Origin of the sequence: Streptomyces sp. NPDC057697 (assembly GCF_042799335.1) — a bacterium.
In the GTDB taxonomy this organism is placed as follows: domain Bacteria; phylum Actinomycetota; class Actinomycetes; order Streptomycetales; family Streptomycetaceae; genus Streptomyces.
Map to the genome: position 1 here is coordinate 381078 of NZ_JBHVJA010000001.1, position 51934 is coordinate 433011.

Consider the following 51934-nt stretch of genomic DNA (forward strand, 5'->3'; position numbering starts at 1 on the left):
GGCGTAGGCCTCGGACATCTTGATGCCCTGCATCGGCTCGTACGAGCCGTGGTACACGACCTCGTTCATGCTCGGGTGGAAGAACAGCGTCAGATACACACCCGTGAGGATGATGATGATGAAGCTGTAGAGAGCGATCTCACCGAGCATGAAGGACCAGTGGTCCGGGAAGATCTTGCGCATGTTGGCCTTGGCCAGGGAGTAGATCCCGAGCCGGCCGTCCGCCCAGTCGGCCACCCGCTCACCGGCGGGCGCCTTGCGCTGTGTGTCGGTCGCAGTACTCATCCGCGCTCCCAGAATGCAGGACCGACGGGCTCATCGAAGTCACCGAGCGCCTCGAGGTTGCCCTCGCTGTTCACGCCGATCCGCAGCTGCGGGAGGGCGTGACCGGCCGGACCGAAGATGACGCGGGCGCCGTCGGAGAGGTCGAAGGTGGACTGGTGGCACGGGCAGAGCACGTGGTGGGTCTGCTGCTCGTACAGGCTGATCGGGCAGCCGACGTGGGTGCAGATCTTGGAGAAGGCCACGATTCCCTCGTGGGCCCACTCGCGCTCGCGCTTGTCCTTGATGTTGTCCGGCTCGATGCGGATGATCATCAGCGCGGCCTTGGCGATCTGGTTCTGGAAGTCCTCCGCCTCCTCCGTCAGGCCCTCGGGCATGGCGAAGGTCAGCGAACCGACGGCGACGTCCTCGGGACGCAGCGGCTCCATCGTGTTCATGTTGATGAGCTGCTTGCCCTTGGCCCACAGGGTGTTGCGGAGCTTCTTCTCCGGCAGCGGACCGAGGTCGCGCAGCAGCACCACGCCGGAGAGCGGCACCAGGGCCAGCGCGCCGAACATGGTGTTGCGGATCAGCTTGCGCCGTCCGAACGCGGACTCCTCGGCGCCTGCCGCGAAGTCGGCCAGGACCTTCGCCTTGACCTCGGGCGTCGCCTCGATGGCGTGCCGGTCGTCGGCGACCTCCACGTCGGACATCAGCGTGCGTGCCCAGTGGACGGCGCCGGCGCCGATCGCGAAGAGGGCCACGCCCAGGGTCAGACCCAGGGAGAAGTTGAGCGCGCTCACATGGCCGAAGGGCCAGATGTACACGATCTTGTCGACCGGGAAGATGACGTAGGAGGCGATGAAGCCGACCGTCGCCAGCATGGACAGCGTGAACATGAACGCGACGGCGCGCTCGGAGCGCTTCGCGGCCCGTTCGTCGAGGTCCTGGATGCGCGGCTTGTGGGCCGGCAGCCCCGGGTCGGCGAACGGGTCGTCCGCGCCCTCTACCGCGCCGTGCGCGGGGCCCTGCTCAGCGGGCAGGTTCTCTTCTGGAATCTCTTGGCTACTCATGACTTCTTGGCCTTAGCGGTGTGGGCCGCGACCCAAATGGCAACTGCGATCAGTGCGCCGAGCCCGAAGATCCAGGCGAACAGCCCCTCGCTGACCGGCCCCAGGCCGCCCAGCTTCAGACCACCCGGGTTCTCCGACTGGGCGCTGTTCACGGTCTGGATGTACGCGATGATGTCCCGCTTCTGCTGCTCGGGCATCGTCGTGTCCGGGAAGGACGGCATGCTCTGCGGGCCGGTCTGCATGGCCTCGTAGATGTGCTTCGGGTCCACGCCTTCGAGGCTGGGCGCGTACTTGCCGTTCGTCAGCGCGCCGCCCTCACCGGTGAAGTTGTGGCACTGCGCGCAGTTGGTACGGAACAGGTCGCCACCCTTGGCGATGTCCGCACCGTCAGGGCTGACCTGGGACTTGGTCGGAGTGATCGGGCCGGCGCCCAGCGACGCGACGTACGCCGCGAGCTGGTCGATCTGCGCCTGGTTGTAGATGACCTTCTTCTTCGGCACCTGGGCGCCGGGCTGCTGCGCCGGCATACGGCCCGTACCGACCTGGAAGTCAACGGCGGCGGAGCCCACGCCGACCAGGCTCGGCCCGTCGGTGGTGCCCTGACCGCCGGTTCCGTGGCAGCTGGCGCAACCGACGGAGTACAGCTTCTTGCCCTCTTCGATGGCGAGGGACTGGGCGGTTTCGTCGGCCTGCGCCTTGCTCGCGGGCGCAAACGCGGCGTACAGCCCCCCAGTGGCCGCCAGCGCGAGGAGTAGTACGACGACCGCCGCCAACGGATGGCGTCGTCGTGCGGAGAGCTTTTTCACGGATTACCCCGGTGTCAGGATCTTCTGCGTCGATGCTGGATGTGGTTCGGGTTCGAGCCCGGTTACTTGATCATGTAGATCGTGGCGAAGAGGCCGATCCACACGACATCGACGAAGTGCCAGTAATAGGACACGACGATGGCGGCGGTCGCCTGTTCGTGGGTGAACCTCTTGGCTGCGTATGTCCTGCCCAGAACGAGCAGGAAGGCGATGAGACCGCCTGTCACGTGCAGACCGTGGAAGCCGGTGGTCAGGTAGAACACCGAGCCGTACGGGTCGGAGGACAGCGAGAGGCCGTCCTTCTTCACCAGCTCGGTGTACTCGAAGACCTGGCCTCCGATGAAGATCGCACCCATCACGAAAGTGATCACGAACCAGGCGCGGAGCTTCTTCACATCGCCCCGCTCCGCGGCGAAGACGCCGAGCTGGCAGGTGAGTGAGGAGAGCACCAGGATCGTGGTGTTCGTCGCCGAGAACGGGAAGTTCAGCGCCGAAGCCATTTCCTTCCAGTGGGCCGGTCCCGTCACCGATCGCAGGGTGAAGTACATCGCGAAGAGGGCCGCGAAGAACATCAGCTCGGAACTCAACCAGATGATGGTTCCGACGCTGGTGAGGTTCGGTCGATTGACCGACGGGTGCGCGTGCCCGGTTTCTACTGTCGTTGCTGTCGCCACGACCGACATTATGTCGGTCGCTTATCCCGCCCTCACCCCGGGGGGTGCCGTTCGGTGTGTCAGGCGGGTGTGTCCTCCCCGAACGGCCCATGGATCCGCTGTCCCGAACGGTGCTGACAGGGCGTCGGGCGGAGTACGATCCGCGCATCGGTTCATGCCCGGAAAACCCCGAAGACACAGATGTCACGGAGGAACAATGCAGCCGACCGCCACGGTCCTGGTCTACAGCGACGACGCCAACACCCGTGAGCAGGTGAGGCTGGCAGCCGGGCACAGGCCCGCGGCCGACGTGCCGGCGGTGGAGTTCCTGGAGTGCGCCACCCTGCCCGCCGTCCTGGAGGCGCTGGACCGCGGCGGGGTCGACGTGTGCGTGCTGGACGGCGAGACGGCGCCCGCGGGCGGCATGGGCGTCTGCCGGCAGATCAAGGACGAGATCTTCCACTGCCCGCCGGTGCTGCTGCTGATCGGCCGCCCGCAGGACGCCTGGCTGGCCACCTGGAGCCGCGCGGACGCCGCGGTGACCCTGCCGGTCGAACCGGTCGAGTTCGCGGACGCGCTGGCCGCCCTGCTGCGCAGCAGGGACTGCGTGAGCGCCTGACACCCCCCCCCGCTTCCGGGGCCATGACCCCGGAAGCGGTCCCGTCGAAGGGCGGCGCACCCCCCGGACCGGTCAGACCTCGGGGCGCAGTCGCGCCGCCTGGATCGTGTCCGTACGGTCCGGAGCGGTGTTCTTCCGCAGGGCGCTGCCCTTCAGCCACGCGGCCCAGGACAGGTTCCAGTCGCCGAAGCCGTTGTCGAACGGCGTCATCGTCTCGCCCTCGCTGCCCGTGACCGTGACGAGGTCGCCCGGCCGCACGGTGTTGTAGAACCACTCGGCCTGGCTCGTGCTCATGCCCGTACAGCCGTGGCTGACGTTCGCGTACCCCTGCGAGCCGGTGGACCAGGGGGCCGCGTGCACGTACTCGCCGCTCCAGGTGACGCGCGTCGCGTAGTAGACCGGCAGGTCGTACGAGTCCGACGAGCCCTGCGCGATGCCGATCGTCTCCCCGCGCATACGTACGTAGTACTCCTTGCCCAGCACGACCTTGACGCCGTTTCGGGTGGAGAAGCCGGGCTTGCCGGTGGTGACCGGAATGGTGTTGATCACTTTTCCGTCGCGCTTGACCGTCATCGTGTGCGACTCGGCGTCCGTGAGGGCCTCGATGCGGGCGCCCGTGGTGAGCTTCAGCGGCTTCGTGGCGGCCCCGTAGAGGCCCTCGGTGACCTTGACGCCGGCCAGGCCGCTGGTGACGTCGATGGTGGCCCTGGCGGGCCAGTAGTCCTTCGGGCGGTAGTGCAGGGTCTTGTCGTCGACCCAGTACCAGGAGCCGGTCACGGCGGGGGTCGAGTGGACCCTGAGGGCGCGCTCGACGTTGGCCCTGGAGGCCCGGTCCTTGACCGGAGCGCTGAGTTCCGCCGTGATGGGCTGTCCGACGCCGTAGGTGCCCGCCTCCGGGCCGAAGGCGACCTGCAGGAGCTTCTTGGCGGAGGTGGTCCCGAAGGCGAGCGTACGGCTGCCCGGGGCGCCGTCGTGGTTCTCGGTGCTGACCCGGACGGTGTACCGGGTGCCGGCGGCGAGCGGGAGGGTGGAGTGCCACCGCTTCCCGTCGGCGTCCAGTTCACCCGCCAGGTGGCGGCCGGTCGTGTCGACGGCCGACACGTCCGTGATCCGGCTGTCGTCGCCCTTGACCCTGACCTCCAGCGCCTGGCCGGGGCCGACCTTCTGATCGCCGTCGGACGCGTTGGCGGAGATCTGGTCCACAGCGTCGTACGGCTTCTCCGCGAGGGGGTGGTCTCCGGACCCGCCGCAGGCGGTCACACCGGCGACCAGGGTCACGACCAGCAGAGTGCAGCCCACTACGGGGCGGATGCGCGGCGTGCGGTTCATGAACCCACGTTATGGAGGTTGCCCCGTATCAGCGCGCGATGCGACTGCGAACGGGGGACCCGTACTCCTCTTGGTGGAGAAGTACGGGCCCCCCGTCAGGTGGAGCGGTGACTCGATGTCACTGGGTGCGGTTCTCACCGCGGTAGTACTCGAAGACCCAGCCGAACAGACCGATCAGGATGACCGGGGCCGAGAAGTAGAGCAGCCACCAGCCGAAGACGATGCCCAGGAAGGCCAGGGCACCGCCGATCGCCAGCGAGAGCGGCTGCCAGCTGTGCGGGGAGAAGAACCCCACCTCGCCGGCCTCGTCCGCGACGTCGGCTTCCTTGTTGTCCTGCGCCATGGCGTCGACCCGCCGGGCCGTGAAGGCCAGGTAGAAGCCGATCATGACGCTCAGCCCAAAGGCCAGGACGAGTGCGGTGGTACCGGCCGGCTCCTTCGACCACACGCCGTACGTGACGGCCATGGCGAGGATGAAGACGCTCAGCCAGATGAACATCTTGCCCTGGATCTTCACTTGCCGGCCTCCTTGCCACCAGCGAGGGCCTTGTCATCCTCGGAGTGGTGCTCCAGCTGCTCCAGCGCCGCGATCTCCGGGTGGTGCAGATCGAACGCCGGGGATTCGGAACGGATCCGCGGCAGGGTGAGGAAGTTGTGCCGCGGCGGCGGGCAGGAGGTCGCCCACTCCAGCGAGCGGCCGTAGCCCCACGGGTCGTCGACCTCGATCTTCTTGCCGTACTTGGCGGTCTTCCACACGTTGTAGAAGAACGGCAGGATCGACAGACCGAGCAGGAACGAGGAGATCGTGGAGATCGTGTTCAGCGCGGTGAAGCCGTCCGCGGCGAGGTAGTCCGCGTAACGACGCGGCATGCCCTCGGCACCCAGCCAGTGCTGCACCAGGAACGTGCCGTGGAAGCCCACGAACAGCGTCCAGAACGTGATCTTGCCGAGCCGCTCGTCCAGCATCTTCCCGGTGAACTTCGGCCACCAGAAGTGGAATCCGGAGAACATCGCGAACACCACGGTGCCGAAGATGACGTAGTGGAAGTGCGCGACGACGAAGTACGAGTCCGAGACGTGGAAGTCCATCGGGGGCGACGCCAGGATGACACCGGTCAGACCACCGAAGGTGAAGGTGATCAGGAAGCCGACGGCCCAGAGCATCGGTGTCTCGAAGGACAACGACCCCTTCCACATGGTGCCGATCCAGTTGAAGAACTTCACACCGGTCGGTACCGCGATGAGGAAGGTCATGAACGAGAAGAACGGCAGCAGCACGCCTCCCGTGACGTACATGTGGTGGGCCCACACGGTCACGGAGAGACCCGCGATGGCGATCGTCGCGCTGATCAGGCCGATGTAGCCGAACATCGGCTTCCGGCTGAACACCGGAATCACCTCGGAAATGATTCCGAAGAACGGCAAGGCGATGATGTACACCTCTGGATGGCCGAAGAACCAGAAGAGGTGTTGCCAGAGCAATGCGCCGCCATTGGCCGCGTCGAAGACATGCGCACCGAATTTACGGTCCGCCTCCAGCGCGAAGAGCGCGGCGGCCAGCACCGGGAAGGCCAGCAGGACCAGCACACCGGTCAGCAGGACGTTCCAGACGAAGATCGGCATGCGGAACATCGTCATGCCGGGGGCGCGCATGCAGATGATCGTGGTGATGAAGTTGACCGAACCGAGGATCGTGCCGAAGCCGGAGAAGGCCAGACCCATGATCCACATGTCGGCGCCGACACCCGGCGACCGGACCGCGTCCGAGAGCGGGGAGTAGGCGAACCAGCCGAAGTCCGCCGCACCCTGGGGGGTGAGGAAGCCGGCCACCGCGATGATCGAGCCGAAGAGGTAGAGCCAGTAGGCGAACATGTTCAGCCGCGGGAACGCCACGTCGGGCGCGCCGATCTGCAGCGGCATGATCCAGTTCGCGAATCCGGCGAACAGCGGCGTCGCGAACATCAGCAGCATGATCGTGCCGTGCATCGTGAACGCCTGGTTGAACTGCTCGTTCGACATGATCTGCGTGCCGGGACGGGCCAGTTCGGCGCGCATGAAGAGCGCCATCAGACCGCCGATGCAGAAGAACGCGAACGATGTGACCAGGTACATCGTGCCGATCGTCTTGTGGTCAGTGGTGGTCAGCCACTTGATGACGACGTTTCCCGGCTGCTTGCGCCGGACCGGCAGCTCGTCCTCGTACGAGTCGTCTGCTGCCGCGGCACCCTGAGGTTCGTTGAGGATGCTCACAGTTTGTTCGTCTCCGCATTCCTGGCCGGGTCAGTCTGCTCGATGCCGGCCGGCACGTAGCCCGTCTGGCCCTTCTTCGCCAGCTCCTTCAGGTGCGCCTGGTAGCGCTCTGGGGAGACGACCTTGACGTTGAAGAGCATCCGGGAGTGGTCGGCGCCGCAGAGCTCGGCGCACTTGCCCATGAAGGTGCCCTCCTGGTTGGGAGTCACCTCGAAGGCGTTGGTGTGGCCCGGAATGACGTCCTGCTTCATGAGGAACGGCACCACCCAGAAGGAGTGGATGACGTCACGCGAAGTCAGAACGAAACGGACCTTCTCGCCCTTCGGCAGCCACAGGGTCGGACCCGGGTTGCCGTTCTGCGGGTTCCGCGTTCCCGGGACACCGAAGTCGTAGACGCCTTCGGCACCCTTGGGGAAGTCCTTGCGGAACCGGTCGGGGATGGCGTCGAGCTCCTTGGGGATCTCGTTGCCCGTGGCGGTCGAGCCGTCCACGTTCTCGATGTAGTTGAAGCCCCAGCTCCACTGGTAGCCGACCACGTTGACGGTGTGGGCGGGCTTCGGGGAGAGGGTGAGGAGCTTCGTCTCATCGCGAGCGGTGAAGTAGAACAACACCGAGACGATGATCAGAGGGACCACGGTGTACAGCGCCTCGATGGGCATGTTGTACCTGGTCTGCGGAGGAACCTCGACCTTGGTGCGGCTGCGCCGGTGGAAGATGACGCTCCACAGGATCAGGCCCCAGACCAGCACGCCCGTGGCGAGCGCTGCCGCCCACGAGCCCTGCCAGAGGGAAAGGATCCGTGGTGCCTCTTCTGTTACCGGCGTGGGCATACCAAGGCGGGGGAAGTCCTTGTATGTGCAACCGGTGGCGGTCGCCAGGATCAGGCCCGCAGTCAGCACCTGCGGCAGCTTCCGCCGCATCGGGCGCCGCGACGAGCGGTCGGAGCCGTTGGGACTCACGTAGCGCCTTCCCGAGAGTCTCGCCCGCGCGGTCGGCGCGGCCGTCTTTCTGGTCGGTCGCCGCCCTGACGCGGGCAGGGGTTTGGATGTTTATGCGGACCAAACCCTACTGGACGCTATTTGGGGTCGCGCGGGGAGGGTGCCCAACGCGCCGTCCGACTCCCCGAAGGGGTGGAATACGGGCCTCCGGCCGCCATCTGACGCCCCCTCTCCTGCCCCGGTCACGGGCCCGTCCCCGGGCCCCGGCCCGGCTCGGGCTAGCGTGGCCGGGTGCCCTACTTCGACACCGCTTCCGCCGCCCCCCTGCACCCCGTCGCACGTCAGGCGCTGCTTGCCGCGCTGGACGAGGGCTGGGCCGACCCGGCCAGGCTGTACCGCGAGGGCCGCCGGGCCCGGCTGCTGCTGGACGCCGCCCGCGAGGCCGCCGCCGAGGCCGTCGGCTGCCGCCCGGACGAGCTCACATTCACTCCTTCGGGTACCCGGGCGGTGCACTCCGGAATTTCCGGAGCCCTCGCGGGACGTCGGCGTGTCGGCCGCCATCTGGTCGTCTCCTCGGTCGAACACTCCTCGGTGCTCCATTCGGCGGCCGCCCACGAGGCGGCGGGCGGAACGGTCTCCGAGGTCCCGGTCGACCGGTCGGGGGCGGTGAGCCCGGCGGCGTACGCGGAGCTGCTGCGCGCGGACACCGCGCTGGCCTGTCTCCAGTCCGCCAACCACGAGGTCGGTACCGAGCAGCCGGTGGCCGCCGTCGCCGAGCTCTGCCGGGCGGCGGGGGTGCCGCTGCTGGTGGACGCGGCGCAGTCGCTGGGCCGGGAGCCGGTGCCGGAGGGCTGGTCGCTGCTGGCGGGCAGCGCCCACAAGTGGGGCGGCCCCTCGGGTGTCGGGCTGCTGGCGGTGCGCAAGGGGGTGCGGTTCGCGGCCCAGGGCCCCGCCGACGAGCGGGAGTCGGGGCGGTCGGCGGGGTTCGAGAACATTCCGGCCGTCGTCGCCGCGGCGGCCTCGCTGCGGGCGGTGCGGGCCGAGGCCGCGGCCGAGTCCGTACGGCTGCGGGCCCTGGTGGACCGCATCAGGGCCGCGGTGCCGCAGCTGGTGCCCGATGTGGAGGTGGTCGGCGATCCGGTGCGGCGGCTGCCGCACCTGGTCACCTTCTCCTGTCTCTATGTCGACGGGGAGACCCTGCTCCACGAGCTGGACCGGGCCGGGTTCTCCGTCTCGTCCGGCTCCTCCTGCACCAGCAGCACGCTGACCCCGAGCCATGTGCTCCGGGCCATGGGGGTGCTGTCGGAGGGGAACGTGCGGGTGTCGCTGCCGAACGGCACCGCCGAGGCGGACGTCGACCGGTTCCTGGAGGTGCTGCCCCGGGTGGTGGCTGAGGTGCGGCAGCGGCTGGACGCGCCCGCTCCCCCGCCCCGGGAGACCGCTCCGGCCGCGTCCCTGGTGGTCGACGCGCTCGGGAGGCGCTGCCCGATCCCGGTGATCGAGCTCGCGAAGGTGATCGGCGAGGTGCCGGTGGGCGGGACGGTGACCGTGCTCTCCGACGACGAGGCGGCCCGGCTGGACATCCCGGCCTGGTGCGCGATGCGCGAGCAGGAGTACGTGGGTGAGGAGCCGGCGGACCGCGGCTCGGCCCATGTGGTCCGCCGGCTGTCCTGACTACCCGAGGTGGACGCGCACCTCGGTGGCGGCCTCGTGGCCGTACGCCTTGGTGAAGCGGTCCATGAAGTGGTTGCGGTGCAGGGTGTACTCCTGGGTGCCGACCGTCTCGATGACCAGGGTGGCCAGCATGCAGCCGACCTGGGCGGCGCGCTCCAGGCCGACGCCCCAGGCGAGACCGGAGAGGAAACCGGCCCGGAAGGCGTCGCCGACGCCGGTCGGGTCGGCCTTGATCTCCTCCTCGGGGCAGCCGACCTCGATCGGCTCCTGGCCCGCGCGCTCGATGCGGACGCCGCGGGCGCCGAGGGTGGTGACCCGGTGGCCGACCCTGCCCAGGATCTCCTCGTCGGTCCAGCCGGTCTTGGACTCGATGAGCCCCTTCTCGTACTCGTTGGAGAAGAGGTACGTGGCGCCGTCGAGGAGGATCCGGATCTCGTCGCCGTCCATCCGCGCGATCTGCTGCGAGAAGTCGGCGGCGAACGGGATGCCCCGGGTGCGGCACTCCTCGGTGTGGCGGAGCATCCCCTCGGGGTCGTCGGCGCCGATGGAGACCAGGTCGAGTCCGCCGACGCGGTCGGCGACGGCCTTCAGCTCGATGAGCCGGGCCTCGCTCATCGCGCCGGTGTAGAAGGAGCCGATCTGGTTGTGGTCGGAGTCCGTGGTGCAGACGAAGCGGGCGGTGTGCAGGACCTCGGAGATCCGGACCGAGCCGGTGTCGACGCCGTGGCGGTCGAGCCAGGCGCGGTACTCGTCGAAGTCGGAGCCCGCGGCGCCGACCAGGATCGGCTCGGTGCCCAGCAGGCCCATGCCGAAGCAGATGTTGGCGGCGACACCGCCCCGGCGCACGTCGAGGTTGTCGACCAGGAAGGAGAGCGAGACCGTGTGCAGCTGATCCGCGACCAGCTGGTCGGCGAAACGGCCGGGGAAGGTCATGAGGTGGTCGGTGGCGATGGAGCCGGTGACTGCGATTCGCACGGGGAGACTTCTCCTGCGGAGATCGGGGGGAACGGGTGACGGTGTTCCCGGGGCGGCATGACAGTTCACGCTACCGGTTGCCGCTGCCCGGCCCAAGGGTGGAAACTACCCGATAGTAGGGCTTTCTTCCTTCCTCCTGTGATGTCTACGGTGCCGATATGTCGAACCACATCGCCCCACGCGAGTCCGAGATCAGCCTGGCCGAGCTGCGCGGTGACTGCGCGCGGATGGCTCCTCACTGGGTGGTCCCCGCGAAGTCGGCCCCCGCTCCGGTCGCGCCGTCCCGGATCCACGGGATCACCGTGCCGGCCGCCTCCGCCCGGCTGATCGACGCCATGTCCGACTACGGCGACTGAGGGGCGCCGAAGACCGGTACGCATCGCTCCCGCGGCGCCGCTCGGGAACCGGGCGCGCCGCTGTCCCGTCCCATCGTCGTCCCCGGTCCCGGGGGCGGACGACAGGCCGGACGGCGGCACGCGACGGCCCTGCAGGCGAAGGAGCGATCCGGTGAGCACCGAACGACCCGACAACGACGTGACCGGTCCCCGGCGGCGTTCGCCGCTCGCCGTGGCCTCGGTGGCGGCAGCGGTACTGCTGGCCGGTGGCGGCGGCGCGTACTGGGCGGCGACCGCGGCCGACGGCGACGGCGGCTCCGGCAGCGCGGCCGACGGCGGGCGGCGCACCCCTCCCCCGCTGGCCCTGGACGGGCAGCCGGACGCCCCCTCGACTCCGGGTGCGCCCGCGCGGGGCATCGCGCCGGGCGAGCCCGACCCGAACGGCGGCCGGGTGGTCTACCGGGCCGCGGGCAAGCTCCCCGAGGGGCCGGGCACGGCCGCCGTGCACCGCGCACGCGGGACCGTCCAGGCCGCCGAGGTGGCCCGGCTGGCGAAGGCGCTCGGCCTCCCGGGCACGCCGCGTGCGGAGGCCACGTACTGGAAGGTGGGCTCGGACGGCGACGGTTCGGGCCCGTTCCTGCGGGTGGAGAAGCGGGCCCCGGGCACCTGGACCTTCGCCCGGTACGGCTCCGGCGGTTCGGACGACTGCGGGAAGAAGGCGAGCTGTCCGGGCGGGCGGCAGCAGTCCGGAGGCACCCCGGTGGACGAGAGCGCCGCACGGGCCGCCGCGGCCCCGGTCCTGAAGGCCGTCGGCCAGGGCGACGCCGCGCTCGACACCCGCCAGCTCATGGGCCCGGTACGGGTGGTGAACGCCGACCCCGAGGTGGGCGGCCTTCCCACCTACGGCTGGTCGACCGGGATCCAGGTGGGTCCGGACGGTGAAGTGGTCGGCGGCAGCGGGCAGTTGAAGGGCCCGGTGAAGGCCGACAGCTATCCGGTGATCGGCGCGGCCGAGGCGCTGGAGCAGCTGAACGGGACGGCGTCCCGCAAGGACGCGCGCGTGGACATCGGCGGATGCGCCGACCCCGTGCCGCTGGGCGGGGCACCGAAATCGCCGAAGGCGCACTGCGGGACGCGGACCGGGACGGAGCGGACGACGACGACCGTGACGGTCGACAAGGCGGTGTTCGGCCTGGCCTCGCAGTACGTGGCGGGCGAGCGGACGCTCGTGCCGTCCTGGCTCTTCTCGGTGCGGCCGGCCGCGGGCGGACGGGGCAGCACGGTGACACAGGTCGCCGTGGCCCCCTCGTACCTGGCGAAGGACGCGCCCTCGACGACCGCCCCCACGTCGGCGCCGACTCACCCGGGGGACGCGCGGGGGTCCCGGCAGCCGCTGTCGTACAGCACGGACGGGCGGACCCTGTCGGTGACGTTCTGGGGCGGGGCGTGCAGCACGTACACCGCGGGCGCGACCGAGGACGGGGACCGGGTGACCGTGAAGGTGACGGAGGCGAAGCAGTCCGGGAAGACGGCCTGCATCATGGTCGCCAAGGAGCTGACGCGGACGGTGACGCTCGACGCGCCGCTCGGCGACCGGACGGTGGTCGACGCGGTCTCGGGCCGTGAGGTGCCCCGCGGCTGAGCGCCGGGCCCCGGGGCCGCCGGAACGGGGCCCCGGACACATGACGACGGCGGCGGTCCCGGGATCCGGGCCGCCGCCGTTGTGCCGTTCCGGCGCGGTGCGCGCCGCCCTCAGGGCTCAGCTGAAGGAGTCGCCGCAGGCGCAGGAGCCGGTGGCGTTGGGGTTGTCGATCGTGAAGCCCTGCTTCTCGATGGTGTCGACGAAGTCGATGGAGGCGCCGCCCAGGTACGGGGCGCTCATCCGGTCGGTGACGACCTTGACGCCGTCGAAGTCCTTGACGACGTCACCGTCGAGCGAGCGCTCGTCGAAGAAGAGCTGGTAGCGCAGGCCCGAGCAGCCGCCGGGCTGGACGGCGACGCGCAGCGCCAGGTCGTCGCGGCCTTCCTGCTCCAGCAGGCCCTTGACCTTGGCTGCGGCGGCGTCGGACAGGAGGATGCCGTCGCTCACGGTGGTGGTCTCGTCCGATACGGACATCTGCTTCTCTCCCGGGTTGTACGGAGACTGCTTGCCGACGTTGCAACCGTCGGGACCGCGGATTCATTCCGGGCCGAGCGCTTGCCTGTTCCATTCATGCTCGCACACCGGTCGGCCGGGGGGATGCGTCACATCGACACTATGGCCATCGTCAAAGTGACGTGAACCGGTTATGATAGATAGCGTCAATTAGACGAAAAGGCTTCGCGGAAGCTCTTCGCAGAGGCTTCCAGCAGAGAAGAAAGGGTGCGTGACGTGACCACGGCCCACCCCGTCCAGGATCTCGACGTCCAGCCGACGCCCCTCGCCCTGCTCCTGCTCGGCCGTGAGGCCGACCCGAGGAGCGAGCGCGGCGTCGAGTGCCCCGGCGACCTGCCATCCCCGTCCGACCCGGACCTGGTGGAGCGTGCCCGTGCGGCCAAGGCGAAGCTCGGGGACAAGGTGTTCGTCCTCGGCCACCACTACCAGCGCGACGAGGTCATCCAGTTCGCCGACGTCACCGGCGACTCGTTCAAGCTCGCCCGGGACGCGGCGGCGCGGCCGGAGGCCGAGTACATCGTCTTCTGCGGTGTGCACTTCATGGCCGAGTCCGCGGACATCCTGACCGGCGAGGACCAGAAGGTCGTGCTGCCGGACCTGGCGGCCGGCTGCTCGATGGCCGACATGGCCACCGCCGAGCAGGTCGCCGAGTGCTGGGACGTGCTGACCGAGGCCGGGGTCGCCGACCGCGTCGTCCCCGTCTCGTACATGAACTCCTCCGCCGACATCAAGGCCTTCACCGGCCGGCACGGCGGCACGATCTGCACCTCGTCCAACGCGAAGCGGGCGCTGGAGTGGGCCTTCGAGCAGGGCGAGAAGATCCTCTTCCTGCCCGACCAGCACCTGGGCCGGAACACCGCGGTCCGGGACCTGGGGATGTCCCTGGAGGACTGCGTCGTCTACAACCCGCACAAGCCGAACGGCGGACTGACCGCCGAGGAGCTGCGCGACGCGAAGATGATCCTGTGGCGCGGGCACTGCTCGGTGCACGGCCGCTTCTCGGTGGAGTCCGTCGAGGACGTGCGCGCGCGCATACCCGGCGTCCAGGTGCTGGTGCACCCCGAGTGCAAGCACGAGGTCGTGGCGGCGGCGGACCACGTCGGCTCGACGGAGTACATCATCAAGGCCCTGGAGGCGGCCCCGGCCGGCTCGAAGTGGGCGATCGGCACCGAGCTGAACCTGGTGCGCCGTCTGGCGAACCGGTTCGCGGCCGAGGACAAGGAGATCGTCTTCCTCGACAAGACGGTCTGCTTCTGCTCGACGATGAACCGGATCGACCTGCCGCACCTGGTGTGGACGCTGGAGTCGCTGGCCGAGGGCAACCTGGTCAACCGGATCGAGGTCGACCCGGAGACGGAGAAGTACGCGAAGCTCGCGCTGGAGCGGATGCTGGCACTGCCGTAGCGGCGAACACGCAGGGCCCCGGGGCGCCTTCGGGCGTTTCTCCGGGGCCTTTCGCACAGGCGCGCGACGGCGGCCGATTTTCTCCGTACGCCACTCGGGACCTCCGTACCGTAATTACGCTGCTACTCACCGCAGCGCACATTTCACGGGGGTACGACTCCATATGACATCTCGCAGCCCGGTGGACGGCCCGGTGGCCGTCGTCCCGGGCATCCGTACATGCGGCCGGTCCGGCGAGGAGCCGACGCCGCTCCAGGACGCCGCCCGCTTCCACGAGGCGCTCGCGGGGGCCGGGTACGGCGCGGTCGGCGGACCGCGGGCCACGGCCCCGCTGGGCATACCGGGCCACGGCCGGGTGGCCGGGAACGCCGCGGTGCGGACGCGGGACGGCCTGGGCGGGGGCCGCTGTCCGGCGGGACCGCACCGGGTGCGGGCGGGTACGGGGAACGCGGGCCATCTCGTGATGACCGCGCTGGTGCGAGTACGGGAGAGCGGGGCGGGCGATGACGAGTGAGACGGGCACGGCGGGCGACGAGGGGCGCGAGCCGGTGGGCACGGCGCTGTGCGTGGCGGGCGAGGAGCACGCCGACGCGGGGACCCCGGCCGGGTACCAGGAGGAGGGCTGGTTCTTCACGGGCCGGAAGGAGGTGCTGGGCCGGATCGTCGCGTGGCTGGAGGCGGGCGGTCCCGGCCTCTTCCTGGTGACCGGCCCGGCGGGCTGCGGCAAGTCGGCCGTGCTGGGCCGGATCGCGGCGCTCACCGATCCCGTGCGGCGGCAGGAGGCCGAGGCGCACGGGGGCCTGCGCGAGGACGACCCGGATCCGGGCCCCCGCCCCGGCCGTTCCCTGGCCTCCGTGCACCTGCGGGGTCCGGGACCGCTCCGGGCGGCCGCGGAGCTGGCCCGGCAGCTCGGACTGCCGGAGCCCCGCAGCGTGGACGGCTTCCGGGGCGAGTTGCGCGGGCTGTCCCCGCAGCCGGTGCTGGTGCTCGACGGCCTGGACGAGGTACCGGCCGAGCACCTGCGCACCATGATCGACGAGCTGGTCCTCCCGCTGAGCCGCACCGGCCGGGTGCTGCTCGGCTCCCGCGAACAGGCGTTCCTCGGCCGCGTCGAGGAGGACGGCCGGGGCGACGAGAGCCTGCCGGACGCCCTGGCCCGGCTGATCGGGGCGGATGTCACCGCGGCGGACCTGGCGCGGGAGCCGCAGACCCGGGAGGACATCGGGGCCTGTGTGTTCCGCCGGTGCGCGGCGGCCGGTGTTCCGCCGGAGCGGGCGCGGGAGGCGGCCGACGCGGTGGCCGCGCGGGCCGTGGCGATGGACGGCGGGTTCCTGTTCGCGCGGCTGGTGACGGGCTCGCTGCTCGCGGGGGCGGGCGGCTCCCCCGGCGAGCGGTGGGCGGCCCGGCTGCCGGATTCCGTCGAGGCCGCGTTCGAGGAGGACCTGCGGGCGGGGCCGGTACGCGTCCGGGCGGACGGCACCGAACTGCCGTCCGCCGCGCGGGACCTGCTCACCGCCCTGGCGTGGTCGGCCGGGCGCGGCATGCCCGCCGGGGGCGTCTGGGAGGAGGTCGCGGGGGCGCTGGGCGGCCGCGACGTGCCGTACGACGGGAGCGACGTGGACTGGCTGCTGTCCGCGTACGGCCGCCACGTCGTCGAGGACGCGGAGGACGGACGGGCGGTGTACCGGCTGTGCCACCGCGCGTTCGCGTCCTGTCTCGCGGGGCCGGACCGCGCCGGGGCCGGTGAGACGGTGGTGGCCGCGCTCGTCGCGCACGCCGAGCGGAGGATGGCGGACGGCGGCTGGGGCGCGGTCGACCGGTACGTGGCGCGGGGGCTGGCCTCGCACGCGGCGCGGGCGGGTGCGCCGGGGATCGGGATGCTGCGGGGGCTGGCGGGTCGGGTCGGGGAGGCCGCGGCACCGGTGCTGGCCCAGGCGTTGCGGTACTCCTCCGAGCGGCTGGGGGCGGAGGGCGATCCGGACGGTGCGCCGGCGCACGCGCGGGAGGCCCTCGCCCTGTACCGGGAGCTGGAGCACGCCGCTCCGGGGTCCCGCACGGCGGCGCTGGTCCGCTCGCTCGTCGACGTCGCCGAGCGGTACGCCGCCCTCGGCGACCGCGCAGCGGCGGCGGCTCCGGCGCGCGAAGCGGCGGCGCTCGGACGGGACCTCGCCGAAGCGGGCGCAGACGGGTCCCTCTCCGGTCCGGCGCTCGACCTCGGGGCTCTCGGCGCGCGCCTGCACGCCCTCGGCGACCACGAAGGAGCGCTCGCACTCACCGGGGCGGCCGTCGCCCTCCACCGGCAGTCGGCCGCGCGGGCTCCGGCGGCGTTCCGCCCCGGTCTCGCCGCCGCGCTGAACGGCCTGGCGGCGGCTCACGCGGCGGCCGGGGACCACCGGGCCTCCGTACCGCCCGCGCGGGAGGCCGTGGAGATCCGCACGGAGCTGGCCGGGTCGCACCCCGACGAGTTCCTGGGCGGTCTCGCCGCCTCCCTCACCCTGCTGGCCGACGGCCTCGGGGCCACGGGGAGCCATGCGGAAGCCCTCGCTCACGCGGAGCGGGCGGTCCAGGCTGGCCGGAGAGCGGCCGAGCGTCACCCGGCGGTGCGGCGGCCCGCCCTGGCGGCCTCTCTGGCCGGTCTCTCCGTGCACCGCGAGCACGCCGGTGATCTCACGGGGAGCCTCGCGCCCGCGCGGGAGGCCGTGGAGATCTGCCGGGATCTCGTCGCGGCTCGTCCGGACGCCTTCCAGGGGCAGTTGGCGGGCGCCCTGCAGAACCTGGCGGACCGGATCTCCGCCACCGGGGACCGCGAGGGCGCGCTCGCCCCGGCGCGGGAGGCGGCGCGCCTGTACGCCGGGCTCGCCATCCAGCACCAGGACGTCTTCCGGCCGGACCTCGCCCGGTCGCTGAGTTCCCTGGCCGACAAGACGGCCGCGTCGGGAGACCGGGCGTCGGCGGTGCTGTTCGCGCGGGAGGCCGTGCGCATCCAGCGCGAACTGACCGCGGAACGGCCGACGGAGTCCCTCCCCGGCCTGGCCTCGATGCTCAGCGGCCTCGCGGGCCACCGGATCCGCGAGGGCGAGCCGGGGCCCGCTCTGCCCCACGCCGAGGAGGCGACCGAGATCTACCGGCGCCTGGCCGCCGACGCCCCGGACACCTTCCTCCCGGAGTTCGCGACGGCCCTCGACCGTCTCGGCAACCACCGCGCGTCCCTGGGCGACATCTCCGGGGCGCTGGCCTCGGGCCGGGAAGCCGTCTCCGTCCGCCGCGTGCTCGCCGCCCGGCAGCCGGCCGTCTTCCGGCAGGACCTGGCCACGGCGCTCACCCATCTGGCCGCCCATCTGGACGAGGCGGGGGACCCGGCGGCGGGGGCGCGGGCGGCGGAGGAAGCCGTCGCGCTCCATCGTGAGGCCGCCGGGGAGGGGCCCGGCTCCCGCGCCGCTCTCGCGAGCTCGCTCGGCACCCTGGCCCAGAACCTCGCCGACGCGGGCAGCCGGAAGGAGGCCCTGGGCCCGTCCCGGGAGGGCGTCCGTCTGCTGCGCGGGCTCGCCGGTGAACCGGACGGCGCCTTCCTCCCGCAGCTGGCTCGGGCCCTCCACGGCCTCGCCGGGCACCTCGGGCTGGACGACGACGAAGAAGCCGTACGGGTGGGGAGGGAGGCGGTCGCCGCCTACCGGGCCCTGGCGCTGGAGAGCCCCGGCGACTTCGAGAACGCCCTGGTCTCCGCTCTCACCGAGCTGACCCGGGCGCTCGTCCGCACCGGTGACCGCGCGTCGGCGGTCCGGGAATTCGACGAGGCCGTGGCGGAGTTCGCCCCCGTCCACGCCCCGACCGCCCGGCGTCTCGGCGTCGAGCGGAGCGTCTTCCTGCTCGGCTCCCCCGGCCCCCGGGCCCTGACCGGTCTACGGGCGCTGGTGGCCTTCCTCGACGAGGACTCCGACCCGGACGACGGCGTGGACGCGGTGACCGTACGGGCCCGGCGGGCGCTGCGCGCCCACGGCGACGCCGAAACCGTACGCACCGTGTGGGAGGAGGAGACCTTCACCTCCGCGCCCGCCTGGCTCACCCTGTCGCCTCGGACGCTGGACCTCGTCGGTTCCTGGATGTTCGCGCCCGACTGGCCCCGGTCACGCGATGCCTGGTCACAGAACGCCGATGTGCTCGGCAGCGAGGAGGCGGCGACGGCCCTCGAAGAGCTGGCGTTCCTGGACCCCCGCACCGCGCAGCGGCACGCCGCACTCCGTAGGGCCGTCCTCGCCCACGGGGTGACCGCCGCGTACGACCCGCTGATCCTCGCGGAGCAGTTGGCGGAGTGGGTGGAGTGCGCCGACTGGGCGGAGTCGCGGGCCTTCCTCCAGGAGCACCCCCGTCTGCTCACCACCGAGCCGTCCCCGTCCACCCCGCTGGCGCACGTCGCCGTTCTCGAAGTCGGCCGTACCGAGGGGCTGGACGCCGCCTACCGGCTCGTCGAGGACCGCGACGCCCTCCAGGTCTATGTGGAAAGGGCGCTGGCGGCCGGGGACAGCAATGCGCTGATGCACGCGGCGGCGGTCGAGGGGGAGGTCTTCGACGACAAGCTGTCCTCCCTCACCCACGCCCAGGCGGGCATGGTCCTCGCCGGGGCCGTCGACGACGTCGAGCCGGAGGATCTGGCCACGCTCCTTCCCCGCGCACCCGAGCTGATCCGGGCCCGGCTGCTGAGGGAGATCCTCGCGCTCAGCGGGCGGTACGCCCATCCGCACGGTGAGACATGGCTCCGGATCGTCCGGGTGCTCGGCGGGACCGCCTGACGCCCCCGCTCCGCCGGCCGGCCGCGAGGGGGCCGCGGAGAAATGGAGCGGGCCCCGGGCCACGCGGATGCGTGGCACGGGGCCCGTTCGTCGTGCGGGGTCAGGCCTGGGCGGGCTCGGTCTCCCGGGCCTCGGAGGCGTTCTCCCGCGGCTCCGCGGGGACGGGCAGGCCCGCCTTCTTCGCCCGCTTGACCGCCTTCTTCTTCGCGCGGCGTTCCTTGCGGAGCTCCACCATCGCGTAGAGCGTCGGCACCAGGAGCAGCGTGAGCAGCGTCGAGGTGACCAGGCCGCCGATCACGACGACGGCGAGCGGCTGCGAGATGAAGCCGCCCTCGCCGGTGACGCCGAGCGCCATCGGGAGCAGGGCGAAGATCGTCGCGAGCGCGGTCATCAGGATCGGGCGGAGCCGGTGACGGCCGCCCTCGACGACCGCTTCGACGACGCCCATGCCCTGCCTGCGGTACTGGTTGATCAGGTCGATCAGCACGATCGCGTTGGTCACCACGATGCCGATCAGCATCAGCATGCCGATCATCGCCGCGATGCCCATCGGGGTGCCGGTGACGACGAGCAGGCCGATGGCGCCGGTCGCCGCGAACGGGATGGAGACCAGCAGGATCAGCGGCTGGACGAGCGACCGGAAGGTGGCGACCAGCAGCATGAAGACGATCGAGATCGCCGCCAGCATGGCCAGGGCCAGCTTCGTGAACGCGTCGGCCTGGTCCTCGGTGACGCCGCCGATGGTGGCGGTGGCGCCGTCCGGGAGCTTCAGGTCGTCGATCGCCTTCTGGAGGTCGGTGCCGACCGCTCCGGTGTCGTCGCCGAGGGGCTTGGCGGTGATCGTCGCGGCGCGCTGTCCGTCGATCCGGGTCATCGAGACCGGGCCGGGGACCAGCTCGACGTCGGCGATCTGACCGAGCTCGACGGGGCCGAGGGAGAGGCGCTTCAGCTCCGCCATGGTGGTGGCGGGGTGGGCGGACCTGATGACGACGTCCCGCTCGGTGTCGTCCATGATCGCCTTGCCGGACGGGGTGCCGCGCACCGCTCCGGCGACGGCCGCGCCGAGGGTGGCCTGGTCGATGCCGGCCTCCGCGGCCTTGGGCGTGGCCTTGACCGAGATCCGCGGGACGCTCTGCGCGAGGTCGCTCTGGACGTCGGAGACGTTCTTGAGCTTGGCCACCTCGGCGCGGACCTTCTCGGACGCCTTCCTGAGCACGTCCGCGTCGGCGGCCTTGACCACGACGCTCAGGTCCTGGCTGCCGAAGCCGTCGCCCCCGGAGAGGGTGGTGTCACCGATGCCGTCGAGCTTGCCCAGGGCCTCCTTGATGCGCTTCTGGGCGGCGTCGTAGTCGCCGGAGTCCTTCAGGGTGACCTGGTAGGAGGCCTGGTTGGCGCCGGTGCCGCCGCCGAAGGCCGCCATGAAGCCGGAGGAGCCGACGGTGACCTGGTAGTCCTTGACGCCCTTGTCGTCGGAGAGGACCTTCTCGACCTTCTTGGCCGCCTCGTCGGCGGCCGCCAGGCTGGTGCCCGGGGTCAGCTCCTGCTTGATGGAGAGGACTTCCTGCTCGCCCTGGTCGAAGAAGGTGGTCTTCAGCAGCGGGGCCATGCCGAAGGTGCCGAGGAGCACGACGACGGCGATGACGACACTGGTGACGCGACGCCGGGTGGCGAAGCGCAGCACCGGGATGTAGAGCCGCTGGAGCCTGCTGCGGGCCTCCTTCTCCTCGGCCTTGCGCCGGGCCTCGTCCGGGTTCTCCACGGCACCCTGGGGGGCGCGCAGGAACCAGTACGAGAGCACGGGGACCACGGTCAGCGAGACCAGCAGGGAGGCCAGCAGGGCCGCGGTGACGGTCAGGGAGAAGGAGCCGAAGAGCTCGCCGACCATGCCGCCGACGAGACCGATGGGCAGGAAGACGGCGACCGTGGTGAGGGTGGAGGAGGTGACCGCGCCGGCCACTTCCTTCACCGCGGTGATGATCGCCGACTGGCGCTCCTCGCCGTAGCCGAGGTGCCGCTTGATGTTCTCCAGGACGACGATCGAGTCGTCGACGACGCGTCCGATCGCGATGGTCAGCGCGCCCAGCGTCAGCATGTTGAGCGAGAGGTCGCGGGTCCAGAGCACGATCAGGGCGAGGACCACGGAGAGCGGGATGGAGACCGCGGTGACCAGGGTCGAGCGCAGCGACGCGAGGAAGACCAGGATCACGACGACGGCGAAGAGCAGACCGAGCGCGCCCTCGGTGGTCAGACCGGAGATCGCCTTGGAGACGGCGGGCCCCTGGTCCGAGACGACGGTCAGCTCGGCTCCGGCGCCGAGGTCCTTGCGGAGGTCGGGGAGCTTCTTCTTGACCGCGTCCGAGATGGCGACGGCGCTGCCGTCCTTGTCCATCGTGGCCATCACGGCGAGGCTGGGCCTGCCGTTGGTACGGGTGATGGAGACCGCGGTGGACGGCTCCTGCTTCACCTCGGCGACGTCACCGACGCGGACCGGCTTGCCGGACGCGCCCGTCGCGGGGTCCTTGGCGGCGACCCTCAGGTCCTCGATCTGCTTCAGGGAGGTGAAGGCTCCGCCGACCTGGACGGTGCGGCTCTTTCCCGATTCGGAGAAGGAGCCGGCGGGGACCGTGGCGCCGCCCGCCTGGAGCGCCTGGGAGAGCGTCATGGCGTTCAGCCCGGCGGCGGCGAGCTTCTTGTCGTCGGGGGTGACGGAGACCTGGAGGTCCCGCACACCGTCGACCGAGACCTGGCCGACGCCGCTGATGTCCTCCAGGGCGGGGACGACCGTGCGGTCCAGCTGGTCGGCGAGCGCCTGCTGGTCCTTGTCGGAGGTGACGGCGAGGACGACGGCCGGGAGGTCGTCCGTCGAACCGGCGATGACCTGCGGGTCGACGTCGTCGGGAAGCTGGGCGCGGGCTCGGTTCACCGCCTGCTGGATGTCGGCGACGAGCTGCTTGGTGCCCTCGCTGCCGAAGTCGAAGGACGCCATGACGACGGCGCTGCCCTCGCTGGCGGTCGAGGTGATGCCGGTGACTCCGTCGACGGCCTTGACGGAGTTCTCCAGCGGCTCGACGACCTGCTTCTCGACCACATCGGGGGACGCGCCCTGGTAAGGGGCGATGACCGACACCATCGGGAGTTCGATGGTGGGCAGCAGCTGCTGCTTGAGCTGCGGTATCGCGATCGCTCCGAACACGAGCGCGACGATCGAGATCAGTCCGATCAGGGCCCGTTGCGCGAGGCTGAATCTGGACAGCCAGGACATGGGTGGGTCTCTCTTCTGTGGCGTACGCGGCAGGTGGGCGGGCGGCTGGGGGACAGACCCGGCCCAGTAACACGATGTCCTACGGGCGGGGGCGGGGGCGTCGGTCCCAGGTCGCTTCCTCGAGGCCCGCATACCGCAGGTGGAGTACGCCGTTTCTCCACCCGTCACTCCACCCTGGGGCGCACCAGGCCGGATTCGTAGGCAATTACCACCAATTGGGCCCGGTCCCTGGCGCCGAGCTTCGCCATCGCCCTGTTCACATGGGTCTTGACGGTGAGCGGGCTGACCACGAGCCGCTCCGCGATCTCGTCGTTGGAGAGGCCGCCGGCGACCAGGACGAGTACCTCCCGCTCCCGGCCGGTGAGCGCGGCGAGCCGCTCGGAGTAGTCGGCCGCGCCCGGCCCGTCCCCGTCCGAACTGCCGCCCTGCGCGAGGAAGGTGGCGATCAGGCCCTTGGTCGCGGCCGGTGAGAGCAGCGCCTCGCCGCCCGCGGCGACCCGGATGGCATTGAGCAGCTCCTCCGGCTCCGCGCCCTTGCCGAGGAAGCCGGACGCCCCCGCCCGCAGCGACTGCACCACGTACTCGTCCACCTCGAAGGTGGTGAGCATGACGACGCGTACGCCGGAGAGTCCGGGGTCGGCGCTGATCATGCGGGTCGCGGCGAGTCCGTCCGTACCGGGCATCCGGATGTCCATCAGCACCACGTCGGCGCGGGTCGAGCGGGCGAGGGCCACGGCCTGCGCGCCGTCCGCCGCCTCGCCGACCACCTCCATGTCGGCCTCCGAGTCGACCAGCACCCGGAACGCGCTGCGCAGCAGGGCCTGGTCGTCGACGAGCAGCACCTTGATCGGCGGCGTCATGCGTTCTCCCCCGTCCGGCCCGCCGCGCCCGGCTCCCCGGGCTCCACGGTGCGGGCCTCGACGGGCAGGATCGCATGGACCCGGAATCCGCCGCCGTAGCGGGGCCCGGCGGTGAGGGTGCCGCCGAGCGCGGTGACGCGTTCCCGCATCCCGAGCAGCCCGTGGCCGCCGCCGTCGCCGCCGTCGCCACCGGAGCCGGAGCCGTTGTCGATCACGGTGATCTCGGCCGTTCCCCCGACCCGTACGACGCTCACCTCGGCCTTCGCCCCGGGTCCGGCGTGTTTGCGGACGTTGGTCAGCGCCTCCTGTATGACCCGGTACGCGGCGAGGTCGGCGGCCGCGGGCAGCGGGGGCCGCCGGTCGGCGCAGACCACCTCGACGGGGAGCCCGGCCCGGCGGACCGTCTCGACCAGCCCGTCGAGCACGGCGAGCCCCGGGGCGGGTTCGGTCGGCGCCTCCGGGTCGCCGGACTGGCGCAGCAGCCCGACGGTGGCCCGCAGTTCGTCGAGCGCGGAGCGGCTGGCCTCCCGGACGTGGGCCAGCGCCTCCTTGGCCTGGTCGGGGCGCCGGTCCATGACGTGCGCGGCCACCCCGGCCTGGACGTTGACCAGGGCGATGTGGTGGGCGACGACGTCGTGGAGGTCACGGGCGATCCGCAGCCGTTCCTCGGCGACCCGCCGCCGGGCCTCCGCGTCGCGGCTGCGCTCGGCCCGCTCGGCCCGCTCCCTGATCGCGTCGATGAAGGCGCGCCTGGAGCGGACGGCGTCCCCCGCGGCGCCCGCCATGCCGGTCCAGGCGAAGACCCCGAAGTTCTCCTGGCTGTACCAGGGCGCGTGGCCGAAGAGCATCGCCGCCGCCGTCAGCACCGCCATCGTCAGCAGGCCGACCCGCCAGGTGGTGGGCCGGTCGGTGCGGGCGGCGACGGTGTACAGCGCGATGACGGTGCTCACGACCACGGAGGTGGGCGGGTCGGACCGGACCAGCTGGACGACGGTCAGCCCGGCGGTGACCGAGAGCACGGCCAGGGGGCGGCGGCGCCGCCAGATGAGCGCCACGGCCGCGCACACCATCAGCAGCAGGCTGCTCACCGAGGGCGTGCGGCCGGCGAAGGCGAGCCCCTCCCCCGCGACCGGGTGGGTGAACGATCCGGCGATCATGGCCACCAGTACGGCCAGGGCCAGCGCGGCGTCCAGTGCGAGGGGGTGGGCGCGCGGCCAGTGCCGGACGCGCAGGACGCCGGTTCCGAGGGTGGTCACGTCGAGCTACGTTACGACGTGCCGTCAAGGTGCGTCACGGCGTGTCGCGGAAGGCGGACGGGCCCCGCGAGGAGCGCGCGCGACGGCGTCCGGGACCGTGCGGACACGTCCGTGCCCCGGGTCCGGCGGACCGGACCCGGGGCACGGACGTGTGCGGGTGCTGGAGGAAGGACCGGCGTCAGCCGGGGATGAGACCGTCGTCGCGGAGCATGGCGCGTACCTCTTCGAGGGTCGCGTCGGGCGCCGGGAGGATCAGCTCGGACGGCTCCAGGGAGTCGTCCGGCACGGCTGTGCCGAGCTCGCGCACCCTGGCCAGGAGCGCGTGGAGAGTGGCCCGGAATCCGGGTCCGTCACCGCTCTCCATCTCGGCGAGCAGTTCGTCGTCGAGCCCGTCGAGCTCGGCGAGATGACTGTCGGCCAGTGCGACCTGGCCCTCCCCCATGATCCGTACGATCATGACGCCGCCTCAACTCTTGTCGAACCTGTGCGGGGACTGCGAGGACTGCTGCTGGGCGGAGTCCTGCGGGCCGCCCTCGATCGCCTGCTGCTGGGTGGAGCCGCCGGCCAGCTCGGCCTTCATGCGCTGGAGCTCCAGCTCCACGTCCGTACCGCCGGAGATCCGGTCCAGCTCGGCGGCGATGTCGTCCTTCGCCGTGCCGGTCGGGTCGTCCAGGGCGCCGGAGGCGAGCAGCTCGTCGATGGCACCGGCCCGTGCCTGGAGCTGCTGGGTCTTGTCCTCGGCCCGCTGGATGGCCAGGCCGACGTCGCCCATCTCCTCGGAGATCCCGGAGAAGGCCTCGCCGATCCGGGTCTGCGCCTGGGCGGCGGTGTAGGTGGCCTTGATGGTCTCCTTCTTCGTACGGAAGGCATCGACCTTGGCCTGCAGCCGCTGCGCCGCGAGGGTGAGCTTCTCCTCCTCGCCCTGCAGCGTGGTGTGCTGCGTCTCCAGGTCGGTGACCTGCTGCTGGAGCGCGGCACGCCGGGACAGCGCCTCGCGGGCCAGGTCCTCGCGGCCGAGCGCGAGCGCCTTGCGGCCCTGGTCCTCCAGCTTGGACGACTGCCCCTGCAGCTGGTTCAGCTGCAGCTCCAGCCGCTTGCGCGAGGTCGCCACATCGGCGACGCCGCGGCGCACCTTCTGAAGCAGTTCGAGCTGCTTCTGGTACGAGTAATCGAGGGTCTCGCGCGGATCCTCGGCCCGGTCAAGGGCCTTGTTTGCCTTCGCGCGGAAGATCATCCCCATACGCTTCATGACACCGCTCATGGGCTTCGCGCGCCCCCTTCTGACGGACTGAGCTCCAGCACTCCAACAGAACCCACATTACGGGCCCTGCCTCTATTACCGCACTGTTCGAGCACGGATGTGCTCCTCCCCAAGGACGACTGCGCCGGGCCACCACTCCGGCCCAGGGAGTAGGCGGAGGCCGGGGAACCCGGTTCCCTCGTCCGTACCGGACACCCCGGTACACCTGCCAGGACGCGGGCCGTTGCCGGATCGTTCCCGACCGGCCTGGGGCCGGGGCGATCGACCCCGTACCCTTGGGCCTTGTGTTCCGTAGCCGTTCGAAGGAAGAGAAGGCGCCCACCGGCAAGGTGACGGCGGACCTCTCCAAGCAGCCCCGCGACCCGCAGGCCCCCAAAGGTCGCCCCACCCCCAAGCGCAGCGATGCCCAGTCGCAGCGCCGTCGTGCTTCCAGTGGCGCGCCGCTCGACCGCAAGGAGGCCATGAAGCGGCAGCGCGAAGCGCGCCGTGTGGACATGGCCAAGCAGCGCGAGGCGCTCGCCAGTGGCGACGAGCGCTATCTACCGGCTCGCGACAAGGGCCCGGTGCGGCGCTTCGTCCGCGACTACGTGGACTCGCGCTTCTGCATCGCGGAGTTCTTCCTGCCGCTGGCCGTGATCATCCTGATCCTCAGCGTGATCCAGGTGCAGAACATCCAGAACATCTCGCTGCTGCTCTGGCTCGTCGTGATCGTGCTGATCGTCGTCGACTCGATCGGGCTCTCGTTCCGCCTGAAGAAGCAGCTCAACGCGCGCTTCCCCGATACGCCCAAGCGCGGCGCGGTCGCCTACGGCCTGATGCGCACGCTTCAGATGCGTCGCCTCCGGCTGCCGAAGCCGCAGGTCAAGCGTGGAGAGCGACCCTGAGTACGCACATCTCCGGCCCGGCCGGCGGTCCGTCCGCCGGCAGGCCGGCTGATGCCGTGCCCGTCGCCGGGTTCTCCGGCGCCTCCTCGGCGTGGCTGAAGGGGCTGGGCGGGCTGCGCAACACCGTCCGCCAGGAGCTGGTGGCCCGGCAGCTCGACGAGCAGATAGCGGCCCGCTTCCCGGTCGGCCAGCGGCTGCGCGTCCTCGACGTGGGCATGGGCCAGGGCACCCAGGCGCTGCGCCTGGCGCGGGCCGGTCACACGGTGACGGGTCTGGAGTCGGACGCCGAGATGCTGCGGGTGGCCAAGGAGGCGCTCGGCGGTGAACCGGCGGGGATCCGCGAGCGGGTCCGGCTGATCGAGGGCAACGGCCTGGACACCGGGGTGCACTTCCTGCCGGGCAGTTTCGACGTGGTGCTCTGTCACGGCGTGCTGATGTATGTCCGGGAGCCGGACGCGATGCTGGCGGGCCTGGCGAGGATGCTGGCCCCGGGCGGACTGCTCTCGCTGCTCGTGCGGAACGCGGACGCGCTGGCGATGCGCCCGGGGACCGCCGGGGACTGGAGCGCGGCGCTGGCCGCCTTCGACACGGACACGTACACCAACCGGCTGGGCCTCACCGTGCGGGCCGACCGGCTGGAGGCCCTGACCGCCACGCTCGCCGGGATCGCGGCCCCCCTGCACGCCTGGTACGGGGTGCGCGTCTTCACGGACAACGTGAGCAACGACGTGGAGCTGCCGGCCGCCGCCGAACTGGAACAGGTGCTGGCCGCGGAGGACCGGGCCGGGCGGACCGATCCGTACCGCCGGGTGGCCGCGCTGCTGCATCTGTGCGGAGTACGGGGCTGAGCGGACGCGGGAGCGGGTCGCCGGGGCTGTCGGGCTCCACGCCCCGCCCGGCGGAGCCCGACAGGCCGAATACATGGCCAAAAGCAATAATCCGGACATGGACGCATCCCATTCGCGCGGCCTCGCCCGTCGGCTGCTGCCCCTGACCGCAGGTGTCTGTGTGCTCGCCCTGGCGAGCGGCTGCTCGGACGGGGCCTCCGATTCGTCGGGGTCCGGTCCCAGCAGGACGGACTCCTCCTCCCCCGCACCGTCCGTCCCGGCCGCCGGTGACCTGCAGAGCGACTACCAGGCCGTGATCAAGAACGTGCTGCCGTCGGTGGTGCAGATCGAGGCCGCCGCGGGTCTGGGCTCCGGAATCGTCTACGACACCAAGGGCCACATCGTCACCAACGCCCATGTGGTCGGCAGCGGGAAGACCTTCAAGGTCACCAGCGCCACCGGCGAGAAGGTGCAGGCCGCCACGCTGGTGGCCTCCTACCCGGAGCAGGATCTGGCCGTCATCAAGCTCGACCGCGTGCCGGAGGGGCTGAGGCCCGCGAAGTTCGGCGACTCGGAGAAGGTCGAGGTGGGGCAGATCGTGCTGGCGATGGGCTCGCCGCTCGGGCTGTCCTCCAGCGTCACCCAGGGCATCGTCTCGGCGCTCGGCCGGACCGTCAGCGAGAGCAGCGCGGGCGGCGGCACCGGCGCGACGATCGCGAACATGGTGCAGACCTCGGCCGCGATCAACCCGGGCAACAGCGGGGGCGCGCTGGTCAACCTGGACAGCGAGGTCATCGGCATCCCGACCCTGGCGGCGACCGACCCGGAGCTGGGCGGCAGCGCGGCGCCGGGCATCGGGTTCGCGATCCCGGTCTCGATGGTGAAGACGGTCGCCGACCAGATCATCAAGAGCGGCAAGGTCACCGACTCGGGCCGGGCGGCCCTGAACATCAGCGGACGCACGGTCGTCGACGACGAATACCAGCCGGCCGGGGTCGCGCTGGTCAGCGTCGCCAGGGACGGCGCGGCGGACAAGGCCGGGCTACGGGTCGGCGACATCATCGTCAGGATCGACGACTCGCCGGTCACGACGATCACCTCGCTGTCGGAGGCACTGGCCTCGGACAAGCCCGGCCAGAAGGTCACGGTGACCTATGTGCGCAGCGGGGCGGAGAAGACGGCGAAGGTCACCCTGGGGGAGATCTAGGGCCTGCCCGCCCAGGGCCTGCCCGCCCAGGGCCTGTCTTCGAAAGCGCCGTCGTCCGGCCGGAGGCCGGGCCGCGCGGAGGCCGGTGCGTGCGGGTGTCCCGTGCGTGCCGGTGTCCGGTGCGTGCGACCGCGAGGCCCAGGGCCCTCCTCGGACCGGACGTACGGGACGACCCCGACCACGCGACGAGCGTGCGTGCCGGGCATCGCACGGCAGGCGGCACTTCGAGGGCAGGTTCCGGGGCGCGCGTCGGAAGTGGCGTCGTCCGCCGCAGGGCGGGCCCGGCGGGCCGGGCGCGGTCCCGGCGACGCGGCGAGCGTGCGTGCCGGGGCCCGCCGGGCGGCCGGGACTCCCGGCCCGTGCCGCGCGGTGCTCGGGGAACGGCCGGGCGGGGCGCGTCGGCGGCCCGCGTGCGGGGCGCCGTACCGCAGGCGGGGCGCCGTACCGGCGGCCCCGCTCGCGGGGGGCGGGTCAGCCCTGGTCGGCCTGGAGGCTCATCGGGCCGTAGATCTTCGTCGAGTCGTCGAAGAGCGTCACCTGGTCCGCCCCGCCGTCGAGAAGTTCCTTCCAGTACTCCCCGATCCACGACTCCGCGTCACCCTGGGTGGTGAACTCCTCCGGCTGCAGAGCCGGTTCCGTCTCCGTACCGTCGGACTTCTCGAACCGCCACGTCCACGCCATGTCCGCCTCCTGGGTCGCTTTGCTGCCCCGAGCCTAGTGCCTGGACCCGGCGCGGGGACCCGGTCCGGACGCCCCAGGCCGCGCACCGGCCGCACGGACGCGGGAGGATCGGAACCGTGGAACTGACTCTGCTCGGCACCGGAGCCCCCGACGGGCTGCCGCGGCCCGAATGTCCCTGCGCCGCCTGCGCCGTCGCCCGCGGGACGCGCGCGCGGGCGTCGACCGCGCTGCTGGTCGACGACGCGCTGCTGCTCGATCTCACCCCGGGGGCCGTCTTCGCCGCGGCCCGTGCCGGGCACTCGCTCACCGGCGTACGCCAGGTGCTCCTCACCCATCCGCACGACGGACCCGCCGTGGAGCTGCCCGCCGGGCTGCCCCGGGCCGGGCGGGTGCCGGACGGACGCGTGCTGACGCTGATCAGCGGGCACCGGGTGCGGGCGGTGCCGATGGACGCCCCGGGGACGGGGTACGAGGTCACGGGGCCGGAGGGGGCGCGGCTGCTGTACCTGCCGCCGGGGGCCGCGCCCGCCGGGCTCACGGACCGGGCCGCGGAGCCGTACGACCTGGTGGCCGTCGACGTGGTGGGGCGGCCGGACGCGGTGGCGCGGCTGCGGGCCGTGGGGGCGATCGGCCCGGCCACCGAGATCGTGGCCGTCCATCTGGACCACGACGTGCCGCCCGGCGCCGAGCTGGACCGGCGGCTGGCGGCGGCCGGTGCGCGGGCCGTGCCGGACGGGTCGACGCTGGTGACCGGCGAGTACCGGTCGGCTCCGGGCGTGCCCCGGCGCACGCTGGTGACGGGCGGGGCCAGGTCGGGCAAGTCGGTGGAGGCCGAGCGGCGGCTGGAGACCTTCCCCGAGGTGGTGTACGTGGCGACCGGCGGCGGCAGGGAGGGCGACGCCGAGTGGGCGGCCCGGATCGGCCTGCACCGGGAGCGCCGGCCCGCCGCGTGGCGCACCGAGGAGACCTGCGCGCTGGTGGAGCTGCTGGAGTCGGACGGGCCGCCGCTGCTGATCGACTGCCTGTCGCTGTGGCTGACCGACGCGATGGACCGGGTGGACGCCTGGGACGACGCGGCGTGGGCGGGGAGCGGGGAGGCCGCGCTGCGGGAGCGGACCGCCGCGCTGGTCGCGGCGGTGCGCGGAACGCGCCGTACGGTCGTCGCCGTGACCAACGAGACCGGCTCGGGCGTGGTTCCCGCGACGGCCGCCGGGCGGCGCTTCCGGGACGAGCTGGGCCGGCTGAACGCCGCCTTCGCCGACGAGTGCGAACAGGTGCTGCTGGTGGTGGCCGGGCAGGCGCTGGTCCTGCGCGGCTGAGCGCGGGCCGGGGAAGGGCGTCGTACCGGCCGGGGGCCGAAGGTACTGTTCCGCAGTGAGCCCGCGGCCGGGCTCACCGGCCCACTCGACGCATCGACCCGCGAGGCAGATCCCCGTGAATCTGGACGACTTCTCCGACCTGATCGAACGCCCCGACGGCGGCGTACGGCGCGATGCCGAGGAACGCCGGGAACGCATGACCGTTCCCGTCGGTGCCCTCGGCCGCCTGGACGAGCTGGGCGAATGGCTCTCGGCCGCGCAGCAGTCCGTGCCGGTCAGGGCGATCGAGCAGCCGCGCGTGGTGCTCTTCGCCGGTGATCACGGGGTGGCCGGGCTGGAGGTCTCCGGGCGCGCGGCCGGGACGGCGCACGAGCTGGTGCGGGCCACGCTGGACGGCGTGACGCCGCTGGCGGTGCTGGCCCGGCAGTTCTCCGTGCCGGTACGGATCGTCGACGCCGGGCTGGACTGCGATCCGGAGCTGCTGCCCGAGTCGGTGGTGCGTCACCGGGTGCGGCGCGGCAGCGGCCGGATCGACATCGAGGACGCGCTGACGGCGGAGGAGGCCGAGCGGGCGGTACGGCTGGGCATGGCCATCGCCGACGAGGAGGCCGACTCCGGCACCGATCTGGTGGTCCTCGGCGACCTGAGCGTGGGCGGGACGACGGCCGCGGCCACGCTGATCGCGGCGCTCTGCGGTACGGACGCCTCGGTGGTCACCGGGCGCGGCGGTGCGGGGATCGACGATCTGGCGTGGATGCGCAAGTGCGCGGCGATCCGGGACGCGCTGCGGCGGGCCCGACCGGTCCTCGGTGACCAGCTGGAGCTGCTGGCGACGGTGGGCGGCGCGGATCTGGCGGCGGCGACCGGGTTCCTGTTGCAGTGCGCGGTGCGCAGGCTGCCGGTGATCCTGGACGGTGTGGTCTCCGCGGCCTGTGCGCTGGTGGGCCAGCGGGCGGCCTTCCGGGCGCCGGACTGGTGGCTGGCGGGTCAGGCGAGCGGTGAGCCGGCGCAGGCCAAGGCGCTGGACCGGATGGCACTCAACCCCCTGCTCGACCACGGCGTCATCGTGGGGGAAGGCAGCGGGGCACTGCTCGCACTGCCGCTCGTCCGGGCCGCCGCCGCACTCGCGGCCGAGCTGCCCGAACGCGAACCCGTCGCCGAGGAGGACGACGCCGACGAGGGAACCGGGGCCGCCGCCGTGTACGACGACGCGACCTGAGTCCCCCGGACCGGCGGTGCTGCGGTCGCCGAACACCGGCCGCAGCACGGTCCCTCATGCAGTGCGATGCACCATATGATCGCTTTTCATGGGAGAGGTCCGAATGTCCACCGAGGATTCCGGGCGGGACAGCGTCCGGTCACCGAGCACCGTCCGGTCACGGCGCAGCGCGGCATTCGCCATCTGGTACCTGCGCGTCGTGTCGTTCATCAATTTCCTGAGTGCCGTCTGGGTCACGCTCGGCAATGATCTGCGCCGCCACAACACCGAGAACTTCTTCACTCCCTATCTGCTCACCGCGGGCTTCTCCTCCGGTGTGGTCGCGCTCTTCCTGGCGATCACCATGCGCCGCCGCAAGCGGGCCGCCTGGATCGTGAACCTGGTGGTGAGCGGCTTGCTGCTGCTGCTCTTCGCCCTGGTGATCTGGTTCCCGGAGGTCCGGCAGTACCCGCAGAACTGGATCTCGCTGGCGCTGACCGCCGCCTTCTTCCTGGCCCTGCTCCTCGGGCGGCGCGAGTTCTACGCGAAGGGCGACCGCTCCAACCCGAAGCTCGCGGCCGTCGTCGCGGCCGGCGGGCTGCTGATCACCTCGCTGATCGCCGCGGGGCTGGTCACCCTCACCAACACCGCGCCCCACGGCAACCGCGCGCCCTTCCTGGACCGCTGGCGCTACGGGGCGCTGAGGCTGGTCTCGATCACCGACAACGACGCCGCCTTCCCCGGCATCGAGACCCCCGGCTGGGTCAACGTCGCCATCAACGTGCTCTCCACGCTGCTGCTGATCGCCGTCGTGTACGCGGCGTTCCGGGCCCGCCGGGCCGTCGACCCGATCACCCCGGAGGACGAGGCCCGGCTCCGGGTGCTGCTCGACAAGCACGGCGAGCGGGACTCGCTCGGCTACTTCTCGCTGCGCCGGGAGAAGAGCGTCATCTGGTCCCCGACCGGGAAGGCCGCCGTCACCTACCGGGTGGTCGGCGGGGTCTCGCTCGCCTCCGGCGACCCCATCGGCGACCCCGAGGCCTGGCCCGGGGCGATCGATCCCTGGCTGGCCGAGGCCCGCGAGCACGGCTGGATCCCGGCGGTGATGGGGGTGAGCGAGGAGGGCGGCACGGTCTACGCGCGCCACGGCATGGACGCCCTGGAGCTGGGCGACGAAGCGATCGTGGAGACCGCCGAGTTCACCCTGGAGGGGCGCGCGATGCGGACCGTGCGCCAGGCGTACAACCGGGTCCGGCGCGCCGGGTACGAGGTGACGGTCCGCCGCCACGCGGACATCCCCGAGCAGGAGATGGCCGAACTGGTGCGCCGCGCGGACGACTGGCGCGACGGGGCGACCGAGCGCGGCTTCTCGATGGCGCTCGGCCGGCTCGGGGACCCGGCCGACGGGCAGTGCGTGATGCTCGAATGCCGTGACGCGCCGGCCGGGGAGGACGGCGCGCCGGGCGAGCTGCGTGCCGTGCTGAGCTTCGTGCCATGGGGGCCGAACGGCCTCTCGCTGGACCTGATGCGCCGGGACCGGGACTCGGAGAACGGCCTGATGGAGTTCATGGTCATCGAACTCCTCCAGCGCGCCGAGGAGATCGGGATCACTCAGGTCTCGCTGAACTTCGCGATGTTCAGGTCCGTCTTCGAACGGGGTTCACGGCTCGGCGCCGGACCGGTGCTGAGGCTGTGGCGCTCGATGCTCAGCTTCTTCTCGCGCTGGTGGCAGATCGAGTCGCTGTACCGCGCCAACGCGAAGTACCGACCGATCTGGGAGCCGCGTTTCATGCTGTTCGAGAAGAGCTCGGACCTGCTGCGCATCGGCCTCGCCGCAGGACGCGCCGAAGGGTTCCTGGAGGCGCCCGGTCTGCCCAAGTGGCTGCACCGCTCGCACCTGGGAGCGGATGGATGAGACCCGTGCCCGTGCTGTGCGCGGCGGCCCGCCGTGAGTGGGGCCCGCTGGTGCGGACCGTACGCACGACCCTCGCCGTCCAGCGGCTGCGGGCGATCCCGATGACGATCGCCGCGGTCTGTCTGACGGCGCTGCTCCAGGTGGTGCAGAACCGGCCGTGGGGCTTCGGGGCGGTGCACTGCCTCGGGGCGGTACGGGCCGAGGACCCGTTGTGGGCGGCCCTGCTGCGCACCCCCCTGTCGCTGTTCGTACCGGCGCTGGATCTGCCGGTCTGGGGGGCGCTGGTGCAGATCCTGGTGGTGTTCGGGACCGCCGAGATCTGTCTGGGCCGGTGGCGCACGCTCATGATCGCGTACGTGGCGACGCTGGCCGGGACGCTGTACGCGCGCCTCGGTGTGGCGCTCGGACCGGACGGGCTGTTCGGGCTGCCGGCCTCGGACGCCCGGGTCGTGGACACCGGTCCGTCCGCGGCGGTGGTCGGTCTCGCCGTGTACGTCTGCTACGTCTACCGGGCCCGCTTCACCGGGGCGCTGGTGATCGCGGCGATGGTGGCCGAGGTGTTCGTGAAGGACAATCTGGCGGGCAAGGAGCACCTGGTGGCGATCGGCGCGGTCCTCGTGCTGTGCGTGCGCGCGACCCGCCGGGACCGGCGCCGGGGTCAGGACTTGCGTCCGGGCAGCGGCACCCGGTCCGGTGCGCCGCCGATCAGGTCCTGAAATCTGCGCCGCGGGCCCACCCAGCGCACGTCGTGGTGGTAGGCGCGCAGCATCGACCGGGCGCGGGCCCGGTGCCGGTGGCGGTAGAAGCGCCTCGCCCACATCGACGTCGGCCGGGCCAGCCGGATCGCCCCGATCAGCGCGACGAACGGGACGAGCGTGCCGACGACCGCGAGCCGCGCCTTGCCCTTGAAGAGGGAGATCAGCACGAAGCAGAAGTTGACGACCAGGGTGAGGACGACACCGGCCCTGCCCTGCTGCTCGTCGCTGCTCAGCTCGTTCACGCCGAGCGGCGAGAATCCGGCCAGCACCAGCAGCACCAGCGCCGCGGTGAGGACCACCACCTCCACGCTCTGGCGGCCCTCCTCGGTCCAGTACACGTCGTCGAGGTGGAGGATCAGGGCGAACTCGTCCAGCACCAGCCCCGCGCCCACGCCGAAGATCACGGCACAGGTCCCGGCCGTGACCCCGTGCCGTCCGCTGGCGACCGCGCCGAACCCGCCGATGACGCTCAGCACCACGCCGGGCACCACGTGGTGGATGTGCATTCCGCCGGGTGTGATGTTGCGGAACGGGCCCTTGCCCGCCCGGATCATCCGGGTGATGAACCGGGTGATCGCGAAGGTGAGCACGAAGGCGGCCAGCGCGAGGAGCAGCGGCAGCTTTCCCGGCTCGACGATGTTCTGATCGAACCAGTGACCCATGCCACCCACTCCCGATACGCCGCTTCTGTCAGGTTCTGTTGCGTTACGGGCAATCTATCGGCCCTCCGCACCGATTAGCCTGCGCGCCGTGACCTCCCTGAACAGCCACGGCATCCGTTTCGCCTTCGGCACCCTGACCGTGCTCCCCGTCCGCGTCACCCGCTGGGACCGCGGGGCCGCCCGCGCGGGGATGCTCTGCGCCCCGCTCGCCGGGCTGGTGGTGGGGCTGCTCGCGGCGGTGCCCGGCGCCCTTCTGCTGCTGCTCGGCTCGGGGCCGCTGCTCGCCGCGGTCGCCTCCACCGCCGTTCCCGCCGTGCTGACCCGGGGCCTGCATCTGGACGGTCTCGCGGACACCGCCGACGGCCTGGGCAGCGGCAGGCCCGCCGAGGACGCCCTGCGGATCATGAAGCAGTCGGACATCGGGCCGTTCGGGGTGATCACCCTCCTCCTCGTGCTGCTGGCCCAGGTCGCGGCGCTCGCCGCGCTGTACGGGCGGGGCTGGGCGTACGGCGCGGTGGGCGCGGCCGTCGCCGCGGTCGCCGCCCGGCTCGCGCTCACCCTGGCCGCCCGCCGGGGCGTGCCGCCGGCCCGCCCGGAGGGGCTGGGCGCGGCGGTGGCGGGCACGGTGACGGTCCGGGCCGCGGTGGCGGCCGGTGCGGTGGTGGTCGCGGGGTGCGCGGGGGCGGGAGCGCTCCTGGGCGGCTACGGGGCGCCGCGCCACGCGCTGGCCGCGCTGGCCGCGCTCGGCGCCGCCCAGCTCCTGCTGCGGCACTGCGTGCGGCGCTTCGGCGGGGTGACCGGCGACGTCTTCGGCGCACTGGCGGAGACGGCGGCGACGACGGCCCTGGTGGTCCTGACGTTCGGCTGAGGGCTGCCGGGGGCCGGGGCCGGGCCACCGCCCCGGGATCCTGCCGGGCCCGCCCGCGCCCCAACACCCCGGCGCGCACGGCCGGTTCACGCTCGCCGGGCCCCGTGGCGGACGCCGCGGGCCCCCGCCGGGGCTCCACATCGGGCCACCGACGGCCCGCCGCCGTGTTCCTGCGGCAAGGGCGCGCGTAGGCTCATTCCCGGCACATTGCGGCGGCGTCTACGATGCGCCGGGCACGGTCGGCCCACCCCTCGACCGACAACGAACTCAACGGAAGCGAGATTTCACCACCGTGACTGCTCTCACTCTCAGCACTGCCGGTGCGGCGACGCTGCGCGCCGACGCACTCGTCGTCGGCGTCGCGAAGGGCGCCAAGGGGCCGGTCCTCGCACCGGGCGCCGAGGCCGTGGACAAGGCGTTCGACGGAAAGCTCGCCACCGTCCTGGAGGCCCTGGGCGCCGCGGGTGCCGAGGGCGAGGTGACCAAGCTCCCCGCGCCCGACGGCCTCAAGGTCCCGGTCGTCATCGCGGTCGGGCTCGGCTCCGTCCCGGAGAAGGACGAGGCGTACGACGCCGAGGCCCTGCGCCGGGCCGCGGGCTCGGCCGCGCGCGCCCTGACCGGTGCGAAGAAGGCCGGTTTCGCGCTGCCCGTCGCGTCCGCCGAGGACGCCGAGGTGATCGCCGAGGGCGCGCTCCTGGGCGCGTACGCCTTCACCGCGTACCAGGGCGGCGAGGACAAGGTCGCCCCCAAGGGCAAGAAGAACGGCAACGGCGTCAAGCTGCCGCTGGGCGAGGTCGCCCTGCTCGGCACCAAGCCGCGCGACAAGGCGTTCAAGGCGGCCGCCGAGCGCGCCGTCGCGGTGGCCGAGGAGATCAACCGCGCCCGCGACCTGATCAACACCCCGCCGAACGACCTGTACCCCGAGTCCTTCGCCGCCGTGGCCACCGCCGCCGGCAAGGAGCACGGCATCAAGGTGCAGGTCCTCGACGAGAAGGCGCTCGTCAAGGGCGGCTACGGCGGTCTGCTGGGCGTCGGCCAGGGCTCGACCCACGGCCCGCGCCTGGTGAAGCTCGCCTACACGCACCCGAAGGCGGAGAAGACCCTGGCCCTGGTGGGCAAGGGCATCACCTACGACTCGGGCGGCATCTCGCTGAAGCCGGCCGGCCACAACGAGACGATGAAGTGCGACATGAGCGGCGCCGCCGCCGTGTTCGCGACCGTCGTCGCGGCCGCCCGCCTCGGCCTCCGGGTGAACGTCACCGGCTGGCTGGCGCTCGCCGAGAACATGCCGTCGGGCAACGCCACCCGCCCCGGTGACGTGCTGCGCATGTACAGCGGCAAGACCGTCGAGGTCCTCAACACGGACGCCGAGGGCCGGCTCGTCCTCGCCGACGCGCTGACCCGCGCCTCCGAGGAGAACCCGGACGCGATCGTCGACGTGGCGACCCTGACCGGCGCGATGGTGCTGGCGCTGGGCAACCGCACCTTCGGCATCATGGCGAACGACGACGCCTTCCGCACCTCCCTGCACGAGATCGCCGAGGAGGTCGGCGAGGCCTCCTGGCCGATGCCGCTCCCCGCCGACCTGCGCAAGGGCATGGACTCCCCGACCGCCGACATCGCCAACATGGGCGAGCGGATGGGCGGCGGCCTGGTGGCCGGTCTGTTCCTGCAGGAGTTCGTGGGCGAGGGCATCGCCTGGGCGCACCTGGACATCGCGGGTCCGGCCTTCCACGAGGGCGCGCCGTACGGCTACACGCCCAAGGGCGGCACGGGCTCCTCGGTCCGCACGCTGGTCCGGCTCGCCGAGCGCACCGCCGCCGGAGACCTCGGCTGAGGTCCCGGCTGTGACCTGTACGGCCCCGGGCACAGGCCCGGGGCCGTACGCGTTGCCCCGACGGCATCGCCGCACGGATCCGGCCGGTTTCGCTCTCGACGAAATCCGTAGGGGTCTACCCGGCGGTAACCGCCTGAGACGGTCGTTCGTCCGGCTCAGACCCGGGCCCCGCGTCCCGCCCACCGTCAACAAGTGCGAAGATGGGTTCTCGGCAGGACAGGGCCCCCACCACAGGGCCGAATAACAAAAGCGGCCGAACACCAGCCGACCGGCCGGTCATCCCCCAGCGACGGGGCCCGGCGTACGGCGCACATGCATGGAGGACGTGACGTGGCGAACGACGCCAGCACCGTTTTCGACCTAGTGATCCTCGGCGGTGGTAGCGGCGGTTACGCCGCGGCCCTGCGCGGAGCGCAGCTGGGCCTGGACGTCGCTCTGATCGAGAAGGGCAAGGTCGGCGGCACCTGCCTGCACAACGGCTGCATCCCCACGAAGGCCCTGCTGCACGCCGGCGAGATCGCCGACCAGGCGCGCGAGTCCGAGCAGTTCGGTGTCAAGGCCACCTTCGAGGGCATCGACATCGACGCCGTCCACAAGTACAAGGACGACGTGATCTCGGGCCTGTACAAGGGTCTTCAGGGTCTCATCGCCTCGCGCAAGGTCACCTACATCGAGGGTGAGGGACGGCTCTCCTCCCCCACCTCGGTGGATGTGAACGGCCGGCGCGTCCAGGGCCGCCACGTGCTGCTCGCGACCGGCTCCGTGCCGAAGTCGCTGCCGGGCCTGGAGATCGACGGCAACCGCATCATCTCGTCGGACCACGCGCTGAAGCTGGACCGCGTCCCGAAGTCCGCGATCGTGCTGGGCGGCGGCGTCATCGGCGTCGAGTTCGCCTCGGCGTGGACGTCCTTCGGCACCGACGTGACGATCATCGAGGGCCTGAAGCACCTGGTCCCGGTCGAGGACGAGAACAGCTCGAAGCTTCTTGAGCGCGCCTTCCGCAAGCGCGGCATCAAGTTCAACCTCGGTACGTTCTTCCAGAGCGCCGAGTACACGCAGGACGGCGTCCGTGTGACCCTCGCCGACGGCAAGACCTTCGAGGCCGAGGTGCTGCTGGTCGCCATCGGCCGCGGCCCGGTCTCGCAGGGCCTGGGCTACGAGGAGGCCGGCGTCGCGACGGACCGCGGTTACGTCCTCGTCGACGAGTACATGCGGACCAACGTGGAGACCATCTCCGCCGTCGGTGACCTGGTCCCGACGCTCCAGCTCGCGCACGTCGGCTTCGCCGAGGGCATCCTGGTGGCGGAGCGGCTGGCCGGTCTGAAGACCGTTCCGATCGACTACGACGGTGTCCCGCGGGTGACGTACTGCCACCCCGAGGTCGCCTCCGTGGGCATCACCGAGGCCAAGGCCAAGGAGCTCTACGGCGCGGACAAGGTCGTCGCTCTGAAGTACAACCTCGCGGGCAACGGCAAGAGCAAGATCCTCAAGACCGCGGGCGAGATCAAGCTCGTCCAGGTCAAGGACGGTGCCGTGGTCGGCGTCCACATGGTCGGTGACCGTATGGGCGAGCAGGTCGGCGAAGCCCAGCTGATCTACAACTGGGAGGCGCTGCCCGCCGAGGTCGCGCAGCTCATCCACGCCCACCCGACGCAGAACGAGGCGATGGGCGAGGCGCACCTGGCCCTCGCCGGCAAGCCCCTGCACTCCCACGACTGATCCGGTCGACCGGGCGCGACGACCGACCACTTCCGCACTTTCGTAAGGAGCAACTGAAACCATGTCGGTTTCCGTAACCCTTCCGGCGCTCGGCGAGAGCGTCACCGAGGGCACTGTCACCCGCTGGCTGAAGGCCGAGGGCGAGCGCGTCGAGGCCGACGAGCCGTTGCTCGAGGTCTCGACCGACAAGGTCGACACCGAGATCCCGGCCCCCGCGGCCGGCATCCTCGCCGCCATCAAGGTCGCCGAGGACGAGACCGTCGAGGTCGGCGCCGAGCTGGCCGTCATCGACGACGGCACGGGGGCCCCCGAGGCCGCCGCGGCTCCGGCCGCCGAGCCCGAGGCCGCCCCGGCCCCGGCGCCGGCCGCCGAGGCCCCCGCCGCCGCCCCGGCCCCCGCGGCCGAGGCTCCGGCTCCGGCCGCCGCACCGGCCGGTGGCGCCGCCGGTACCGACGTCACCCTCCCGGCGCTCGGCGAGAGCGTCACCGAGGGCACCGTCACCCGCTGGCTGAAGGAGGTCGGCGAGGAGGTCACGGAGGACGAGCCCCTCCTGGAGGTCTCCACGGACAAGGTCGACACCGAGATCCCGGCCCCGGTTTCCGGTGTGCTGCTGGAGATCGTCGTCGCCGAGGACGAGACCGCCGAGGTCGGCGCCAAGCTCGCCGTCATCGGTGCCCCCGGTGCCGCTCCGGCCGCTGCCCCGGCCCCGGCCGCTCCGGCGCCCGCCGCTGCTCCGGCTCCGGCTCCGGCCGCCCCCGCACCGGCTGCCCCGGCTCCGGCCCCGGCTGCCCCCGCTCCGGCCCCGGCCCCGGCTCCGGTGGCGCCCGCCGCCCCGGTCGCCGCTCCGGCTCCGGCTGCTCCGGCTCCGGCTCCCGTCGCCGCCCCGGCCCCGGCCGCCCCGGCCGCGACCTCCGTCGACGACGGCGCGTACGTCACGCCGCTGGTCCGCAAGCTCGCCGCCGAGAACGGCGTCGACCTGGGCGCGGTCAAGGGCACCGGTGTCGGTGGCCGCATCCGCAAGCAGGACGTCGTCGCCGCCGCGGAGGCCGCCAAGGCCGCCGCTGCCGCCCCGGCCCCGGTCGCCGCGGCAACGCCCGCCGCCGCTCCCGCCGCCTCGAAGGCGCCGAAGCTGGAGGCGTCCCCGCTGCGCGGCCAGACGGTCAAGATGACCCGCATGCGCAAGGTCATCGGCGAGAACATGATGAAGGCGCTGCACTCGCAGGCCCAGCTGACCTCGGTCGTCGAGGTCGACGTCACCAAGCTGATGAAGCTGCGCAACAAGGCGAAGGACGCGTTCGCCGCCCGCGAGGGCGTCAAGCTGTCCCCGATGCCGTTCTACGTCAAGGCGGCGGCCCAGGCGCTGAAGGCCCACCCGGTCGTCAACGCCCGGATCAACGAGGACGAGGGCACCATCACGTACTTCGACTCGGAGAACATCGGCATCGCCGTGGACGCCGAGAAGGGTCTGATGACGCCGGTCATCAAGGGTGCGGGCGACCTGAACATCGCCGGCATCTCGAAGAAGACCGCCGAGCTGGCCGGCAAGGCCCGCGGCGGCGGCCTGACCCCGGACGACATGTCCGGTGCCACCTTCACCATCAGCAACACCGGTTCGCGCGGTGCGCTGTTCGACACCGTCATCGTGCCCCCGAACCAGGCGGCCATCCTGGGCATCGGCGCCACGGTCAAGCGTCCGGCGGTCATCGAGACCGAGGAGGGCACCGTCATCGGTGTCCGCGACATGACGTACCTCTCGCTCTCCTACGACCACCGCCTGGTGGACGGCGCGGACGCCGCCCGCTACCTGACCTCGGTCAAGGCGATCCTGGAGGCCGGTGAGTTCGAGGTCGAGCTCGGCCTCTGAGCACCACCGCTGTAACCAGCCTCACCAGCGGCGCCCCCGTACGGACCACTTCCGGACGGGGGCGCCGCCGTATTGTCTAGACACCACCGGTCGCCCCGGCAATCGTGATGGTGCGGACAGCACCGGTTTGCCCCGAAGGAGCCCCTCATGACCCCGCCCGTCGTCCACTCGCTGCGCGAACAGATCCGCGAGCACATCGTGGACGGGATCGTCAGCGGGCGCTGGAAGCCCGGTGAGCGGATCGTGGAGCGCCGGATCGCCACCGAGCTGGAGGTCAGCCAGACGCCCGTACGCGAGGCGCTGCGGGAGCTGGAGACGCTCCGGCTGATCGAGTCGGCGCCCAACAAGGGCGTGCGGGTCCGCAATCTCACCGCCGCCGACCTGGAGGAGAGCTACCCGGTGCGGGCCGGTCTGGAGCAGATCGCGGCGGAGCTGGCGGCGCCCGCCCTCGGCGAGGACTGCTCGCGCCTGACCCCGCATGTGACGGCGCTCTACGAGGCGGACCGGCTGGCCGACGGCGAGGCGCAGGTCCGGCACACGGTCGGCTTCCACCGCGAGATGGTGCGGGCCGCCGGGAACGCGGTGCTGCTGCACACCTGGGAGGGGCTGGGCATCGAGGTGTTCACCGCCCTGTCGATCCGGTGGCTGGGCACGGTGCAGAAGTCGTACGCGGAGGAGCACGAGGCCCTCATCGAGGCGTTCCTGCGCAAGGACCCGGAGATCGGGGTGCTGGTCAAGGCACATGTGCTCGGCTGCGCGCCGCGCGCCTGAGGCCCGTACGCATCTGTCGCCGGCGGCGCTCTCCTGTGCGGAGGGGCGCCCCTTTTGATGGGGTAGATCCCGTCACTCCGTGCCCCCTTTCGCGGCACCGCATGCCAATTTCTTCATATCGAGAAGTTTTGCCCTTCACCCTTTGATCGATCATCGATCGGCGACTTACAGTTCACTCGCGGGCCCACCGGCCCCATCGCCCTGTCCTGCCAGTCAGGGCCTTCTCCACCCCCCTCCACTCCGGAAGGCGGCGATCATGACCGACCCCGTAGGAAAGCTTCCGAGCGAGCTCGACCAGCTCCCGGACCGTGACCCCGAGGAGACCGCCGAATGGGCGGCCTCCCTGGACGCCGTCACCAAGGCCGCGGGCCCGCACCGCGCCGCGTACCTCATGCGGCGCTCGCTCCAGCACGCGGAGGGCGCCGGCATCGCGCTGCCCAAGCTGCTGGAGACCGATTACGTCAACACCATCCCGACCGCCGCCGAGCCCGAGTTCGACGGCGATCTGGAGATGGAGTCCAGGATCACCGCCTGGAACCGCTGGAACGCGGCCGCGATGGTCACCCGTGGCGCGCGCCACGGCGTCGGCGGCCACATCGCCACCTTCGCCTCGGCGGCCTGGCTGTACGAGACCGGCTTCAACCACTTCTTCCGCGGCAAGGAGGGGGACGGCTCCGGCGACCAGCTCTACATCCAGGGCCACGCCTCCCCCGGCATCTACGCCCGCGCCTTCCTCGACGGCCGGCTGAGTGAGCGGCAGCTCGACAACTTCCGCCAGGAGGCGGGCGGCGACGGACTGCCCTCCTACCCGCACCCGCGACGGCTGCCCTGGCTGTGGGAGTTCCCCACCGTGTCGATGGGCCTCGGCCCGCTCTCGGCGATCTACCAGGCGCGCTTCAACCGCTACCTGGCCAACCGCAACATCAAGGACACGTCGAACTCGCACGTCTGGGCCTTCCTGGGCGACGGCGAGATGGACGAGCCCGAGTCGACCGCCGCCCTCGCCCTCGCGGCCCGTGAGCGGCTCGACAACCTGACCTTCGTCATCAACTGCAACCTCCAGCGCCTCGACGGCCCGGTGCGCGCCAACTTCCGGGTGGTCCAGGAGCTGGAGGGCGCGTTCCGCGGCGCCGGCTGGAACGTCGTCAAGACGCTCTGGGGCTCCGCCTGGGACGAGCTGTTCCGGCTGGACACCACGGGCGCGCTGGTCCGCCGGCTCCGCGAGGTGCCGGACGCGCAGTTCCAGACGTACGCCACCCGCGACGTCGCCTACATCCGCGAGCACTTCTTCGGCGCCGAGCCCGCGCTCGCCGAGCTGGCCAAGCTGCTCACGGACGCGAAGATCGCCGAGTGCTTCTACACCTCGCGCGGCGGCCACGAGGCCCGCAAGGTGTACGCGGCCTACCGGGCGGCCCTGGCCCACAAGGGCGCGCCGACCGTGATCCTCGCCCAGACGGTGAAGGGCTTCACGCTCGGCAAGGGCTTCGAGTCCAAGAACGCCAACCACCAGATGAAGAAGCTCTCGGTGGACGAGTTCAAGGACATGCGCGAGCTGCTCGGGCTCCCGATCCCGGACAGCGCCTTCGCCGACGGCCTGGTGCCCTACGGCCACCCGGGCGCCGACTCCCCCGAGGTCCGCTACCTCCAGGAGCGCCGCGCCGCCCTCGGCGGCCCCGCCCCGGCCCGCCGGGTGCACGCGGTGGCGCTGCCGCAGCCCGAGGAGCGCGCGTTCGCCGCGCTGAAGAAGGGCTCCGGCAAGCAGGAGATGGCCACGACGATGGCCTTCGTGCGCCTGGTCAAGGACCTGATGCGGGACAAGGAGACCGGCAGGCGCTGGGTTCCGATCGTCCCGGACGAGGCCCGTACCTTCGGCATGGAGTCGCTGTTCCCGTCGGCCGGTATCTACTCGCCGCTGGGCCAGACGTACGAGCCGGTCGACCGCGACCAGCTGATGTACTACAAGGAGGCCAAGGACGGCCAGATCCTCAACGAGGGGATCACCGAGGCCGGGGCCATGGCGGACTTCATCGCCGCGTCGACGTCGTACGCGACGCACGGCGAGACGATGATCCCCTTCTACATCTTCTACTCGATGTTCGGCTGGCAGCGGACCGGCGACCAGTTCTGGCAGCTCGCCGACCAGCTCGGCAAGGGCTTCATCGTCGGCGCCACGGCGGGCCGTACGACGCTGACCGGCGAGGGGCTCCAGCACGCGGACGGCCATTCGCAGCTGATCGCCGCCACGAACCCCGCGTCGCTCAACTACGACCCGGCGTTCGCGTACGAGATCGCGGTGATCGTCAAGGACGGTCTGCGCCGGATGTACGGCCCCGAGGCCGAGAACGTCTTCTACTACCTGACGGTCTACAACGAGCCGAAGCAGCAGCCCGCGATGCCGGAGGGCGTCGAGGAGGGCATCGTCAAGGGCCTGTACCGCTTCAAGGAGGGCACGCCGACCTCGGCGCAGGCCCCCCGGGTCCAGCTGCTGGCCTCCGGCACGGCGATCCACTGGGCCCTGGAGGCACAGGAGCTGCTGGCCGCGGACTGGGGGGTCACGGCCGACGTCTGGTCCGCCACCTCCTGGGGCGAGCTGCGCCGCGAGGCGCTGGAGTGCGACGAGGCGCTGCTCCGCGGCGAGCAGCGGGTTCCGTATGTGACCCAGGCGCTGGAGGGCGCTCCGGGTCCGGTCGTCGCGGTCAGCGACTGGATGCGTCAGGTCCCGGACCAGATCAGCCAGTGGGTGGAGCAGGACTGGTCCTCGCTCGGCACGGACGGCTTCGGCCTCTCCGACACCCGTGACGCGGCCCGCCGCCACTTCGGCGTCGACGCCCGTTCGATCGCGGTCGCGGCCCTGGCCCAGCTGGCCCGCCGTGGCGAGATCACCGCGACCTCCGTCAAGGAGGCCCGGGAGCGGTACGGGCTCTGACACGTACGGGCGGCCGGGCACCCGTCCGGCCGCCCGCGGCGTGCGGCCACAATGGCGGCATGCGTGCTGCCCGTCTGATCAGAATGGTGCTGCTCCTGCAGTCCCGCCCGGCCATGACCGCGGCGGAGCTGGCCCGGGAGCTGGAGGTGTCCGAGCGGACCGTCACCCGGGACGCGCAGGCGCTCTCGGAAGCGGGCGTCCCGGTCTACGCGGACCGGGGCCGGGCCGGGGGCTACCGGCTGGTCGGCGGCTACCGCACCCGTCTGACGGGTCTGGCCCGTGACGAGGCCGAGGCGCTCTTCCTGTCCGGACTGCCCTCGGCCCTGCGCGAGATGGGTCTGGAGGACGCCGCGTCCGCCGCCCGGCTCAAGGTGTCGGCGGCGCTGCTGCCCTCCTTGCGGGACGCCTCCGACAGCGCCGGCCGGCGCTTCCACCTGGACGCTCCCGGCTGGTACCAGGAACCGGTCACGCCCGAGCTGCTGCCGGCCGTCGCCGAGGCCGTCTGGGACGACCGGTTCGTCCGCGCCCGCTACCGCCGGGGCGGTGCGGAGGGCGAGGTCGAGCGGGAGATGGCACCGCACGGGCTCGTCCTGAAGGCCGGGGTCTGGTACGTCTGCGCCCGGGTGGGTGACGACTTCCGGGTGTACCGGATCGACCGGTTCTGCGCCGTGGCGGTGTCCGAGGAGCGGTTCGAGCGCGACGAGCGGTTCGATCTGCCGGGGTTCTGGGCCGAGCGGGCCGCCCAGTTCGCCCGGTCGCTGCTGCGGGCCGAGGTGACGGTACGGGTGTCGCCGGAGGGCGTACGCCGACTGCCGTACGCCATGGACCGTTCGGCGGTCCGGGAGGCGCTGGACGCGGCCGGGCCGCCCGATGCCGAGGGGTGGCTCACGCTCACCCTGCCGGTCGAGTCCGACGAGGTCGCCTACGGTCAGCTCCTCGCCCTGGGGCCGGAGTCGGAGGTGCTGGAACCGGCCGCCCTGCGGGACCGCTTCGCCGCGGCCGCCGAACGTCTGCGCGCGCTCTACCGCTGAGGGCTTCTCCCGCCGCGCCCGCGTGCGTCGGTTCCTGCCAGGGCCGATGCTTGTCCCGTGATGGACGAGACGGAGTTCTGGGAGATCGTCGACAGCACCCGCGCGGCCGCCGACGGCGACCCCGAGGACCAGGCCGACCTGCTCGTCGAACGGCTGGTACGGCTCGATCCCGACGCGGTGCTGGACTTCGCCCGGCACTTCGAGGCCCGCTTCAACCGCGCCTACCGCTGGGACCTGTGGGGCGCCGCCGCGGTGCTGCTCGGCGGCGCGAGCGACGACGCCTTCGACTCCTTCCGCTGCTGGCTGATCGGCCAGGGCCGGGAGGTCTTCGAGGGGGCCCTGCACGATCCGGACGGCCTCGCCGGTCTCCTCGACGACTTCGACGAGGAGATCGACGGGGACGCCGAGGATCTCGGCTACGCCGCCGACGAGGCGTACGAACAGCTCACCGGCGTGGTCGACCCGGACCTCGGCCTGCCGCCCCAGGCCACCGAGCCCGAGGGGACGCCCGTGAGCATCGAGGACGACGCGGCCCTGGCGGAGCGCTTCCCCTCGCTCTGGCGGCGGTTCGGGCCCGGCTGACGGGCCCTGCCGCGCCACGCGGTCAGAAGTGGGTGCCGCCGTCGATGCGGATCTCCGTACCGGTGATGAACGCCCCGTCCCGGGAGCCGAGCATCGCGACGACACCGGCCACGGTGTCCGGGCTGGCGAAGCCCGCTCCGAGCGCCGGGGACAGCTTCATGAAGAGCGACATGTCGGCATCGGCGGGCAGCCCCGGACCGTTGCCGCTGGTCATGTCGGAGGAGATCGAGCCGGGCGCGACGGCGACGACCCGCAGCCCTTGCTTGCTGTACTCGCTCGCCAGCGCGTGCGTCATCGACTGGATGCCGCCCTTGCTCGCCGCGTACGCCGACATGTACGGGTGGGCGAAGCTCGCCGAGGTGGAGGAGAAGTTCACGACGACCGGTTCGTGGCCGGCCAGCAGGGCCGGTATCGCCTCGCGGATCATCAGGAACGTACCCGTGAGGTTGACCGCGATGATCTTGTTGAAGAACTCCAGCGTCGTCTTGTGGGTGTGCTCGGAGCGCAGGATCCCGGCGGCGTTGACCAGGACGTCGAGGCCGCCGAGGGTCTCCACGGCAAGGGCGACACCGGCCTTGACCGCGGCCTCGTCCGAGATGTCCAGGACCAGGGTGGTGAGGCGTCCGGCGGTGCCGTTCGCCACCGCCGTGTCATGGGTGGCCTTCAGCCCGGCCTCGTTGACGTCGGCCGCGACGACGCGGCCGCCCTCGGCGAGGACGCGGTGGACGGTGGCCTGTCCGATGCCGGAGCCGCCTCCGGTGATGAGTGCGCGGCGGCCTTCGTAACGGTTCATTTTCTTCTCCCGATCCCGGTTGCTGCCCGGTGGCTGTCCGGTGACTGCCCGGCGGCAGCTGTCCCGAAGCGACTCGGCGGCGCCCCGATGACGTCCCGATCGATGTCCACCGTACGCCCAGGTGGCACGTTTTGCCACGACGGCATTTCGCGTACACCGCTCCCCTGCCGGGGTAATCTCCGGGGAATGAGCACCGAGCCGACCCAGCCGTCCCTCACCGAGCGCCGCAAGGCGGCGACCCAGCTGGACATCGCGCGCGCCGCGGCCGCGCTCTTCGCCGAGCGGGGGCCCGACGGCACCACGGCGGAGGACATCGCCGGGCGGGCGGGCGTGGCCCTGCGCACCTTCTACCGCTACTTCCGCTCCAAGCAGGACGCGGTGGGCCCGCTGCTCTCCGGCGGCGCCGAGCGCTGGCGGGCGCTGCTGGAGGCGGCCGAGCCCGGGGAGCCGCTCGCCGGGACCCTGGAGCGGGCCGTCACCGAGGCGCTCCGGGTGCCGGGGCCGGACGCCGCCGAGCAGCTCGGCTGGACGCGCGGACTGCTGCGCGCGGCGGCACAGGACCCGGCGCTGCGCGCCGTCTGGTACCGGGTCAACCAGGACTCGGAGGAACGGCTGCTGCCGGTGCTGGCGCGGCTGGCGGGCGACGGGGCGGACCCGCTGGAGGTACGGCTCGCCGCGGCCGCCGCCACGGACGCGGTACGGGTGGCCCTGGAGGCCTGGGCGGCGACGGACGCGCCGACGGCCGGGCCCGGCTCACCCGCCGATCTGGCGGTCCGCTGTCTGCACGAACTCATGGGCGGCATGCGGCTGTTCAAACCGTAGCGGCCGGGTCACGGAGCGGGCCCGAGCCGCAGCCCCCAGGTCACCGGGCGGGCCCGAGCCGCAGCCCCCGGGTCACCGGGCGGACCCGAGCCGCAGCCCCCGGGTCACCGGGCGGACCGAGCCGCAGCCCCCGAGTCACGGAGCGGACCCGAGCCGCAGCCCCCGGGTCACGGGGCGAGCGCGCGGCCCATCAGCACATCGTCGACGTACCGCCCGTCCAGGAAGAACTCACCGGGCAGCACCCCCTCGACGACGAACCCCTCCGACTCGTACAGGGCGCGTGCGGGCGCGTTGTGCCCGAGCACCCGCAGGGTCATCCGGTTCGCCCCCTCGCCGCGCGCGGCCGTGACGGCGGCCCGCAGCAGGGCCCTGGCGATCCCCCGGCCGCGCGCCCAGTCGGCCACGGCGAGGCCCTGTATCTGCCGGACGTGGGAGTTGCAGGCCAGGGGGGTCGGCGGGACCGTCCTGGTGTATCCGGCCAGGCGCAGCTCGCCCGCGCCGTCCCGCGCCTCGGCCACCAGAAGGTCCTCGGGGCGGTGCCGCTCGTCGAAGAACGGCGCGTACGGCGGCTGCGGCCTGGGCATCACGGCGTGCAGCGTCGACCAGGTGGCGCGGTCGAGTCCGCCGAGAGCGGCTTCGTCGTGGAGGGTCGCGGGGCGGACTCGGCAGGGCGGATACATGTGGGCCTCGGGCATGCGCGCCACTGTGCCACGGCGCCCCTCGCCCGGTCAGCCGCATTTCCCCGCCGGGCCCCTCGCCCGGTCAGCCGCGTCGCTCCCGCCCGGCACACCGCCCGGCACTCCGATGACACGGGGAGCCGCCCGGCCCCGGAGGCGGCTCCACCGGGGCCGTTGGGGCAGGATGGGCCCCATGCTGCACTCCCGTATCGCTGTCAGCGGAGCATCCGGACTCGTCGGAACGGCGCTGGTGCGTTCACTGCGGGCCGACGGACACGAGGTGGTACGCCTCGTACGGCATCCGGCACGGTCCGGCGACGAGGTGGAGTGGGACCCCCGGCGCGGCTATGTCGACGTGGCGGGGCTGGTCGGCTGCGACGCCGTCGTCCACCTCGCCGGGGCCGGGGTCGGTGACCACCGCTGGACGGAGGCGTACAAGCGGGAGATCCGGGACAGCCGGGTGCGGGGGACGGCGGCGGTCGCCGAGGCCGTCGCCTCGCTGGACGTACCGCCGAAGGTGCTGCTGTCCGGGTCGGCGATCGGCTACTACGGCGACACCGGGGACCGCGCCGTCGACGAGACCGCCCCGGCGGGCGAGGGCTTCCTGCCGTCCGTCTGCGTGGAGTGGGAGGCGGCCACGGCCGCCGCCCAGGAGGCGGGCGTACGGACCGTGCACGCGCGCACCGGTCTGGTCGTCGCCCGCGAGGGCGGCGCCTGGGGGCGGCTCTTCCCGCTGTTCCGGGCGGGGCTCGGCGGGCGGCTCGGCAACGGGCGCCAGTACTGGAGCTTCATCGCGCTGCACGACGAGGTCGCGGCGCTGCGCCACATCCTGGACACGGAGTCGCTGTCGGGCCCGGTGAATCTGACCGGCCCCGATCCCGTCACCAACAGCGAGGTGACGGCCGCGATGGGGCGGGTGCTGCGCCGCCCCACGCTCTTCACGGCTCCCTCCCCGGCCCTGCGGATCGCCCTCGGGGAGTTCGCGCAGGACGTGCTGGGGAGCCAGCGGGTGCTGCCGGGCCGACTGCTGGACTCGGGCTTCGTGTTCGCCTTCCCCGGCATCGACACGGCGATCCGCGCGGCACTGCGCTGAGCGCGCCTCCGCCGCGCCACCGACGCGCCGCGGGAGCACCGGTACCCGCCGGACCGCGCCCCGCGCACCGCCGGCCGGTGTCCCCGCCGCGGAATCGTAAGGACATGCGACCCCGTGCAACGGTGCCCCGGGCGCGCGCGACTGCGTCTTCACCGACCCCCCTCCTAGCCTCCTTGCGAACTCGGGCATTCCGGGAGCCTGTCGGGGGCAAGAGCCTGCCAGCAGTAGCGCCGACTCGGGGAGGGGCACGTGCTCAGCACGGCACACCACGCGGACGTCGTCATCATCGGGGCCGGGATCGCCGGCCTGTCAGCCGCCCATCGATTGACCAGTGCAGGGGTAAGCGTCAGCGTCCTGGAGGCCGCCCCCCGGGTCGGCGGCCGGATGGCCACGGCGGAGCTGGACGGCTTCCGGCTCGACCACCTCGGCCCGCTCCTCAGCACCTCCTACCCGGAGCTGCGCACGACGCCCGGCCTCGAAGGGCTGGTGCTGCGCACCTTCGCCCCGGGGGTTCTCGTCCACAGCGAGGGGCGGCTGTACCGCACCGGCGATGTACGGGGCGCTCGGGGCGCGCTCAAGGCAGCGCGCGCCCTCGCAAGCGCCCCCCGGCCGCCGATGGGCGGTCCGATCGACCAGGCCCGGCTGGGCGCCGCCCTGACCCGGCTCGCCGCCACCCCGTCCGCCCGCATCCTGGCCCGGCCCGAACAGACCGCGCTGGCCGCCCTGTCCCACCGCGGGCTGCCCTCGCGCACGGTCAACGGCTTCCTCCGCCCGCTGCTCGCCGCACTGCTCAGCGACCCCGGGCTCAGCACCTCCAGCCGGTGCGCCGACCTCGCGCTGCGCGGTTACGCGCGCGGCAGGCTGTGCGTACCCGAGGGCGGCTCGGGGACCCTGCCCGAACTCCTCGCGGCCGCGCTGCCGCCGGGCACCGTGCGTACGGGCGTGCACGTCACGGCCGCCGACATCACCTCGGTGCGCACCAAGGAACACGGCGAACTGGGCTGCCGTTCCCTGCTGCTGGCGACCGGGGCGGGCGCCGCCGCCGAACTGCTGCCGGGCCTGCGGGTGCCGCCCTTCCACCCCGTGACGGTCCTTCACCACGCCGCCCCCGCGGCCCCGCCGACCGGTGCCGCGCTGCTGCTGGACGCCGACCGCTCGGGCCCGGTCGCGCACACCGCGGTGATGAGCGCGGTCGACCCCACGCGCGCCCCGCAGGGCCGTACGCTGATCAGCTCGACGGTCCTCGGTACCCCGCCGCCCGATCTGGACCGCACGGTCCGCGCCCATCTCGCCGCGCTGTACGGCACCCCCACCGACGACTGGGAGCTGCTGGCCACCCACCACGACCCCGAGGCCGTCCCCGCGATGCCGGCCCCGCACGATCCGCGCCGCACGGTGCGGCTGCTGGCCGGGCTGTACGTGTGCGGCGACCACCGCGACACGAGCACGGTCCAGGGCGCCCTGTTCTCGGGCCGCAGGGCGGCCGACGCGATCCTGACGGACCTGGGCGTACGACCGGGCAGCGGCGCGTCCCTGCCGGAGGCGGCGTAGTCGCGAGGCGGCGCAGTCCCGAGGCGGCGCAGTCCCGAGGCGGCGCAGTCG

Annotated in this window: 44 protein-coding genes (1 of these 44 running past the window's edge); 25 read left to right on the plus strand and 19 right to left on the minus strand. The window is 72.2% G+C overall.

Annotation, left to right across the window (positions count from 1 at the left end):
* From ACFVFH_RS01730 to ACFVFH_RS01745, 4 genes are all read right to left on the minus strand, one after another.
* Positions 1-285: the start of a cytochrome bc complex cytochrome b subunit gene (locus ACFVFH_RS01730; RefSeq protein WP_383761917.1), read on the minus strand. It extends 1341 nt beyond the left edge of the window; 285 of the gene's 1626 nt are visible here — the first part of the coding sequence; its start codon is at positions 283-285; its stop codon lies beyond the left edge, outside the window.
* A complete protein-coding gene (locus tag ACFVFH_RS01735) occupies positions 282-1334 on the minus strand; it encodes a Rieske 2Fe-2S domain-containing protein (protein WP_383761920.1) in 1053 nt (350 codons plus the stop codon). The genes ACFVFH_RS01730 and ACFVFH_RS01735 overlap by 4 nt, the downstream gene beginning before the upstream one ends.
* Positions 1331-2140 (minus strand): c-type cytochrome, encoded by an 810-nt coding sequence (locus ACFVFH_RS01740; protein ID WP_383761922.1) that lies wholly within the window; start codon positions 2138-2140, stop codon positions 1331-1333. The genes ACFVFH_RS01735 and ACFVFH_RS01740 overlap by 4 nt, the downstream gene beginning before the upstream one ends.
* Before the next feature lie 62 nt (positions 2141-2202).
* A complete protein-coding gene (locus tag ACFVFH_RS01745; protein ID WP_383761924.1) occupies positions 2203-2823 on the minus strand; it encodes a heme-copper oxidase subunit III in 621 nt (206 codons plus the stop codon).
* A 187-nt stretch (positions 2824-3010) separates the two neighbouring features.
* Here ACFVFH_RS01745 and ACFVFH_RS01750 point away from each other — a divergent pair, with 187 nt between their 5' ends.
* On the plus strand, positions 3011-3412 hold the full coding sequence (locus tag ACFVFH_RS01750; RefSeq protein ID WP_383761926.1) for a hypothetical protein: 402 nt from the start codon (positions 3011-3013) through the stop codon (positions 3410-3412).
* 72 nt (positions 3413-3484) lie between these two features.
* Here the strand turns inward: ACFVFH_RS01750 and ACFVFH_RS01755 are convergent, their stop codons facing one another.
* From ACFVFH_RS01755 to coxB, 4 genes are all read right to left on the minus strand, one after another.
* The gene (locus ACFVFH_RS01755) at positions 3485-4741 is read right to left on the minus strand and encodes an Ig-like domain-containing protein (RefSeq protein ID WP_383761929.1); all 1257 of its coding nucleotides are present in this window, start codon (positions 4739-4741) and stop codon (positions 3485-3487) included.
* Between the two features lie 118 nt (positions 4742-4859).
* Complete coding sequence (locus ACFVFH_RS01760; protein ID WP_093543804.1) at positions 4860-5258, minus strand: cytochrome c oxidase subunit 4; 399 nt, start codon at positions 5256-5258, stop codon at positions 4860-4862.
* Entirely contained in the window at positions 5255-6991 is a 1737-nt protein-coding gene (gene ctaD / locus ACFVFH_RS01765; protein WP_093543802.1) for a cytochrome c oxidase subunit I, read from the minus strand. Before ctaD ends, ACFVFH_RS01760 begins: the two co-directional genes overlap by 4 nt.
* Positions 6988-7950 carry a cytochrome c oxidase subunit II gene (coxB, locus tag ACFVFH_RS01770; RefSeq protein WP_383761932.1) on the minus strand — a complete coding sequence of 321 codons (963 nt, stop codon included), beginning with the start codon at positions 7948-7950 and terminating at the stop codon, positions 6988-6990. Before coxB ends, ctaD begins: the two co-directional genes overlap by 4 nt.
* Positions 7951-8220: 270 nt before the next feature.
* Here coxB and ACFVFH_RS01775 point away from each other — a divergent pair, with 270 nt between their 5' ends.
* Positions 8221-9603, plus strand: coding sequence for a cysteine desulfurase/sulfurtransferase TusA family protein (locus ACFVFH_RS01775; protein ID WP_383761935.1), 1383 nt, complete (start codon positions 8221-8223; stop codon positions 9601-9603).
* On the opposite strand, the gene ACFVFH_RS01780 is transcribed toward ACFVFH_RS01775, so the two are convergent.
* Positions 9604-10578: a carbohydrate kinase family protein gene (locus ACFVFH_RS01780; RefSeq protein WP_383761937.1), complete on the minus strand. Its 975-nt coding sequence runs from the start codon at positions 10576-10578 to the stop codon at positions 9604-9606.
* A 158-nt stretch (positions 10579-10736) separates the two neighbouring features.
* On the opposite strand from ACFVFH_RS01780, the gene ACFVFH_RS01785 reads away from it, so the two are divergent.
* Both ACFVFH_RS01785 and ACFVFH_RS01790 read left to right on the plus strand, forming a co-directional pair.
* Positions 10737-10934, plus strand: a complete 198-nt coding sequence (locus tag ACFVFH_RS01785) for a hypothetical protein (RefSeq protein WP_383761940.1) — start codon at positions 10737-10739, stop codon at positions 10932-10934.
* 151 nt (positions 10935-11085) lie between these two features.
* Positions 11086-12555, plus strand: a complete 1470-nt coding sequence (locus tag ACFVFH_RS01790) for a hypothetical protein (RefSeq protein ID WP_383761942.1) — start codon at positions 11086-11088, stop codon at positions 12553-12555.
* Positions 12556-12672: 117 nt separating this feature from the next.
* Here ACFVFH_RS01790 and ACFVFH_RS01795 read toward each other — a convergent pair whose 3' ends face one another.
* Positions 12673-13029: an iron-sulfur cluster assembly accessory protein gene (locus ACFVFH_RS01795; protein ID WP_030933606.1), complete on the minus strand. Its 357-nt coding sequence runs from the start codon at positions 13027-13029 to the stop codon at positions 12673-12675.
* A gap of 246 nt (positions 13030-13275) precedes the next feature.
* Between ACFVFH_RS01795 and nadA the strand changes: the two genes are divergently transcribed.
* The 3 genes from nadA (at position 13276) to ACFVFH_RS01810 (ending at position 19259) form a co-directional block, all read left to right on the plus strand.
* A complete protein-coding gene (gene nadA / locus ACFVFH_RS01800) occupies positions 13276-14472 on the plus strand; it encodes a quinolinate synthase NadA (RefSeq protein ID WP_383761944.1) in 1197 nt (398 codons plus the stop codon).
* Positions 14473-14635: 163 nt separating this feature from the next.
* Positions 14636-14986 carry a hypothetical protein gene (locus ACFVFH_RS01805; RefSeq protein WP_383761947.1) on the plus strand — a complete coding sequence of 117 codons (351 nt, stop codon included), beginning with the start codon at positions 14636-14638 and terminating at the stop codon, positions 14984-14986.
* Positions 14976-19259 (plus strand): tetratricopeptide repeat protein, encoded by a 4284-nt coding sequence (locus tag ACFVFH_RS01810; RefSeq protein ID WP_383761950.1) that lies wholly within the window; start codon positions 14976-14978, stop codon positions 19257-19259. Before ACFVFH_RS01805 ends, ACFVFH_RS01810 begins: the two co-directional genes overlap by 11 nt.
* 100 nt (positions 19260-19359) lie before the next feature.
* Here ACFVFH_RS01810 and ACFVFH_RS01815 read toward each other — a convergent pair whose 3' ends face one another.
* The 5 genes from ACFVFH_RS01815 to ACFVFH_RS01835 all read right to left on the minus strand — a co-directional run bounded on the left by ACFVFH_RS01815 (position 19360) and on the right by ACFVFH_RS01835 (position 25886).
* The gene (locus ACFVFH_RS01815) at positions 19360-22521 is read right to left on the minus strand and encodes an efflux RND transporter permease subunit (protein WP_383761952.1); all 3162 of its coding nucleotides are present in this window, start codon (positions 22519-22521) and stop codon (positions 19360-19362) included.
* A 164-nt stretch (positions 22522-22685) separates the two neighbouring features.
* A complete protein-coding gene (locus tag ACFVFH_RS01820) occupies positions 22686-23381 on the minus strand; it encodes a response regulator (protein ID WP_383761955.1) in 696 nt (231 codons plus the stop codon).
* Entirely contained in the window at positions 23378-24637 is a 1260-nt protein-coding gene (locus ACFVFH_RS01825) for a sensor histidine kinase (RefSeq protein ID WP_383761958.1), read from the minus strand. The genes ACFVFH_RS01820 and ACFVFH_RS01825 overlap by 4 nt, the downstream gene beginning before the upstream one ends.
* 178 nt (positions 24638-24815) lie before the next feature.
* Entirely contained in the window at positions 24816-25094 is a 279-nt protein-coding gene (locus ACFVFH_RS01830; RefSeq protein WP_383761961.1) for a hypothetical protein, read from the minus strand.
* Positions 25095-25103: 9 nt separating this feature from the next.
* The gene (locus ACFVFH_RS01835) at positions 25104-25886 is read right to left on the minus strand and encodes a PspA/IM30 family protein (RefSeq protein ID WP_383761964.1); all 783 of its coding nucleotides are present in this window, start codon (positions 25884-25886) and stop codon (positions 25104-25106) included.
* Between the two features lie 296 nt (positions 25887-26182).
* Here ACFVFH_RS01835 and ACFVFH_RS01840 point away from each other — a divergent pair, with 296 nt between their 5' ends.
* The 3 genes from ACFVFH_RS01840 to ACFVFH_RS01850 all read left to right on the plus strand — a co-directional run bounded on the left by ACFVFH_RS01840 (position 26183) and on the right by ACFVFH_RS01850 (position 28816).
* Entirely contained in the window at positions 26183-26782 is a 600-nt protein-coding gene (locus ACFVFH_RS01840; protein WP_383761967.1) for a DUF3043 domain-containing protein, read from the plus strand.
* A gap of 113 nt (positions 26783-26895) precedes the next feature.
* A complete protein-coding gene (locus tag ACFVFH_RS01845) occupies positions 26896-27630 on the plus strand; it encodes a class I SAM-dependent methyltransferase (RefSeq protein ID WP_383763488.1) in 735 nt (244 codons plus the stop codon).
* 97 nt (positions 27631-27727) lie between these two features.
* Positions 27728-28816: a S1C family serine protease gene (locus ACFVFH_RS01850; protein ID WP_383761970.1), complete on the plus strand. Its 1089-nt coding sequence runs from the start codon at positions 27728-27730 to the stop codon at positions 28814-28816.
* Positions 28817-29287: 471 nt separating this feature from the next.
* On the opposite strand, the gene ACFVFH_RS01855 is transcribed toward ACFVFH_RS01850, so the two are convergent.
* Complete coding sequence (locus ACFVFH_RS01855) at positions 29288-29497, minus strand: hypothetical protein (protein WP_072483289.1); 210 nt, start codon at positions 29495-29497, stop codon at positions 29288-29290.
* 116 nt (positions 29498-29613) lie between these two features.
* Between ACFVFH_RS01855 and ACFVFH_RS01860 the strand changes: the two genes are divergently transcribed.
* The 4 genes from ACFVFH_RS01860 to ACFVFH_RS01875 all read left to right on the plus strand — a co-directional run bounded on the left by ACFVFH_RS01860 (position 29614) and on the right by ACFVFH_RS01875 (position 34645).
* Positions 29614-30816 carry a bifunctional adenosylcobinamide kinase/adenosylcobinamide-phosphate guanylyltransferase gene (locus ACFVFH_RS01860; RefSeq protein WP_383761973.1) on the plus strand — a complete coding sequence of 401 codons (1203 nt, stop codon included), beginning with the start codon at positions 29614-29616 and terminating at the stop codon, positions 30814-30816.
* Between the two features lie 115 nt (positions 30817-30931).
* Entirely contained in the window at positions 30932-32035 is a 1104-nt protein-coding gene (gene cobT, locus ACFVFH_RS01865) for a nicotinate-nucleotide--dimethylbenzimidazole phosphoribosyltransferase (protein ID WP_383761976.1), read from the plus strand.
* 88 nt (positions 32036-32123) lie between these two features.
* The gene (locus ACFVFH_RS01870; protein ID WP_383761979.1) at positions 32124-33929 is read left to right on the plus strand and encodes a phosphatidylglycerol lysyltransferase domain-containing protein; all 1806 of its coding nucleotides are present in this window, start codon (positions 32124-32126) and stop codon (positions 33927-33929) included.
* Positions 33926-34645, plus strand: a complete 720-nt coding sequence (locus tag ACFVFH_RS01875) for a hypothetical protein (protein WP_383761981.1) — start codon at positions 33926-33928, stop codon at positions 34643-34645. Before ACFVFH_RS01870 ends, ACFVFH_RS01875 begins: the two co-directional genes overlap by 4 nt.
* Here the strand turns inward: ACFVFH_RS01875 and ACFVFH_RS01880 are convergent.
* Positions 34588-35349 (minus strand): hypothetical protein, encoded by a 762-nt coding sequence (locus ACFVFH_RS01880; RefSeq protein WP_383761984.1) that lies wholly within the window; start codon positions 35347-35349, stop codon positions 34588-34590. The genes ACFVFH_RS01875 and ACFVFH_RS01880 overlap by 58 nt on opposite strands.
* An 88-nt stretch (positions 35350-35437) precedes the next feature.
* On the opposite strand from ACFVFH_RS01880, the gene ACFVFH_RS01885 reads away from it, so the two are divergent.
* From ACFVFH_RS01885 to ACFVFH_RS01920, 8 genes are all read left to right on the plus strand, one after another.
* A complete protein-coding gene (locus ACFVFH_RS01885) occupies positions 35438-36217 on the plus strand; it encodes an adenosylcobinamide-GDP ribazoletransferase (protein WP_383761987.1) in 780 nt (259 codons plus the stop codon).
* A 292-nt stretch (positions 36218-36509) separates the two neighbouring features.
* Entirely contained in the window at positions 36510-38054 is a 1545-nt protein-coding gene (locus tag ACFVFH_RS01890) for a leucyl aminopeptidase (RefSeq protein ID WP_383761990.1), read from the plus strand.
* Between the two features lie 330 nt (positions 38055-38384).
* Complete coding sequence (lpdA, locus tag ACFVFH_RS01895; protein ID WP_383761993.1) at positions 38385-39773, plus strand: dihydrolipoyl dehydrogenase; 1389 nt, start codon at positions 38385-38387, stop codon at positions 39771-39773.
* Positions 39774-39834: 61 nt separating this feature from the next.
* On the plus strand, positions 39835-41637 hold the full coding sequence (sucB, locus tag ACFVFH_RS01900) for a 2-oxoglutarate dehydrogenase, E2 component, dihydrolipoamide succinyltransferase (RefSeq protein ID WP_383761996.1): 1803 nt from the start codon (positions 39835-39837) through the stop codon (positions 41635-41637).
* A 147-nt stretch (positions 41638-41784) separates the two neighbouring features.
* Positions 41785-42408 carry a GntR family transcriptional regulator gene (locus ACFVFH_RS01905; RefSeq protein WP_383761998.1) on the plus strand — a complete coding sequence of 208 codons (624 nt, stop codon included), beginning with the start codon at positions 41785-41787 and terminating at the stop codon, positions 42406-42408.
* 256 nt (positions 42409-42664) lie between these two features.
* Entirely contained in the window at positions 42665-45334 is a 2670-nt protein-coding gene (gene aceE, locus ACFVFH_RS01910) for a pyruvate dehydrogenase (acetyl-transferring), homodimeric type (RefSeq protein ID WP_383762001.1), read from the plus strand.
* Between the two features lie 59 nt (positions 45335-45393).
* A complete protein-coding gene (locus tag ACFVFH_RS01915; protein ID WP_383762004.1) occupies positions 45394-46365 on the plus strand; it encodes a helix-turn-helix transcriptional regulator in 972 nt (323 codons plus the stop codon).
* A gap of 60 nt (positions 46366-46425) precedes the next feature.
* The gene (locus ACFVFH_RS01920) at positions 46426-46947 is read left to right on the plus strand and encodes a DUF4240 domain-containing protein (RefSeq protein ID WP_383763491.1); all 522 of its coding nucleotides are present in this window, start codon (positions 46426-46428) and stop codon (positions 46945-46947) included.
* 22 nt (positions 46948-46969) lie between these two features.
* Here ACFVFH_RS01920 and ACFVFH_RS01925 read toward each other — a convergent pair whose 3' ends face one another.
* Positions 46970-47740, minus strand: coding sequence for an SDR family NAD(P)-dependent oxidoreductase (locus ACFVFH_RS01925; protein WP_383762007.1), 771 nt, complete (start codon positions 47738-47740; stop codon positions 46970-46972).
* Between the two features lie 186 nt (positions 47741-47926).
* Between ACFVFH_RS01925 and ACFVFH_RS01930 the strand changes: the two genes are divergently transcribed.
* Positions 47927-48562 carry a TetR family transcriptional regulator gene (locus ACFVFH_RS01930; protein ID WP_383762010.1) on the plus strand — a complete coding sequence of 212 codons (636 nt, stop codon included), beginning with the start codon at positions 47927-47929 and terminating at the stop codon, positions 48560-48562.
* 167 nt (positions 48563-48729) lie between these two features.
* Here the strand turns inward: ACFVFH_RS01930 and ACFVFH_RS01935 are convergent, their stop codons facing one another.
* Positions 48730-49257, minus strand: a complete 528-nt coding sequence (locus tag ACFVFH_RS01935; RefSeq protein ID WP_383762013.1) for a GNAT family N-acetyltransferase — start codon at positions 49255-49257, stop codon at positions 48730-48732.
* A 175-nt stretch (positions 49258-49432) separates the two neighbouring features.
* Between ACFVFH_RS01935 and ACFVFH_RS01940 the strand changes: the two genes are divergently transcribed.
* Together ACFVFH_RS01940 and ACFVFH_RS01945 are read left to right on the plus strand one after the other, a co-directional pair.
* Positions 49433-50332, plus strand: a complete 900-nt coding sequence (locus ACFVFH_RS01940; RefSeq protein WP_383762016.1) for a TIGR01777 family oxidoreductase — start codon at positions 49433-49435, stop codon at positions 50330-50332.
* 249 nt (positions 50333-50581) lie between these two features.
* The gene (locus ACFVFH_RS01945; RefSeq protein WP_383762019.1) at positions 50582-51883 is read left to right on the plus strand and encodes an NAD(P)/FAD-dependent oxidoreductase; all 1302 of its coding nucleotides are present in this window, start codon (positions 50582-50584) and stop codon (positions 51881-51883) included.
* Positions 51884-51934 lie beyond the last annotated feature (51 nt).

Excerpts from the sequence above, each read along its gene's own strand:
- ACFVFH_RS01735 (WP_383761920.1), bottom strand. The coding sequence starts at position 1,334 with ATGAGTAGCCAAGAGATTCCAGAAGAGAACCTGCCCGCTGAGCAGGGC.
- ACFVFH_RS01745 (WP_383761924.1), bottom strand. The coding sequence starts at position 2,823 with ATGTCGGTCGTGGCGACAGCAACGACAGTAGAAACCGGGCACGCGCAC.
- ACFVFH_RS01750 (WP_383761926.1), top strand. The coding sequence starts at position 3,011 with ATGCAGCCGACCGCCACGGTCCTGGTCTACAGCGACGACGCCAACACC.
- ACFVFH_RS01755 (WP_383761929.1), bottom strand. The coding sequence starts at position 4,741 with ATGAACCGCACGCCGCGCATCCGCCCCGTAGTGGGCTGCACTCTGCTG.
- ACFVFH_RS01785 (WP_383761940.1), top strand. The coding sequence starts at position 10,737 with ATGTCGAACCACATCGCCCCACGCGAGTCCGAGATCAGCCTGGCCGAG.
- ACFVFH_RS01795 (WP_030933606.1), bottom strand. The coding sequence starts at position 13,029 with ATGTCCGTATCGGACGAGACCACCACCGTGAGCGACGGCATCCTCCTG.
- ACFVFH_RS01805 (WP_383761947.1), top strand. The coding sequence starts at position 14,636 with ATGACATCTCGCAGCCCGGTGGACGGCCCGGTGGCCGTCGTCCCGGGC.
- ACFVFH_RS01810 (WP_383761950.1), top strand. The coding sequence starts at position 14,976 with ATGACGAGTGAGACGGGCACGGCGGGCGACGAGGGGCGCGAGCCGGTG.
- ACFVFH_RS01815 (WP_383761952.1), bottom strand. The coding sequence starts at position 22,521 with ATGTCCTGGCTGTCCAGATTCAGCCTCGCGCAACGGGCCCTGATCGGA.
- ACFVFH_RS01820 (WP_383761955.1), bottom strand. The coding sequence starts at position 23,381 with ATGACGCCGCCGATCAAGGTGCTGCTCGTCGACGACCAGGCCCTGCTG.
- ACFVFH_RS01830 (WP_383761961.1), bottom strand. The coding sequence starts at position 25,094 with ATGATCGTACGGATCATGGGGGAGGGCCAGGTCGCACTGGCCGACAGT.
- ACFVFH_RS01835 (WP_383761964.1), bottom strand. The coding sequence starts at position 25,886 with ATGAAGCGTATGGGGATGATCTTCCGCGCGAAGGCAAACAAGGCCCTT.
- ACFVFH_RS01850 (WP_383761970.1), top strand. The coding sequence starts at position 27,728 with ATGGACGCATCCCATTCGCGCGGCCTCGCCCGTCGGCTGCTGCCCCTG.
- ACFVFH_RS01855 (WP_072483289.1), bottom strand. The coding sequence starts at position 29,497 with ATGGCGTGGACGTGGCGGTTCGAGAAGTCCGACGGTACGGAGACGGAA.
- ACFVFH_RS01870 (WP_383761979.1), top strand. The coding sequence starts at position 32,124 with ATGGGAGAGGTCCGAATGTCCACCGAGGATTCCGGGCGGGACAGCGTC.
- ACFVFH_RS01875 (WP_383761981.1), top strand. The coding sequence starts at position 33,926 with ATGAGACCCGTGCCCGTGCTGTGCGCGGCGGCCCGCCGTGAGTGGGGC.
- ACFVFH_RS01880 (WP_383761984.1), bottom strand. The coding sequence starts at position 35,349 with ATGGGTCACTGGTTCGATCAGAACATCGTCGAGCCGGGAAAGCTGCCG.
- sucB (WP_383761996.1), top strand. The coding sequence starts at position 39,835 with ATGTCGGTTTCCGTAACCCTTCCGGCGCTCGGCGAGAGCGTCACCGAG.
- ACFVFH_RS01905 (WP_383761998.1), top strand. The coding sequence starts at position 41,785 with ATGACCCCGCCCGTCGTCCACTCGCTGCGCGAACAGATCCGCGAGCAC.
- aceE (WP_383762001.1), top strand. The coding sequence starts at position 42,665 with ATGACCGACCCCGTAGGAAAGCTTCCGAGCGAGCTCGACCAGCTCCCG.
- ACFVFH_RS01915 (WP_383762004.1), top strand. The coding sequence starts at position 45,394 with ATGCGTGCTGCCCGTCTGATCAGAATGGTGCTGCTCCTGCAGTCCCGC.
- ACFVFH_RS01920 (WP_383763491.1), top strand. The coding sequence starts at position 46,426 with ATGGACGAGACGGAGTTCTGGGAGATCGTCGACAGCACCCGCGCGGCC.
- ACFVFH_RS01925 (WP_383762007.1), bottom strand. The coding sequence starts at position 47,740 with ATGAACCGTTACGAAGGCCGCCGCGCACTCATCACCGGAGGCGGCTCC.
- ACFVFH_RS01930 (WP_383762010.1), top strand. The coding sequence starts at position 47,927 with ATGAGCACCGAGCCGACCCAGCCGTCCCTCACCGAGCGCCGCAAGGCG.
- ACFVFH_RS01935 (WP_383762013.1), bottom strand. The coding sequence starts at position 49,257 with ATGCCCGAGGCCCACATGTATCCGCCCTGCCGAGTCCGCCCCGCGACC.
- ACFVFH_RS01940 (WP_383762016.1), top strand. The coding sequence starts at position 49,433 with ATGCTGCACTCCCGTATCGCTGTCAGCGGAGCATCCGGACTCGTCGGA.